Annotated in this window: 44 protein-coding genes (1 of these 44 cut by a window edge); 24 read left to right on the top strand and 20 right to left on the bottom strand. The window is 63.4% G+C overall.

The window, feature by feature from the left end; all coding sequences use genetic code 11:
• Window positions 1-740, top strand: partial view of a glutamate synthase subunit beta gene (locus B5F33_RS05650; RefSeq protein WP_087410824.1) — the 3' portion only. It extends 775 nt beyond the left edge of the window; only the last 740 of its 1515 coding nucleotides appear in the window; its start codon lies off the left edge, out of view; the stop codon is at window positions 738-740.
• 433 nt (window positions 741-1173) lie between these two features.
• On the opposite strand, the gene B5F33_RS10820 is transcribed toward B5F33_RS05650, so the two are convergent.
• The 6 genes from B5F33_RS10820 to B5F33_RS05615 form a co-directional block, all read right to left on the bottom strand.
• Window positions 1174-2184 (bottom strand): hypothetical protein, encoded by a 1011-nt coding sequence (locus tag B5F33_RS10820; protein ID WP_143757951.1) that lies wholly within the window; start codon window positions 2182-2184, stop codon window positions 1174-1176.
• 652 nt (window positions 2185-2836) lie between these two features.
• Window positions 2837-3694, bottom strand: a complete 858-nt coding sequence (locus B5F33_RS05635) for a hypothetical protein (RefSeq protein WP_143757950.1) — start codon at window positions 3692-3694, stop codon at window positions 2837-2839.
• Window positions 3695-4305: 611 nt separating this feature from the next.
• A complete protein-coding gene (locus B5F33_RS05630; protein WP_087410820.1) occupies window positions 4306-4776 on the bottom strand; it encodes a hypothetical protein in 471 nt (156 codons plus the stop codon).
• Window positions 4777-5085: 309 nt separating this feature from the next.
• Window positions 5086-5358 (bottom strand): metal-sensing transcriptional repressor, encoded by a 273-nt coding sequence (locus B5F33_RS05625; RefSeq protein WP_087410819.1) that lies wholly within the window; start codon window positions 5356-5358, stop codon window positions 5086-5088.
• 2 nt (window positions 5359-5360) lie between these two features.
• Window positions 5361-5579 (bottom strand): heavy metal-associated domain-containing protein, encoded by a 219-nt coding sequence (locus B5F33_RS05620; RefSeq protein ID WP_087410818.1) that lies wholly within the window; start codon window positions 5577-5579, stop codon window positions 5361-5363.
• Window positions 5580-5610: 31 nt separating this feature from the next.
• The gene (locus tag B5F33_RS05615) at window positions 5611-7968 is read right to left on the bottom strand and encodes a heavy metal translocating P-type ATPase (RefSeq protein ID WP_087410817.1); all 2358 of its coding nucleotides are present in this window, start codon (window positions 7966-7968) and stop codon (window positions 5611-5613) included.
• 393 nt (window positions 7969-8361) lie between these two features.
• Between B5F33_RS05615 and B5F33_RS05610 the strand changes: the two genes are divergently transcribed.
• A complete protein-coding gene (locus tag B5F33_RS05610; protein ID WP_087410816.1) occupies window positions 8362-10299 on the top strand; it encodes a DEAD/DEAH box helicase in 1938 nt (645 codons plus the stop codon).
• Window positions 10300-10539: 240 nt separating this feature from the next.
• On the opposite strand, the gene B5F33_RS05605 is transcribed toward B5F33_RS05610, so the two are convergent.
• The 3 genes from B5F33_RS05605 to B5F33_RS05595 all read right to left on the bottom strand — a co-directional run bounded on the left by B5F33_RS05605 (window position 10540) and on the right by B5F33_RS05595 (window position 13601).
• On the bottom strand, window positions 10540-11313 hold the full coding sequence (locus B5F33_RS05605) for an amino acid ABC transporter ATP-binding protein (RefSeq protein WP_087410815.1): 774 nt from the start codon (window positions 11311-11313) through the stop codon (window positions 10540-10542).
• Window positions 11313-12638: an amino acid ABC transporter permease gene (locus B5F33_RS05600; protein WP_239284853.1), complete on the bottom strand. Its 1326-nt coding sequence runs from the start codon at window positions 12636-12638 to the stop codon at window positions 11313-11315. The genes B5F33_RS05605 and B5F33_RS05600 overlap by 1 nt, the downstream gene beginning before the upstream one ends.
• Before the next feature lie 117 nt (window positions 12639-12755).
• The gene (locus tag B5F33_RS05595) at window positions 12756-13601 is read right to left on the bottom strand and encodes an ABC transporter substrate-binding protein (protein ID WP_087410813.1); all 846 of its coding nucleotides are present in this window, start codon (window positions 13599-13601) and stop codon (window positions 12756-12758) included.
• Between the two features lie 450 nt (window positions 13602-14051).
• Between B5F33_RS05595 and B5F33_RS05590 the strand changes: the two genes are divergently transcribed.
• From B5F33_RS05590 to fucO, 4 genes are all read left to right on the top strand, one after another.
• Window positions 14052-14300: a type II toxin-antitoxin system RelB/DinJ family antitoxin gene (locus B5F33_RS05590; RefSeq protein WP_239284851.1), complete on the top strand. Its 249-nt coding sequence runs from the start codon at window positions 14052-14054 to the stop codon at window positions 14298-14300.
• Window positions 14297-15418, top strand: coding sequence for a CPBP family glutamic-type intramembrane protease (locus B5F33_RS05585; protein WP_087410812.1), 1122 nt, complete (start codon window positions 14297-14299; stop codon window positions 15416-15418). The genes B5F33_RS05590 and B5F33_RS05585 overlap by 4 nt, the downstream gene beginning before the upstream one ends.
• 299 nt (window positions 15419-15717) lie before the next feature.
• Window positions 15718-16404: a YoaK family protein gene (locus B5F33_RS05580; RefSeq protein WP_087410811.1), complete on the top strand. Its 687-nt coding sequence runs from the start codon at window positions 15718-15720 to the stop codon at window positions 16402-16404.
• 177 nt (window positions 16405-16581) lie between these two features.
• Window positions 16582-17742, top strand: a complete 1161-nt coding sequence (gene fucO / locus B5F33_RS05575; RefSeq protein WP_087410810.1) for a lactaldehyde reductase — start codon at window positions 16582-16584, stop codon at window positions 17740-17742.
• Window positions 17743-18003: 261 nt separating this feature from the next.
• Here the strand turns inward: fucO and mnmA are convergent, their stop codons facing one another.
• Together mnmA and cysK are read right to left on the bottom strand one after the other, a co-directional pair.
• Window positions 18004-19257, bottom strand: a complete 1254-nt coding sequence (mnmA, locus tag B5F33_RS05570) for a tRNA 2-thiouridine(34) synthase MnmA (protein WP_087410809.1) — start codon at window positions 19255-19257, stop codon at window positions 18004-18006.
• Window positions 19257-20201 carry a cysteine synthase A gene (gene cysK / locus B5F33_RS05565; protein ID WP_087410808.1) on the bottom strand — a complete coding sequence of 315 codons (945 nt, stop codon included), beginning with the start codon at window positions 20199-20201 and terminating at the stop codon, window positions 19257-19259. Before cysK ends, mnmA begins: the two co-directional genes overlap by 1 nt.
• Window positions 20202-20407: 206 nt before the next feature.
• Between cysK and B5F33_RS05560 the strand changes: the two genes are divergently transcribed.
• Window positions 20408-20827, top strand: a complete 420-nt coding sequence (locus tag B5F33_RS05560) for an Rrf2 family transcriptional regulator (RefSeq protein ID WP_087410807.1) — start codon at window positions 20408-20410, stop codon at window positions 20825-20827.
• A 1388-nt stretch (window positions 20828-22215) separates the two neighbouring features.
• On the opposite strand, the gene B5F33_RS05555 is transcribed toward B5F33_RS05560, so the two are convergent.
• Window positions 22216-22581 (bottom strand): phage holin family protein, encoded by a 366-nt coding sequence (locus B5F33_RS05555; protein ID WP_087410806.1) that lies wholly within the window; start codon window positions 22579-22581, stop codon window positions 22216-22218.
• A 166-nt stretch (window positions 22582-22747) separates the two neighbouring features.
• Here B5F33_RS05555 and B5F33_RS05550 point away from each other — a divergent pair, with 166 nt between their 5' ends.
• The 15 genes from B5F33_RS05550 to B5F33_RS05480 all read left to right on the top strand — a co-directional run bounded on the left by B5F33_RS05550 (window position 22748) and on the right by B5F33_RS05480 (window position 46440).
• The gene (locus B5F33_RS05550) at window positions 22748-23812 is read left to right on the top strand and encodes an FAD:protein FMN transferase (protein ID WP_087410805.1); all 1065 of its coding nucleotides are present in this window, start codon (window positions 22748-22750) and stop codon (window positions 23810-23812) included.
• A 270-nt stretch (window positions 23813-24082) separates the two neighbouring features.
• Window positions 24083-24382, top strand: a complete 300-nt coding sequence (locus B5F33_RS05545) for a YerC/YecD family TrpR-related protein (protein ID WP_087410804.1) — start codon at window positions 24083-24085, stop codon at window positions 24380-24382.
• A gap of 141 nt (window positions 24383-24523) precedes the next feature.
• Window positions 24524-25039 carry a GNAT family N-acetyltransferase gene (locus B5F33_RS05540; protein WP_087410803.1) on the top strand — a complete coding sequence of 172 codons (516 nt, stop codon included), beginning with the start codon at window positions 24524-24526 and terminating at the stop codon, window positions 25037-25039.
• Between the two features lie 140 nt (window positions 25040-25179).
• Window positions 25180-28206 (top strand): PD-(D/E)XK nuclease family protein, encoded by a 3027-nt coding sequence (locus tag B5F33_RS05535; RefSeq protein WP_087410802.1) that lies wholly within the window; start codon window positions 25180-25182, stop codon window positions 28204-28206.
• A 2-nt stretch (window positions 28207-28208) separates the two neighbouring features.
• Window positions 28209-31946 (top strand): UvrD-helicase domain-containing protein, encoded by a 3738-nt coding sequence (locus B5F33_RS05530; protein ID WP_239284848.1) that lies wholly within the window; start codon window positions 28209-28211, stop codon window positions 31944-31946.
• 239 nt (window positions 31947-32185) lie between these two features.
• On the top strand, window positions 32186-33037 hold the full coding sequence (locus B5F33_RS05525; RefSeq protein WP_087410801.1) for a tyrosine-type recombinase/integrase: 852 nt from the start codon (window positions 32186-32188) through the stop codon (window positions 33035-33037).
• Between the two features lie 364 nt (window positions 33038-33401).
• Window positions 33402-36266, top strand: a complete 2865-nt coding sequence (locus B5F33_RS05520; RefSeq protein ID WP_087410800.1) for an FctA domain-containing protein — start codon at window positions 33402-33404, stop codon at window positions 36264-36266.
• A gap of 4 nt (window positions 36267-36270) precedes the next feature.
• Window positions 36271-36621: a hypothetical protein gene (locus B5F33_RS05515; RefSeq protein ID WP_087410799.1), complete on the top strand. Its 351-nt coding sequence runs from the start codon at window positions 36271-36273 to the stop codon at window positions 36619-36621.
• 549 nt (window positions 36622-37170) lie between these two features.
• Window positions 37171-37887, top strand: a complete 717-nt coding sequence (locus tag B5F33_RS05510; protein WP_087410798.1) for a response regulator transcription factor — start codon at window positions 37171-37173, stop codon at window positions 37885-37887.
• Window positions 37880-39796 (top strand): HAMP domain-containing sensor histidine kinase, encoded by a 1917-nt coding sequence (locus tag B5F33_RS05505; RefSeq protein ID WP_087410797.1) that lies wholly within the window; start codon window positions 37880-37882, stop codon window positions 39794-39796. The genes B5F33_RS05510 and B5F33_RS05505 overlap by 8 nt, the downstream gene beginning before the upstream one ends.
• 78 nt (window positions 39797-39874) lie before the next feature.
• Window positions 39875-40381, top strand: coding sequence for a DUF3284 domain-containing protein (locus B5F33_RS05500; RefSeq protein WP_158095315.1), 507 nt, complete (start codon window positions 39875-39877; stop codon window positions 40379-40381).
• A 260-nt stretch (window positions 40382-40641) separates the two neighbouring features.
• On the top strand, window positions 40642-41082 hold the full coding sequence (locus tag B5F33_RS05495) for a DUF3284 domain-containing protein (RefSeq protein ID WP_158095314.1): 441 nt from the start codon (window positions 40642-40644) through the stop codon (window positions 41080-41082).
• 42 nt (window positions 41083-41124) lie between these two features.
• Window positions 41125-41565 carry a DUF3284 domain-containing protein gene (locus B5F33_RS05490; protein WP_087410794.1) on the top strand — a complete coding sequence of 147 codons (441 nt, stop codon included), beginning with the start codon at window positions 41125-41127 and terminating at the stop codon, window positions 41563-41565.
• Window positions 41566-41693: 128 nt separating this feature from the next.
• Window positions 41694-45482: a DNA polymerase III subunit alpha gene (gene dnaE / locus B5F33_RS05485; protein WP_087410793.1), complete on the top strand. Its 3789-nt coding sequence runs from the start codon at window positions 41694-41696 to the stop codon at window positions 45480-45482.
• 130 nt (window positions 45483-45612) lie between these two features.
• Window positions 45613-46440 carry a biotin--[acetyl-CoA-carboxylase] ligase gene (locus B5F33_RS05480; RefSeq protein WP_087410792.1) on the top strand — a complete coding sequence of 276 codons (828 nt, stop codon included), beginning with the start codon at window positions 45613-45615 and terminating at the stop codon, window positions 46438-46440.
• Window positions 46441-46512: 72 nt separating this feature from the next.
• Here the strand turns inward: B5F33_RS05480 and B5F33_RS05475 are convergent, their stop codons facing one another.
• The 5 genes from B5F33_RS05475 to B5F33_RS05450 form a co-directional block, all read right to left on the bottom strand.
• Window positions 46513-47142, bottom strand: a complete 630-nt coding sequence (locus tag B5F33_RS05475) for a helix-turn-helix transcriptional regulator (RefSeq protein ID WP_087410791.1) — start codon at window positions 47140-47142, stop codon at window positions 46513-46515.
• Between the two features lie 272 nt (window positions 47143-47414).
• Window positions 47415-48176, bottom strand: coding sequence for an ABC transporter permease (locus B5F33_RS05470; protein WP_087410790.1), 762 nt, complete (start codon window positions 48174-48176; stop codon window positions 47415-47417).
• Window position 48177: 1 nt separating this feature from the next.
• The gene (locus B5F33_RS05465) at window positions 48178-49023 is read right to left on the bottom strand and encodes an ABC transporter ATP-binding protein (protein ID WP_087410789.1); all 846 of its coding nucleotides are present in this window, start codon (window positions 49021-49023) and stop codon (window positions 48178-48180) included.
• A gap of 213 nt (window positions 49024-49236) precedes the next feature.
• On the bottom strand, window positions 49237-49449 hold the full coding sequence (locus B5F33_RS05455; RefSeq protein ID WP_087410787.1) for a hypothetical protein: 213 nt from the start codon (window positions 49447-49449) through the stop codon (window positions 49237-49239).
• An 806-nt stretch (window positions 49450-50255) separates the two neighbouring features.
• Entirely contained in the window at window positions 50256-51176 is a 921-nt protein-coding gene (locus B5F33_RS05450) for a LytTR family transcriptional regulator DNA-binding domain-containing protein (RefSeq protein ID WP_087410786.1), read from the bottom strand.
• A 62-nt stretch (window positions 51177-51238) separates the two neighbouring features.
• Here B5F33_RS05450 and B5F33_RS05445 point away from each other — a divergent pair, with 62 nt between their 5' ends.
• Together B5F33_RS05445 and B5F33_RS05440 are read left to right on the top strand one after the other, a co-directional pair.
• Window positions 51239-52000: a hypothetical protein gene (locus B5F33_RS05445; protein ID WP_087410785.1), complete on the top strand. Its 762-nt coding sequence runs from the start codon at window positions 51239-51241 to the stop codon at window positions 51998-52000.
• Window positions 52001-52053: 53 nt separating this feature from the next.
• Entirely contained in the window at window positions 52054-53433 is a 1380-nt protein-coding gene (locus tag B5F33_RS05440; protein WP_204214415.1) for a M18 family aminopeptidase, read from the top strand.
• 124 nt (window positions 53434-53557) lie between these two features.
• On the opposite strand, the gene B5F33_RS05435 is transcribed toward B5F33_RS05440, so the two are convergent.
• The 3 genes from B5F33_RS05435 to B5F33_RS05425 form a co-directional block, all read right to left on the bottom strand.
• Window positions 53558-54841: an ABC transporter ATP-binding protein gene (locus B5F33_RS05435; RefSeq protein ID WP_204214413.1), complete on the bottom strand. Its 1284-nt coding sequence runs from the start codon at window positions 54839-54841 to the stop codon at window positions 53558-53560.
• Complete coding sequence (locus tag B5F33_RS05430) at window positions 54838-55848, bottom strand: iron ABC transporter permease (protein WP_239284846.1); 1011 nt, start codon at window positions 55846-55848, stop codon at window positions 54838-54840. The genes B5F33_RS05435 and B5F33_RS05430 overlap by 4 nt, the downstream gene beginning before the upstream one ends.
• A 109-nt stretch (window positions 55849-55957) precedes the next feature.
• Window positions 55958-57256, bottom strand: a complete 1299-nt coding sequence (locus B5F33_RS05425) for an ABC transporter substrate-binding protein (RefSeq protein ID WP_087410783.1) — start codon at window positions 57254-57256, stop codon at window positions 55958-55960.
• Window positions 57257-57671: the final 415 nt, after the last annotated feature.

Genomic DNA, 57671 nt, shown 5'->3' with positions numbered 1-57671 from the left:
ACGCTGACGCGCCTGGCGTGGTGCTCGCGGTGGATTACCTCACGGCGGCAACGAAGGCGGTCCTGGATGGCGGGGAGCCCGCCGTTGACGCGGCCGGCCTTGACGTGGTGGTTATCGGCGGCGGTGACACCGGTAACGACTGCGTGGGTACGGCGGTGCGTCAAGGTGCTCGCTCGGTCCGCCAGCTTGAGTTTATGCCCGCTCCGCCGGCTCGACGTCTGCCCAGCAATCCCTGGCCCGAGTGGCCCAACGTGGGCAAGACCGATTACGGCCAGGAGGAGGCCATCTCCCTTATGGGTGGTGAGATGCGTTCCTGGGCTGTCGATACGACCGAAGTCGAGCTGGACGACGAGGGTCATGTGCGTGCGCTGCACGTGGTCGACCTCGACTGGAGTGCCGGTCGTCCGGACCATATCGAGGGCTCCGATCACGAGCTGCCGGCCCAGCTGGTGCTGATTGCCTGCGGGTTTACCGGTCCCGAGCATGGCGTGTTCGACGCACTGGATGTGGCGATCGCCTCTGAGGGACGTCCGCTGCCGGTGATGGCGAAGGAGGGGTCGCATCGCTGCGCGCTTCGCGAAGATGCGGCTGCTGAGGGCTCGCATGGTGCCGACGCTGCCGAGAAGCGCGCGCTCGTGTTTGCCGCAGGCGATGCCCGGAACGGCTCCTCGCTTGTGGTGAACGCCATGGCCGACGCCCTCGCCTGTGTTGCCGAGGTGACGGAGGCTCTCGGCCTGTAGCCTTGCCGCTGCAGGAGCGCCCGCGTGCGGTGTCGGAAGTGTGCCCATCCGTGCCAGCGGGTACGTAAGGTGGGCCGCGTCTCCGTATGCGTCCGTTCGGCTGTCTCGACGAGTTCGGTCATGTCGGTTGCATCTTGTCCCTCCGGCGGTGTTCTGCGACGTGGGTCGCGTCTCGCCCTCCGGCGGTGTTCGGTAATGTGGGCTGCGCCCCGCCCTCCGGCTGCATTCTGCGGCAATCCACACGCCCGGATTCTATGTTGTGGCAATCCACACGCTCAGACCCCTTCTAGAGGGCCTCGAGCGTGTGGATTGCCGCAGTTTAGCCCCTCACCCTCCCCGCAGCGTGTGTTTTGCCGCAGAACAGATTGCTGGACACTTGGAATGCGGCAGAAGGGACGACGAGTTCCGAAAGGGCAGAGGTAGGGTCGGCGTACTATCGAAGGACATTCCACTTCTGTCGTATGTGCGCCGCGGCGTTTTCGTCCCTGGGAATTCCCGCGGTATCAAGAAGCCGCCGCAAGCGTGCAGGATGCGTCAGATCGTCGAAGGTGAATCGCAGCACCGGATAACCGAGCAGGGTGAGACGGCTTTCTCGCTGACGCTCCTGGATGATTGCGTCGAGTGCGCTGCCGCCCTGCAGGTAATTCTCGTCCTGGTATTTTGCCTTGCCGTCAAATTCTCCAATAACGATGCTTCCATCTGCAAGCATCCATAGATAGTCGACGCGAAACGTGCCGCCCGATTCAATGGGATTCGGCAGCTCGACTTGAAGTTCGGGAATTTGATACCCATTCATGATTAAGAACGCCCGGACGCGCGACTCACCACCGTTTTCCGATTTGGGGTCTGCATGTTGCAGGATGAAGCGCACGCGGGGCAGCTTATGTCGACGCGCAGCTTCTTCGTACATAGCGTCCCATGCAGTGCGGGAGTTCATGCCAGACAGCCGAAGCGCCGAGTCTGCTACAGCAAGACCAAGATCAAAGGGCGCCTCCGTGAGGGATTCATACACCGTTGTCCAGAATGATGTCGCCCTGATTCCGCCAACTGGCACGATCCGGTCCCTTGGCGAGAGCCTTCGCGTGCGCGTTGACCCATCCCGTGTCGGTCGGCTCTGTGCGATGACGCGTATTGGCATGAGAAGTGGATAGGGGACATCGAGATCCCACAACAGCGCGGCAGAATGCGAACGGAATGTCCAAGAGTCGTGCAATGCGGCGAGGGAGCGGATGAGCTTGAGTGCGCGCGAACGGGGATCGAGCGCGCGCCATTGGTCGGCGGGGGCATACAGTCCGTTTGCGGGCGAGATAAGTTGACCGCTGCGCAGACGGCGCCGCAGCAGTTCACGGTCGGATGCCGTTTGAGGGGCGATAAGCCTATCAGAAGCTGCTGCATCTTTGGCGAGCTGCTCATATCGCGCTGCAGCGCGCATTCGCTGACTCATGTTGCCCGTGGGCGGTTCTTCGGACGCGCGGCGCTCATGGGGTTGTTCAGAAGGGCGCTTGAGTAGCCGATCCGATGAGGGGCGATGCGTCAATTCGCTCGCGGGGTACTTTGGTGAAGCGCTCCACCGTCCGGCGTGCTCTGTCGTTCGCAGCGTTGGATCTTGTGACGCATGCTTCCGTGGAGCCGGTTTCCATGCTTGTTCATTTGAAGTGGGGCGCATCGACACTCCTTTCAATGAGCGTGAGGTTGGTTAACGCGAGGCTGTTTGACGCGAGGGTGGATGGCTTCATTGTGCGTCGGCCGGTTCTGCGCGATGGGGTGCCTGTACGCATCGGTGGTTTTGGCGACGCGGGCCGCTCCTCGCTCCCTGACTGTTTTCGACGATGTGGGCTTCGGCACGCCCCCTGCGGTGTTCTGCGACGTGAGCCGTGCGTCGCTTCCCGGCGGCGTTCGGTAACGCTGGCTGCATCTCGCCCGCCGGCGGTGTTCTACGGCAATCCACACGCCCGGATTCTATGTTGTAACAATCCACACGCTCAGACCCCTTCTAGAGGGCCTCGAGCGTGTGGATTGCCGCAGTTTAGCTCCTCGCCCTACCCGCAGCGTGTGTTTTGCCGCAGTATCGTGGCCGCACACCGCCTTGCCCCGTGTTATCGGTCGGACCATTCTGTCGATACCAGTTTGGTCGTTGCGCGATAGCGCCCATCGAGGCCGATGAGGTCGCGAATGAGCCGCAGGTAAAAGCCGGCCTGCTCGGCCCAAGGTTTATTGATGCGGTCTTCGGGATGAAAAGCTCCCGGCCCGTCGACCGCAGTGAAGTGAGCCTCGGCGCGGTCATACAGATGGACTTTTCCCACGTGCAGCCAGAGATCTCCCACACGGGCGATTCGCATAGCGATGGTTCCGCTCTTCCAACGGTCAACGTTGCACAGCACCTCGTCAAACACGTCGTAACGTTTGCTGGTGCAGACGTCGACCAGCGTGGTCATGCCACTCGCGGGTTCTTTGTGGCGTATCTCGAACCGTGAGAAGAATTGAGCGTCCATGACTTCTCGCATCCAGCGCACGTCCTGCGGGGAGGCATCAACAGGCGGGTGAGCCGCGTACTCTTGCAACGGCGTAAGCCCCTTATAGAAAGGAAATTCGAAGAGCGTCCATTCGGTAAAGAGGAGATTGAACATGTCCTGTTCGAAAAACGGCTCCTCACCGTAGAACATGGCGGGATCGACAAAACCAAGGTACAGCTCGCCGGCAAGCCAAAGGAACTCCTCTTTGCGCGTCGCCCAATAGTCCGCTGCAGCATCGATGCTGTGCGTGACGTCGTCAAGCAGTTTGCGGCGTTCTTCGAGTGAGTCGCCGGGTTCTCCCGTCGCCGGGCGCATAGTGGGCGATGTTGTATGCGGAGGGACAGGGCGCGAGTCGGGTGGAATTCGTTGGCATGCGGTCGAGGAGGTGTGCGTCGACGCGATCCCGGTCATTTCTGTTCCGTTGTTCGTTGAGATATCCATGGGGCTTCCTCTCATACAACGTCGCTGCCTCCATCGATGAAGCAACGGCTTGTGGAGAGGGTAGACCCGGGTATCTTGGCGATTTCTTACCGGGACGTGGCACGAATCTTGCCGGAATCTGTCTCAAATCTCACCGAGACGCCTGCCCTGCAGGTAGCCGAGGCGTCCGGTGTAAACGCAGCTGCGCTGGCTAAGCTGCCTCGCGCAGAAAAGAATTCAAAACATCAGAAATGGGCCAGGGACATGCTTGCAGCAGGGTCGCACTCACGACGGAGAGCCGACTGATTGCCGCGGGGCTGGGTCACATTCGCGGCAGAGTCAAGCTCGTGGTGATGAACCGGTCGATCGCGTTCTCGGTCCCACGGACACGCTCGCGGTAGCAGAGCCGCGCTTACGGCAGAGAGCCGACCGATTGTATCCATGGCCACACGGGGCTGGGTCGCATTCACGGCAGAGCTACACTCGTGGCGATGAGCCGGCCGATCGCGTTCAGGGCTCAGGGATGCGCGGGGCACGGCCATGCATACGGCGGGGCCGTGCCTATAGCAGGAAGTAGGCCGGTCACATTCTTGGCCCCGGCTCAGTAGCTTTGCGGCTTCGTTTCAGCCGCCTTACGACTTCGTCTCCATCCTGGTGTGGCACTTGGGGCAGGTGACGATGATGCGCCCCTTGCCCTTGGGGACAGAGAGCGTCTGGCCGCAGGTGGGGCACTTGAGGAACGCCTTCGTCTTGCGATCCTTCCACATCTTCTTGGCGGTACGCGCCTGACGCTTGAAGTCGGATGCAGCGGCGCCGGCATTCGAGGGACGCGAACCGCTGCGGCTGCTCGAGGAGCCGCCAAAACGGGACCCCAGACCAGGAATCCGGGCCATGATGCGACGGAATGCGTCGTTTTCCTGCTGTCGTGCCGCGCTGTTCTTAGATAGCGCGCGTACAAGGGCGAGCACCAGCAGCACGAGCGCTACGTAGGAGAGGGGATGGAGCGAAAAGATGGTCCCCACCAGGGTGAGCACGACGCCTACGCCGCCCAGGGCAAGCGAAAGGTCGTCGACGCCGTATCGGTCCTTCATGAAGTCTTGCATAGAGGGTCATCGTCTTTCTGTGCGGGCTTGGTCAATCCCGTAAGTGATACCCAGAACGCACGCGGTCATTCTTGGGGTGATTCTAGCGTCAGAAAAAGCTGACGAGCTGCGTTTCGCATGGCCCCACGCCGCGTGACACGTAGGCGCCTGGAACCCGGTTGTTGCTTCCGGGTTCCGGGCGCCTTGGAGGCTCGCCATGTCTGCGATTGCACGGCGGTCTGCGCAGTAGTCCGCACGGTGGCCAGTCCAGCAGCCAGCGCGGTAGTTCGCACGAGCCCCACGCGACCATGCGAGCACGTCTTTGCCAACCTACTTCGTCAGCTTGTCGATGATGCGCTCGACCTCGGCCAGCTTTTCGTCTTTTTCCTGGTCGGAGCCGGACTCCACGGCCGTCCGCACGCAGTGCTCGATATGTGCCTTCAGCACGTCGGCGTTGATGCGCCCAAGAATGGACTGCGTAGCCATGAGCTGCGTCGAGATATCGATGCAGTAGCGATCGGACTCGACCATCTTGATGATGCCGTCGATCTGGCCGCGTGCGGTCTTAAGCAGACGGAGCGTCTTGTCGGTGTCGGCCTGCATGACTAGGCAGCGGCAACGGAGAGGGCCTTGAAGTCGCCCGCGGCGGCCACGGCAGCCTTGAGCGCCTCCGGCGCGACCTCGCCGTCGCAGTCGACCTCAACGGTGTTGGTCTCGTGGTTGGCGTCGGCGTCAGTGACGCCAGCGACCTTCATGAGCTCGGACTCGACGGAAGCGTCGCAGTGTCCGCAGTGCAGGCCTTCGGTCTTGATGGTGTAGTGCATGATGATCTCCTTTTCTATCGGTCGGTCTTATCTATTCCTCCGCAGCAATGCGGTCGGAAACCTTGGGACGGAATCCGCGCAGGCGCAAAGCGTTCGTGACCACGCAGACGCTCGACAGGCTCATGGCTGCCGCGCCGAACATCGGCGATAGCTGCCAGCCAAGCAGGGGATAGAATACCCCCGCCGCAAGTGGGATACCGCAGGCGTTGTAGAAGAGCGCCCAGAAGAGGTCTTCCTTGATGTTGCGAATGACCCCGCGCGACAGCTCGATGGCGCGCGCCACGTCCAGAAGGTCGCTGCGCATGAGCACGACATCGGCGCCTTCCTTGGCGATATCGGCGCCGGTGCCAATGGCGAGGCCCACGTCGGCACGGGCGAGCGCCGGCGAGTCGTTGATGCCGTCACCAACCATGGCCACGGTCGCACCGGCGTCCTGCAGCTCGCGCACATGGCGCTCCTTGTCCGCCGGCATGACGTCGGCGATCACCTGGGTCACGCCGACGCGTCGGGCGATGGCCTCGGCGGTCAGGCGGTTGTCGCCGGTGAGCATGACCGTCTTCACGCCCAGCTCGCCAAGCGCTCGAATCGCCGCGGCGCTCGTGGGCTTCACCTCGTCTGCCACGGCGATGGTTCCGGCGAGGCGTCCGTTGCGAGCAAAGAAGAGCGGCGTCTTGCCGTCGCGGGCGAAGGTTTCAAGCTCGTCGGCGGGAACGTCGATGCCGAGCTCCGCCATGAGCTTGGCGTTGCCCGCGGCGATCGTGTTCGCACCCTCGCGGGCGGTCACGCCACGTCCGGGCACGGCCTGGAAGTCATCCACAACGCGCCCCACAATACCCATCTCGTCGGCGCGTGCCATGATGGCCTCGGCAAGCGGATGCTCGCTTTTGCGCTCAAGCGCAGCGGCAAGCTTCATAAGGGCCTTCTCGCTCATCACGGGGCGTCCGTCCTCGCCGACTGCCGGCAGGATGTCGGTCACAGCGGGCTTGCCTTCGGTGACCGTGCCCGTCTTGTCCAGCACGACGGTGCCTACCTTGTGCAGGGTCTCAAGCGCTTCGGCGCTCTTGAAGAGCACGCCCATCTCGGCGCCCTTGCCGGTGCCCACCATGATGGCGACGGGCGTGGCGAGCCCCAGGGCACACGGGCAGCTGATGACCACGACGGCCACGGCGGCGGTAAGAGCATGGTTCACGTCTCCCGTGACGATCATCCACACCACGAAGGCGATGGCTGCGATTCCCAGCACCGCCGGCACGAAGACTCCGGCCACCTTGTCGGCAAGGCGGGCGATGGGCGCCTTGGTGGCGTTGGCGTCTTCGACGAGCTGAATGATCTTTGCAAGGTTCGTGTCGGCGCCCACGCGCGTTGCGCGGAAGGTGAAAGCGCCGGTGCGGTTGATCGTCGCCGCGTTCACGGTGTCGCCCGGGCCCTTTTCGACCGGGATGGACTCGCCGGTGAGTGCGCTCTCGTCCACGGCGGACGTTCCTTCAAGGACCACGCCGTCAACGGGGATCGATTCGCCGGGGCGCACGAGCACCGTCTGCCCAAGCTCGATGGCGTCGGCGTCCACTACGGTCTCGGTGCCGTTTTCATCCACGATGGTCGCCGTCTTGGGCGCCAGGTCGATCAGCTTCTCGATTGCGCCGCCCGTCTTGGACTTGCTGCGCGTCTCGAGGTATTTGCCCACCGTCACGAGCGAAAGAATCGTGCCGGCGCTCTCGAAATACAGGTTGTCCATGCCGATCATGTGAGCCTCGTGGACTGCCTCGGGTGTGCCTCCGGCAAGCGCGTTTGCCATGAGGAACATGGCGTACACCGACCAGGCGACGCTCGCCGTGGCTCCGATGGCAATCAGGGCATCCATGGTGGGCGCACCGTGGAAGAGCGACTTGAAGCCGTTGATGAAGTACGAGCGGTTCATATACATGATGGGGAGCAACAACATGAGCTCCGTGAGCGCCAACGTCATGGAGTGCACGCCGTCGGTGAAGATGCTCGGCAGCGGCCAGCCCAGCATGTGTCCCATGCCAATGTAGAAGAGGGGCACCCAGAACACGATCGAGGTGATGAGGCGCGTCCTCATGGAATGCGCAGCGGCTTCGAGCTTCTTGGTGGGCGACTCCATCTTGGAGACGCTCTGTGTGGCGCCGCCTTGCGCGGTACTTGCGCTTCCGGCTCCTGCGGTGGGTGCGGCTGAATAGCCGGCGCGGTCGACCGCCGAGCAGATGTCGTCGTCTGAGAGCTGGGACTCGTCGAAGTCGACGGCCATGGAGCCGGAAAGCAGGTTGACGGCGACGTTGTTCACGCCGGACAGCTTGCAGACTGCCTTTTCCACGTGGGCCTGGCATGCCGCGCAGGTCATGCCGCCCACGTCAAATGTTTCGTGAGCCATGTCGGTCCTTTCGTATCGGTGGCGCCCCTGAGCGAGGATTGTTGGTCTGTCGCCTGGACGTCTCTGTGGTTCGAGGCCATCCTACACCCCCACCCCCTGGGGGTGTCAAGTGGGGATGAAAGCCAGGCGGATAATCTCAACACAGCGGCAGCTTTGGGACGGAATTCCCGGGGGGGGGATTGGCAGGACGTGGGATTTGCGTGCGGGCGGGGGAGTTGGTGATAGGGTCAGGGCTATGGCGGCTATACTGTCCTGCGGCGGTTTCTGCTCCCGCGCGCCATGTGGCCGACAAGCTCGGCATTTCGCGCGATGCCGTCCAGCAATCGTTCACCAGGCGGCGCCACGCGCCGCGCTTCCCGCACGCCTGGCGCGTGCAGAATGGAATACGACTCTATGTCTACAACCGAAGAGTTCTTCGACGCCGCCTCGGCGGCAGGTAACCTGTCGAGCGACGTGGAGGGCACGGCGTCTGCCGCCGCGCCTGTGGCCACGCCGGCCTCTCAGGCCGATGCCGACCAGGACGGGGCTGCCGAGCCGTCCGTCCCCAGCTTCGCCGATCTCGGCCTGTCCGACGCGGTCCTTCAGGCCGTGCGCGACCTGCGCTACAGCGAGCCTACCCCTGTCCAGGCGGCCTCCATCCCGGCGGTGCTCGAGGGTCGCGACTTGCTTGCGGCCGCGCAGACCGGCACAGGCAAGACGGCGGCCTTCCTGCTGCCGTCGCTCAACAACCTCGGCCATGTCATGCGCCCCGGTCGTGACCGCAAGCGCGCTCGCGGCCGTGGACCCCTCATGCTCATCATCACCCCCACGCGCGAGCTTGCGCAGCAGATCGATGAGGTGTGTACCAAGATCGCTGCCCGCACCCGTCACATTGCGGTGACCGTGGTGGGCGGTCTGAGCTACAACCCGCAGCGCGGCGCCCTCAAGCGCGGCTGCGACGTGCTGGTGGCTACGCCGGGACGTCTTGTCGACCTGCTCGAGCAGGGCGCCTGCCACCTGGACGAGGTGTCGGTGCTCGTGCTCGACGAGGCCGATCGCATGCTGGACATGGGCTTTCTACCTCAGGTCCGCAAGATCGTGAGCCAGACCCGCGAGGACCGTCAGACGCTGCTGTTCTCCGCCACGCTGGACGAGAAGGCCGTGGGCTCCATTACCGATCTTGTGCGCGATCCGGTTCGCGTCGAGATCGCCCCGGCGACGGCCACGGCCGACACCGTCGATCAGTTTGTGCTGCCGGTGTCGCTCGAGGCCAAAAACGCCCTGCTTGCCCAGGTCCTCAAGAAGGAGGGGCCGCAGCGCGTGATCGTGTTCACGCGCACCAAGCACCGTGCCGACGCTTGCTGCCGTCGCCTTAACCGCGCCGGCATCTCGGCGGCGCCTATTCATGGCGACCGCAGCCAGGCTCAGCGCGAGCGTGCCCTCAAGGCGTTCCGCAAGGGCGAGACCGACGTGCTTGTGGCGACCGATGTGCTCTCGCGCGGCATCGACATCAGCGACGTTCGCTACGTGGTGAATTTCGACGTACCGGTGGAGCCCACTGACTACATCCACCGCATCGGCCGCACGGGCCGCGCCGGCGAGCTGGGCTGGGCGCTCACGTTCGTGACGACTCAGGACGTATCTGAGTTCTATGCCATCGAAGGCCTTATGAAGAAGATTGCCGACCTGTACGATGCCGAGGGCCTGGATGCGGGCGAGGAGCCGCCGGCGGTCGATCCGGATCGCGTGCCGGGGCGTTTGGTTGCAAAGCGCAAGACCAAGCGAGGGAAGTCGACGTCTAAGCGTAAGCGCGGCGACCGTTCGCGCGGTGAGCGCGAGCCGCGTGCCGCGCGCCCGAAGCGTTCGGGGCGCGTCCGCGTGCGTGAGGACGTGCCCGCATCTGGCGGCTCTGAGGGGAAGGACGTCTCCGCGCGCTCCTCTGCAGACGAGCGTGGCGGCATGTCTCAGCAGAAGAGGACTGGTCGCACTGACCGCAGCGCCGAGGGTGCTCCGACCGAGCGTCGCCGTTCTGGCAAGCGTCGCAACGAGGGTGCCTCAGGTGAGGCTCGCGGCGCCGAGCGCGCGGGTCGCGGCGGCCGTTCGGGGAGTTCGAGCAGCGGGCGTTCCGATGGACGCGGTCGCTCCGGTCGTGGCGGTGCGCACGGTCGCGAACAGGCTGCGGCGCACGACTGGCGCAATAGCGACTACCCCGAGGAGCGCGGGCGCCGTGGTTCGCGTGGCGGACGCGCCGGCGGTCGCGACAATCGCGGGTCGTATGCAGGCGGCCGCGCCCGCAGCGGCAGTTCTCCGCGCCGCTCCAGCCGTCGCCCGGGAGACCACGGCGGACGCTAGCATTCGATGGCGGGTGCGTGTCTCGCCGCCCAGGGGAGCCGGCGCATCCGCATCCATCCCGTCGGCGATGGCGGCGGCGGGAGCGACCGCTCGGGCGCTGCGTGAGGTGATGTTCCTCTGCAGGGCTGCCCCATTCGAAACTCAATAAACAAGCTGCGGGGCCCGCTCCACTGTGGAACGGGCCCCGCGGCGTATTGCTGTCGTATCGTTAACGGCTCGGTATCGGTTGTGCCGTCCTGCCTATCCCGTCACCTGGCCGATGAAGGCGCGGGTGCGTTCGCTCTTGGGATGCTCGAAGACCTGCTCGGGCGTGCCGTCCTCCACGATCACGCCGCCTTCCATGAAGATCACGCGGTCGGCGACATCGCGCGCGAAGCTCATCTCGTGCGTCACGACCACCATGGTCATGCCGCCCGTCGCAAGCTCGCGCATAACGTCGAGCACGCCGCGTACAAGTTCGGGGTCGAGTGCGCTCGTCGCCTCGTCAAACAGCATCACGTGCGGCTCCATGGAAAGGGCGCGCGCAATGGCGACGCGCTGCTGCTGGCCGCCGGAGAGCTCGTCGGGGTAGTAGTCGGAGCGCTCGGCCAGGCCAACGCGGGCAAGCTCCTTGAGCGCGACCTCTTTCGCCTCGGAGCGGGAGCGGTGGAGCACCTTTTCCTGGGCGAGCATGACGTTATGAACGGCATCGAGGTGGGGGAACAGGTTGAACTGCTGGAACACCATGCCCATGCGCTTGCGGATGTCGTTCACGTCGGCCTTCGGGGCGCAGATGTCCTGCCCCTCGAAGAAGATGTGGCCCGAGGTGGGCTGCTCGAGGCGGTTCAGGCAGCGCAGGAACGTCGACTTGCCGGAGCCCGAAGGTCCCAGCACCACGACGACCTCGCCCTTGTGGATATCGAGCGAGATGCCGTTGAGCACCTTCGTCTCGCCGAAGCTCTTATGAAGATCGCAGATCCGAATGATCGGCTCGTCAGCCTGCGGGGAAGCGGCTGTATTCGTGCTCGCGGCCATCAGGCGGCCACCTCCTTTGCGGTGCCTGCGTTCTCGGCGTCAGGCGTGTGGGTATGGCGTTTGCGGCTGCGATGACCCCGGACGCTCTCCTCCAGGACGCGCGTGATGCGCGACAGCGGCAGCGTGATGACCAGGTAGAACAGGGCCGCCACGATGTAGGGCGTAATCGAGCCGGTCGAGGCGACGATGGTGCGCGCGTACATGACGAGCTCCATGACGCCTACGGCGGCGAGCAGCGAGGAATCCTTATACAGGGTGATGAACTCGTTCGTGAGGTTGGGGATCACGATGCGGAACATCTGCGGGAAGATGACGTGCAGCATGGTCTGGAAACCGGTCATGCCCAGCGAGCGCGCGGCCTCGGTCTGCCCCTTGTTGATGGACTGGATGCCGGCGCGGAAGATCTCGCACATGTAGGCGGCGGAGTTGAGCATGAGCACGATGACGCCCAGCGGGAAGTTGGGGATGTTGATGCCCGCGAGTGGCAGTCCGAAGAATGCGACGTAGATCTGCAGGAAGAGGGGCGTGCCGCGCATGAGGTTCACGTAGGTGGCCGCAATGCCGCGCCACAGGAAGAACTTCGAGAGGCGCATGAGCGCAAGCACGAGCGCGAACGGAATGGCGAGTGGGAACGCGACCGCGACGACGCCCACCGACATGAAGAAGCCGTTGAGGACCACCGGGAAACTCGTCACCAAGATGGTGGGGTCAAAGAACAGGTGCAGGAAGGTGTTGGAGTTCCAGGCCTGGACCCATTCCTGCTGCTCAAGCCACTGCGAAAGCGCCTCGGGGCCAGAGATGCCCACGACCGGAATGGTGGGGATGTTGGCGATGTCGTGCTTGGACCCGTCGGTGAGGGTATAGCTTGCCCCCACCTGAATGTCGCCGCCCTCCTGCGGGAAGTACACGCCGTAGACGATGATGTTGAGGTGTCCTGCCTGCACGAGGGGCTCGTCGAAGTCGAGGACGATGTCCTGTCCGTCGACCGACAAGTCGTAGGAGACGTCGTTGCGGGTCATAAGGTCGTCGCCCGTGAGGAGGGTAAGGGTGAGGTCGTCCGTCTCAAACGTAGTGCCGTCCGGAATGTGCAGCACAAACTGGTCGACCCCCTCGCCTTCGTCGACCGTCGCCTCAAGGGTGATGCGTGACTGCGTGGCGCCTTGAATGGTGGTCGCGTCGTCGTCGGAGTTGGGACGACCGGTGCAGCGCACGATCTGCATGGCGTCGGCCGTGCGGGCCGGCAGGGCCAGCCACATGCAGCAGCTTGCCAGGCATGCTAGCAGGACCAGGGCTGCGGCCGGCAGACGTTTGGATAGGGTACTCACGGTTGGACCTCGCTTACAAGAAACCTTGCGGGTGATGTGACACGACGTGCGGCCCCTTCTCGCCATGGGGAGGAGGGGCCGCGTCGGGAACATGCTGTGGGTAGCTCTCAGCGGAGACTAGCCCATATTGGCGGCGACGAGCTCGTCGATCGTGCCGTCCTCCTTCAGCTTATCAATGGCGTCGTTAATGGCTGCGAGCAGCTCGGGGTTGTCTTTGGAGACGGCGATGGCGTACTCCTCGCCCGTCGCGGAGGTGTAGATCACATGCTCGTTGGCATAGGCACCGCCGACCATCTGGTTGACCACGGCGATGTTGCCGCACACGGCGTCGGCCTGGCCGGCCTGGACCGCGGCGAAGCAGTCGGTGAAGTTGGCGAAGGAGACGAGCTCGGCGTTGGGGAAGTTCTCGCCGGCGAAGGCCTCACCGGTGGAGCCGGACTGAACGGCGATCTTGACGCCGGCCTGGTTGAGGGCGTCGGTGGCGTTGTCCTCGGTGAGGGCGGTGTTGTCGCTCATAACGGCGACGGCCTGGTTGTCGACGTAGTACGGCTCGGAGAAGTCGACCTGCTCCTCACGCTCGGGCGTGATGGAGATGCCGGAGAGGCCGGCGTCGGCCTGGCCGCCGGCGACGATGGCCGGGATGATGCCGTCGAAGTCGATGTTGGTGTACTCGCAGTCAAGGCCGAGCTCCTCGGCGATGGCGCGGCCAAGGTCCATGTCGAGGCCGACGTACTTGCCGTCCTCGAGGTTCTCGAACGGAGGATAGTCCGGCGAGGTGGCGAAGGTGATGGTGCCGTCCGTCACGAGCTCATAGGAGCTGTCGCTCTCGGCGGGAGCGGAGCCGTTGCTGGAGCCGGTGGAGGCGGGGGTGCCGCCGCACGCGACGAGTCCGAGCGCCGCAGCAAGCGCCACCGTGGCGACGCCTGCCTGGGGCAGGAACTTCTTAAGGTTGAGCTTTTTCATGATTCTCTCCTTCACATGCATGTCCGGCGTGGCTGCCGCGCGACGTCTTGGGCGTCTCCCCCTGGTGACGTCTGCGCCCCGCGTGTCGGCGCCGAGCCCTTACACATGTCCGTTAGTATCTCACGTTTCTCATTATTTGCAATAAATCGGCGACCTTTATTCATTTCCACAACGAAATTGGCCATTTCAACGCATCAATATTCAGTTTCAAGAATAAAGACAGCTTCTGTTCCCCATTTGTTCACAGCGCCGAAACGCGCTTGAAACCGCAGCGCCCATACGGTACAGTAGTGCGCGGGGTATAACGAAGGAATACTAAGTAATACCGTCGTCATACACACAAAGCCGCGGGGGTTGTCCGCGGGTGGGCACGATCGATCTGGTAGTGCAACACGCCCGCCCGTCGGACCGCCGTCGCAAACGCAGCACCAACGTTCCAGTGAGGACACCATGACGGAGCACATGACCCCAGTCGTCGCGAAGGTCCTGCCCGAGGAAAAGGCGGCCTTCGCGGCGGCGACTCGCCGTGTGGGGACCACCCCTTCAAACGCCATTCGCATGTTCATCGCCGCATTCAACAGGTGCGGCACCTTTCCGTTCGACATTTCTCCTACGGGCGCTTTTGGCCCGGCCTCGTCCGGCATCGACGCCGCTGGCGACGCATCCCTGTCCTCATCGGAGGGGGAGGCTGCGGCATGACTCGGGCCGACGCGTGGGGACGCGTGGTGCGCGGCGCGGGCTGGCTTGCGGCCTGTGCGGGCGTCGTTGCGGTCTATCTCGCCTCGTCGGTCGTCGCCTATCTCCTTGTTGGTTCGCTGTGCTCGCTGCTGGGCGAGGCGACCGCGTCTGCGCTTGGCATGGAGGCCGGCGGCGCGGCGAATATGTATCTCACGCTTGCGATGCAGCTGGTGTCGCTTGTGGTCTTCGGGCTTTGGTGGCGCTGGCTTCGCCCTCGTTCGTTTTTAGCGTCGCGAATGGTTCCGCTTGACCACACGCATGCGGCAACGGCCCGGCGCGTGGGTGGCATCGTACTGCTAGGCGTGGGACTGCAGGTGCTTATTTCGTTCATGCTCTCGCTGGTCGCCATCTTCTTTCCGGCATCTATAGAGGAGTACGCCGGTGTTATGGAAGAGTCGGGGACCAATGTATTCAATGTGCTTTCGGTCGTCGTGGTGGCGCTTGGGGCCCCGTTGACGGAGGAGCTCACGTGCAGGGGCGTCATGCTGGAGTTTGCGCTGAGGGCCGTGTGCCCCGAGTGGCGGGCGCGCTGGCGTCGTTCGGAGTGCCGCCCGAAGCCTCCTGTGGCTGTGGGAGTTACGCAGGAAGATTGCCCGGCGTCGCTCTCGACGGACGGCACTTCGTCCTGTGGCGGCCTGCCGACGCCCGTTGGACCCGCTGGGGCTGCAGGGTCCGCCGAGGCCGTGGTGCTAGAGACCGCGAAGCCGGCGGACGCGGGCCAGGTGGCGGAGGTTATCACGCCGAAGCCGTGCGCGGAGGCGCCGGTGCCGTGGAAACGCTTTGCAGTTGCGGCGGCGGTCCAGGCGCTCGCCTTCGCGTGGCTTCATGGCAACATCGTTCAGGGCGCCTATGCGTTTGTGATCGGGCTCATATTCGCAACGGTCGCCTGGCGCACCGGCAGGCTTCGTTACAACATGTTGCTTCACCTTTCGATTAATCTCTCATCGTATGCGCTTTCCGCGCTGCTTGATGTGTTGTCTTGGGGAGGCACCTTTGGCGTGGTCATCGTTCCGGCCGCGGCATGCGCGGTGGGGGCGTGGCTGTTCTGGCGGGGAAGCGAGCTCTCTGCCTGCGTGTGATGCGCATAACTGTGCATAAGTGCGAGCGGGCGCGTGTGGTCCTGGTGAGCGGCGGCGCAGCAGATGTCCAGAGAGCTCTGTCAGCGGAGCTCGTCGCAGCGCGCTAGCTGCTTCTTCTCTCGCGTGTCGGCGCCGGGCCGCGGTCGTTCCTCAACCCGCGGTCCTTCTCGGGTCACGGCGGACCACGATTGTTCCCATATGGTTTCGCGATGCATGCGCCCCGCTTGACGCTCGATGTGCGGTACCATAGCCGCCGACGGCGGGGGAGCGCCGCCCGAAACGAAGGGTTGCTAATTATCATGGAGCGAGCCAAGCAGGCCTCCGAATCCATAGAGCTGGGCATTGTGCTCGCGCTTGCCGGCGGGTTCATGGATGTGTACTCGTACGTAGCGCGCGACGGCGTGTTCGCCAACGCCCAGACGGGCAATATCCTGCTCACGGGCGTGCATCTTTCCGAGGGCGACTTTGCGCTCGCGCTTCGCTATGCCATCCCGGTGTTCAGCTTTGCGATTGGCATCATGCTTGCCGATCTCGTTCACGAGCGGTTTTACAGCCGCTTTCACTGGCGTCAGGTCACTGTGTTCGCCGAGGCGCTCATCCTGTTTGGCGTGAGCTTCATCGGGCCCGAGTTCAACCTTGCGGCCAACTGCCTTACGTCGTTTGCCTGCGGCATGCAGGTCGAGTCGTTCCGCAAAATCCATGGTCACGGCGTCGCCACCACCATGTGCATCGGCAACCTGCGCTCCGCCCTGCAGAGCGTCGACGACTACATCGTCACCCACAAGCGCGGCTTTCTGGAAAACGGCGTGCTCTACTTTGGCATCATCGGCTGCTTTGTGACCGGTGCCGTCATGGGCAACTGGTGCGTGAGCATGTTGGGGCTTCATGCCATCGCGGTGTGCAGCGGCCTGCTCGTGCTCGCCTTCATCATCATGTTCGCCGACCGTGAGCGCGCTCGCCGTCGGCGGATGGAGGACGCGGCGTAAAACTGCCTCTATGGGTTAATAATATATGTGGATACCTGGTCTTCCGTGGGGCGAGCGGCCGTTCGAGGCTCTCGCGCGGCGTGCCGCTGACCGAACACCTCCTTGCATCCGTAGACAAAGTCGGGTATATCGTGCAACGGCGGGCTGAGACCCGTACGTTCGTATCGAGGAGGTTCCATGTCCAATCGTATCGTTCTCAACACCATCTCCTATCACGGCTCCGGCGCCATCAAGGAGATTCCGGGCGAGCTCGAGCGTCGTGGCTACAAGAAGGTTTTCGTTTGCTCCGATCCCGACCTGGTGAAGTTTGGTGTCACGGCGAAGGTCACCGACCTGCTGGACGAGGCGGGCATCGCTTGGAGCCTGTACTCCGAGATCAAGCCCAACCCCACGATCAAGAACGTCCAGGACGGCGTCGAGGCCTTCAAGGCTGCCGAGGCCGATTCCATCGTGACCATCGGCGGCGGCTCCTCCATGGATACCGCCAAGGCCATCGGCATCATCATCAACAACCCCGAGTTCGCCGACGTGCGCTCGCTCGAGGGCGTTGCTCCCACCAAGAACCACGCCGTGTTCACCATCGCCGTGCCCACCACAGCCGGCACCGCGGCCGAGGTCACCATCAACTACGTGATCACCGACCCCGAGAAGGTCCGCAAGTTCGTGTGCGTCGACACCAACGACGCGCCCGAGGTCGCCGTGGTCGACCCCGACATGATGGCCACCATGCCCGCCGGCCTCACCGCCGCCACCGGCATGGACGCGCTCACGCACGCCATCGAGGGCTACACCACGAAGGGTGCCTGGGAGCTCACCGACATGTTCCACCTGAAGGCCATCGAGCTCATCGCGAAGAACCTGCGCGACGCCGTTGCCGAGGCCAAGAGCGGCAAGCCGGGGTCCGGCCGCGAGGGCATGGCGCTTGCCCAGTACATCGCTGGCATGGGCTTCTCCAACGTGGGCCTGGGCATCGACCACGCCATGGCTCACACGCTCTCTGCGCACTACGACACTCCGCACGGCGTGGCCTGCGCCATGCTGCTGCCGATCGCCATGGAGTTCAACAAGCCCGTCGTGGCTGAGCGCCTGGCCGAGGTCGCCGTTGCCATGGGCGTGAACACCGAGGGTATGACGACCGACGAGGCCGCCGACGCCGCCATCGACGCCGTGCGCCAGCTCTCCGCCGACGTCGAGATTCCGCAGGTGTGCGAGGCAATCAAGGAAGACGAGCTCGACCAGATCGCCGACGACGCCCTTGCCGACGCCTGCTATCCGGGCAATCCCCGCGACGCCGACCACGATACCGTTGTGGAGCTGTTCCGCAAGATCATGGCTTAAGAAGGCTGCGCGGCTTTGAGGGCCGTATAGCCGCTTGATGCTATGGACGCCCCAGGTGTCCCGTTATGCTGCCTGCCAGCTGCTCGCGTGCGATTACGCGATGCCGCTGAGGTTTGGCAGCCTCGGGTGCCTGGGGCGTTTTTGTGTCGTGATTGCTTGCCTGGTTTTCGCTGGGCCGCCGCTTGGATGAGGCTTGGCTGAGGCTCGGCTGCGGACCAGCACCCGCTGTGTCCGACGGTTTCTTCGTGGCCGGCGCCTTCGCTAGGCGCGCGGAACACAGACGACGGTGCCGCCGCCCAGGACCACGTCCCCCTCATAGACCACGACAGCCTGACCGGGCGCGATGGCGCGCTGGGGCCGTGCGAAGTCAATCCGTATGCGGCGGGTGCCGTCGGCGTGGCCGGCTGTGTGCTGCCCGCCGGCGTGGCCGGCTGCGTGCCGCCCGTCGACATCGCCGTGTGTGCGCTGTTCATCAACATCGCCCCGCTGGTCGCTATCCGCCCAGCTGAGAGACACGTCTTGGTCGGGCTGGTGATAGCGGATCTGAGCCGCTGCCTGGAAGGGCGTGCCGCTTTGGGCCTCGTCCAGACGCGAGGCCATGACGTGCGCCGGCGCGCTCCAGACCCAGTCGTCGGCTATGAGGGAAGAGGCGAACAGGTCAGCTTCCTCACCGAGGGTTACCGTGTTAGCGACGGCGTCGGTGGCGGTCACGTAAAGTGGGTGCGCAGCGGCGATGCCCAGCCCCTTGCGTTGGCCCACGGTGTATCGGATGGCACCGCGATGGCTTCCCAGCACGTTGCCTGCGGTGTCAAGCACCTTGCCCTCGGGAAGGGCGTGGCCTCGCCTGCGCTCGATAAAGCTTGCGAAGTCGTTGCGAGGAACAAAGCAAATGCCCTGGCTGTCGCGTTTCTGGGCGTTCGAGAAACCCAGCTCGGCAGCGATGCGGCGCACGTCTCCCTCTTTGGTGAGCTCGCCGAGCGGAAAGATCACATGGGCGAGCACGTCCTGCGTCAGGCTGTAGAGGAAGTAGCTCTGGTCCTTGCTCGCGTCTGCCGCCTTGACCAGCTCGTAGGTGGTGCCGTTTGAGCTCTCCCGCGTGCGGATGCGGGCGTAGTGGCCCGTCGCTATGGCGTCGCAGCCCAGTTCGCGCGCATGTTCCAGCAACAGGCCGAATTTGATGCGGCGATTGCAGACGGCGCAGGGGTTGGGGGTGACGCCGCGCTCGTAGGAGCGCACGAAGTCCTCGACGACGTCGCGTTCAAACTCGGCGCGGCAGTCAAGTGTGTGATGGGGAATGCCCAGGCGTGCGGCGACGGCGCGGGCGTCTTCGATGTCCTTCGCGTTGCCGCATGCTCGCACGGGGCTTTCACTCGCATCGTTGCCAGGCTGCTCGGTGTCGTACAGGCGCATCGTGGCGCCGATGCATTCGTATCCGCTTTGCTGCAGCAGCCAGGCGGCGACGCTCGAATCGACGCCGCCGCTCATGGCAACAAGTACGCGCTGGGGCTTGGGCATTACGCCTCCTGCGCGAACAGCGGCGTGGAGAGGTAGCGCTCGCCGGTGTCCACCAAAAACGCGACGATGGCCTTCCCCTCGTTTTCGGGTCGGCGCGCGAGCTCGATCGCCGCGTGCAGGGCTGCGCCGGAGGAGATGCCCACCAGCACGCCTTCGGTGGCGCCCATGCGGCGCGCCGCGGCGTAGGCCTCATCGTTCGTTACGGTCATGACCTCGTCGTAGATGGAGGTGTCCAGCACCTTGGGGACGAATCCCGCGCCGATGCCCTGGATGCCGTGAGGACCGGGCTTGCCACCCGACAGGACGGGGGAGTCTGCCGGCTCCACGGCGACGACCTGCACGCCGGGCTTGCGCTCCTTCAGGTAGGAGCCCACGCCGGTCACAGCGCCGCCTGTTCCCACGCCGGCAACGAAGATGTCCACGTCGCCGTCGGTGTCGTTCCAGATCTCGGGGCCGGTGGTGGCGCGATGCGCCGCGGGGTTAGCAGGGTTGTCGAACTGGCCGGCGATGATGCTCTTCGGCGTCTCGCGGGCAAGCTCTTCGGCGCGCGCGATGGCGCCGGACATGCCCTCGGAGCCGGGGGTGAGTACGAGCTCTGCCCCGTAGGCAAGCATGAGCTTGCGGCGCTCGATGCTCATGGTCTCGGGCATGACGATCACGGCTCGGTATCCGCGCGCGGCTGCAATCGATGCCAGGCCGATGCCCGTGTTGCCCGACGTGGGCTCGATGATGGTGTAGCCCTCGTGCGGACGCAGCTTGCCGGCGGCCTCGGCGGCGTTGATCATGGACAGGGCAATGCGGTCCTTGGCGGAGCCGCCGGGGTTGAAGAGCTCGAGTTTGGCGAGCACGCGTGCCGAGAGGCCGTCTTCGCGCTCGATGTTCGTGAGCTCCAAGAGGGGTGTCTTGCCGATGAGTTGGTCGATGGACGTGTAGATCTTGCTCATGGGTTCCTCCCAAGGTCAGGGTGGTTATCTGTATTGTCATGCCCCGCCCGCGTCGGGTCAACGAAGGCGATGCTCCGCAGTATACCCTAGCGAATAGCTAGGAATTAATGAGCACAAAAAAGATACCACTTTGCCAGAAACGCACATCGTGTGTCGTGCGGCGGGCATATCTGATATATTCTGAGATGGTAAAGGGGGTGTTAGTTTTGCTAGTTTCCACCAAGGGACGATATGCGCTGAGGGTTCTGGTCGATCTTGCCAGGCATCAGGGTTCAGGGCGCGTTCCGCTCAAGGAAGTTGCCGAGCGGCAGGGTATCTCCGAGAAGTACCTGGAGAATATTTTGTCCGTACTCGTTCGCAGCGGCATGCTGTCGGGCATGCGCGGCAAGGGAGGCGGGTATCGCCTTACCCGCGAGCCGGAGCTCTACACGGTGGGCGAGGTGCTTCGTCTCACGGAGGGAACCATCGCACCGGTCTCCTGCTTGGAGAAAGATTGCCTGACCTGCGGTCGCTTACAAAACTGCCCCACTCATCCCATGTGGGTCGAGCTCGATCGGCGTATCAGCGGCTATCTGGACAACGTGACGGTGGCGGACCTCTGCAAAGCGCCTGAAGCGCAGCTGTAAGGGCGTTTTTCTCAGCTTTTGCAAACCCACATGTCGGGAATCGAACAAACGATATAGATAAACGCCGGGACGTCTTATGGAGGCGGCGGTTCACTGTGCGTGTGCTGCGGGCGCCTTGCGGACGTCGACGAGCGGGGCTGCGGACGCCCGTGGGCGTCAAACGCTCATATGGCCGGTTGCCGCGCACGAGCTCGCGGCACTCGCGCATAGGGCAGGCAGCTATCGAAGCGCGGGACTATGGCTGTCCACGCATGGGGCTGCAACTGCTTGCGCGCGGGCCTACGCGCGACTGCGGATGCCAAGCGTTCATATGGCCGGCTACCGACCAGTTTTGCGGCTCCGGACCCGTTTTGTTCCGGGAGACGTCCATCCTCTCGTCCATTTCCCCTCCAGGTTACGTGCCCCATACCCGAGTTGCGTACCCTGTTCTCGAGTTGCGTGCGCGCTTTTAAAGTTGGTAGAGGGTATCGGCCATTTTCACCTTCAAAAGTGAGGAGTTTTGGACGAATCGCACTCGCAATTTTGAAAGCGTGCACGCAACTTTCGTCAGGCGTACGCAACTTGAAAACGGGGTACGCAACTCGAGAGCGGAGCACGTGATTCGCGCACGGGGAGCGCGATTTCGTATGAGGAAGGTGCCGCGGGCGTACCCAGGGAGCTGCCGGTGCCGCCGTCAACGAATCGCCGCCGCGCCGCGCGGCGCGGGCCTGTCGCCAGGTTGCGCGACTCGGGTCCGCCATCAGGTCGCGTGGTTCTGGGTTGCCGGTTCGGGGTGCCCCTTCGGTCCATCCTTTCTCGGGTGCTGCACTCAAGAGGTCCCAAAAGAGCTTTATTGTGTGTAAAACTTGGCGTTTTGTACGACATGATTTCGATATACAGTTTCAAAGCTTCTTTATGCATGTGCTTACCAGGTGTTTTGATGCCGAAAAACCTGTCCGGGGCTGGATGTGAGATTTCAGTCGTACAAAACGGCCGATCTTGCACACATAGGGTTCCATTTTCTGCCTCGTGGCTCTTGGAGGGCGCCGAGAGCGCGCATAATTCCTGCGTCGGAAGGTCCGCGTGATGCTTTCGCGAGCCTCCCAGGAACGGAGGAAGGCCCGGACGGTGCTGCCGAGGTCCCTCGATACGGCGGAGGAGCCGGGTAGTACTGTCAAGTCCCCCGGCGCGGCGGAGGAACCGGACAGCACTGTCGAGGTCCCCCGGCACGGCGGAGGAGCCGGACGGTGCGGCCGGGCCTCCCCGGCACGGCGGAATGCGCGGGCGGTGTTACTAAGGTCCCCGACGCGCTAACGAGATCTTTGGCATGCTCACGGCAGTTACGACTCAATGCGTCCAAGTTCCGTGACGCAGTTCAACCCTATCAGCACCCGCGCCAAGTCCTTGGGTTAGTTCTTAGTGGCGATACCCAGAATCGAGCACATAATGCTCACGATGATGCCGCCAAAGAACGCCGACCAAAAGCCCTCGATGGCAATGCCCGCGCCCAGCAGATTGACCGAGAGCCATCCCGCGAGCTCCAGCATGAAGCTATTCACAACCAGCTGGAAGATGCCGAGCGTCATGATGGTCACCGGTAGGGAGATAAACGAGACAAGCGGCTTGACCAGCGAGTTCACAATGCCTAGGAACAGGCCGGTGAATGCGAAGCAAACCCAGGCGTCAACTGGCCCAAACGGCATGATGCCCGGAACAATAAACGCGGCGACCGAAACGGCAAGCGACGTGACGATCCAGTTCAGCAGAAATCTCATGGGGGACGTCCTCCCTCGATGGGCGGTGCCCGTGTTGGGCGCGCTATGATGGCAAGGTTACGCACCGGCTCGGTGCGTCGCCCCCGATTATGCCCTACCCAGGCATGATTCACGGCGGGCACACAAAGTGGCATCGGCCGTAGCACGGCACAAGGGTGGAGGGGCTATGCAGCAGACATACCTGTATGGAGATGCGACAACGGCAGAGCCCGTCGAGGGCGCAGATGCCTCGCGGGTCATCTCGTTTTTTATCTTCAACACGTGCGTGCATGTGCATGGCTATGCCTCTGACGGTGAGGACCTCCGCGACTCTGCGGTCGTGCGCCGTATCGACGAGGCGCTGCTTGCTTTTCGCGACCGCTGCCTGTTCTTCGAGCATGCGTTTTCACGCACCCGCCCCGATTCGGACATTGCTCGGGCGCACGCCGCATCTCCCGAGCCCGTTGTAGTCTCGTCCGAAACGGCCGAGCTTGTACGCCTTGCCCTGGGGTACTGCGAAGGCAGCCGAGGTCTTTTCGACATTACCATGGGCACGGTAACGTCGCTGTGGGATTTCCATACCGGCGTGGTGCCCTCGCATCTGTCGCTTGCCCGCGCGCTGCCCCACGTGGGCTTTCAGCACATCGTTCTAGGGAAGCGCGGCGACATGCCCACACTTGCCATCGACGACCCGGAGACCATCCTCGACTTGGGCGGTGTAGCGAAAGGGTACATTGCCGACGACCTGGCTCGCCTGCTGGAAGAGCACGGCGTCAAGCGCTTCGCCATGAATCTGGGAGGTAATGTGCTTGTGCGCGGGGGAAGGCCGCGCGACGACGCCCATCGTCCTCCGGTGCATGCCGGGTCGCCTTGGAAGGTGGGCATCGTGAACCCGTGGGATGCGTCTCACAACCGCGCGGTGGTCAAACTCGTGTCGGGGTCGGTCGTGACGAGCGGCATCCAGGAACGCAGCTTTACGCGCGGCGGCATCACCTATCATCACATCCTGGATCCGCGTACCGGCATGCCTGCGCAGACCGATGTGGTGAGCGCCACCATCGTGGCCGAGCGGTCGATGGACTGCGACGGATGGTCCACGACGGCCTTCATGCTGGGTGCGCGCGACGCGGTGGCGTTTATCGAGGGGCTTCCCGGCGTAGAGGCCGTGCTTATAGACGACCGCGACCAGGTGAGCTGGACCAGCGGCATCGCCGACGCCCTGTCCATCGTTCCCACGCTGCCGCGGTTCTAGGTTTCGCGCGGCGGATCGCGCGGTGGATCCCTCGCGACCACAGAAGCCCTGTGCAAGATTGCGCTTGCCTTCGGAGAACATGTTGGGGAGATTCTTTGTGCGCGAGCCAGACAAATGTGACCGCTCGCAGAGACGTGCTTGGCTTGACGCCTGGCTATGATACACTGCTCCCCGGCCCGGTTTAGTTCGATAAAGCGTGCATAGATTTCGCTATATCGGCTATTCGAAGGTATCTTATATGTACATTTCTAGTGGATTTGGCGGTCTCTGATGAATATTGATGCGATGTTTGATCGGCCTGACGTCAGCCAGCTCGTGCATGCGTTCTCGCTGCTTGAGACCGAGCAGGACATCGAAGCGTTTCTCACCGACCTCTGCACCCCGCGCGAGGTGTGCGATTTTGCCCAGCGACTCCAGGTGGCGCGTTATCTGGACGAAGGGGAGCCCTATGTACAGGTCCAGGCGCGCACCGGCGCGTCGTCCACCACGGTGAGCCGCGTCTCGAAGGCGCTCAACGGCGAATACGGAGGATACCGCCGCATACTCATCAAGCTTGAGGACGGCGAGTAACACAGAGGACGGCGAGCGACAGGACGGCGAGTAATAAGACGGCGAGTAGCGCCAGAAAAGGGCCGCGCGGCGTTTCCCGGTCGGTGTGGCGGTACCATAGACCTCTGGAACAATGGACCGAGCCATACAGGGGGAACGCGCATGACCGTCAAGACGTCGTTTGAAGCTGTGAAAACGCCGGAAGACCAGGAGCGGCTCGCGGAGCTTGCGGGTGGCATCTGGCGTGAGTATTGGCCGGCGCTCATCGGAGCAGACCAGACCGAGTACATGGTTGCGCAGTTTCAGTCGCTTGACGCCATTCGCCGAGACATGGCCGAGCACGACTACGAGTATTGGTTTATCTGTGCCGAAGACGGCCATGTCGTGGGCTATACGGGAGGACACGTAGAACCCGAGACGAACCGCTTCTTCATCTCCAAGATCTACCTTTTGGCTGCCGAGCGCGGGCGGGGGTATGCTCGCGCGGTCGTGGAGTTCTACGAGCGCCTGTGCCGCGAGCGCGGCCTTCGAGCCATGCACCTCACGGTAAACAAGCACAACGAGCTCGGTGTCCGGGCATACCGCGGCACGGGGTTTGCCACGATCGACTCTGTTGAGACTCCGATTGGTGAGGGCTTCATCATGGACGACTACATCATGGAGAAGGCCGTCTCGTAGGGCGTTTGCCTGCGCTGGGGCAGAAGCGCCCGAGCCGCCGGCGCCAATCTAGAGTCCAGCGTCTGCGGGCATATGCGCTCCGTCTTCGTGTCCGCACGGGCAGGTAGGATAAGATTCGGATACGACGTGAATGGAGGACCATGGCGATCCGAATCCTAGAGACCGGCTCTGGCGCAGGGCTCACCGCGCGGGAGATGGACATCCTTGCGAGCGGCGTGGAAACGTCCACGCTGCTTGTGCCTGCCTATGCGGCGCGCGAGCGCGCGCGGCGCGAACTTGCCGACGCGGGACATGGCGTAGGTATAGACGTGCTTACACCGGCTTCATGGCTGGAATCGCTCTGGGAGTTGTTGAGCGATGGGCGCCATATGGTGCGCGACATCGAGCGGCAGCTGATAATCGCAGAGATCGTCGACGGCGTCGCAGATGACGCGCTTGCCCCTCTCAGGAAAAATCCCGGAACCGTCCGGATGATTGCCCGTATGGCCCGCGATCATGCTCCCCACCTGGGGAACGCGACCTCGGGCGCGTCGGCTGATGGCGTCGCGGGGGTGTCCGACAGCGCTGCGAACGAGGCCGTGGCACGTGTGGTTGCAGCCTATCGCGAGCGCCTAGAACACCTGGGTCTCATCGAAGCATCGGAGGCGGCCGAGCAGCTTGCCCTTGAGCTTGCCGCGGCCGATCCGGCCCATGTCCCTTCTCGGCTGCGCTCGGTTACGCTGCGCGGCGTCCTCTCTCTTTCCGGCTATCTGGTGCGCCTGCTTGCCGCTATCTCTGCGGTGGGGGACGTGACCGTCATGCTCTGCGACGGGGAAGAGCCGTTTGCAGAGGAGCTTGAGCGCGAGTTCTCCAAGCGTGGGTGCACTGTCGAGCGCGTGTCCATGCAGTCGGACGGCGATGCGGCGGGCGCGTGCGGGGATGTCGGCGCGGTCTCGTTTCTCGAGGTCGCCGGGCCCCACGCGCGCTCGGAGGCATATGCCGTAGACATTGCCGAACTTGCGCGTGATGCCGCAGGCAAGGCGGATGGCGTTCCCTCGGTCGCCGTGGTGGCGCCCCGGCCTGCCGAGCTGCTCGAAGATATTGCCCCGCGCCTTGCCGTGCGGGGGATTGCGGGGCATGCGACGGGCTTCGTGCGCTTTTCGCAGACTTCTGCCGGCACGAACTTCATGGCGCTTATGGACCTCGCACGCCGCATGGCAGATGCGGAGGCAGGCCGGGGCGGCGCGTCCGAGTGGTGGCCTGCGCCGGAGCTCACCGACTGGCTTTACTCGCCCCTTTCGGGGGTGGAGGCCTCGCTTGCGCGCGCATTTGACAAGAAGATCCGCGGCGACCGGTCGCTTACGCCCGAAGGCGTGATGCGGCAGCTCCAGTCGGTGCAGGGGCGGCAGCGTGCGCAGCGCAAGCACCTGGACGCCACGTCTCCGTGGGCCGACGTTCCCGCTATCTGCGCCGACGTGTTTCAGGCCGTGCGCCAGGGGCGGCCGGTGACTGCGCTCAAGACCCTGCTCGCGCAGGTCGACCTTCTGCCCGCCTCGGCATGGGGCGCCGACGCCGGGCGCCTACGCGCCTCCGTCGAGCGTGCGGCGATTTCGCGAGCGCTCGAGGTCGTGGGCGACCTCGCACATCGTCTTGGCGTCTCGCAGGCGGTGGCATGTACCGTGCTCGACGGTATAGCCGTCTCGGTTTCAATGGACTGCGTGCCTGAGGGCGAGCCGTGCGGCCACGCCGAGTTCCTTACGCTCGCCGACGCTGCCTGGCGTCCTGCGGGGGCAGCGTCTGCGGCGTTTTTTGCCGACGTCGATGTGCAGAGCTACCCGCTTGCACACGCCGACGGTCCGCTTGCGACCTTGGCTGCCGAGCTGGGCGCCGAGACCATCTCCATTGAGCCTGCGGCGCTCTTGCGGGCCCGTACCGCGTGTGTGCTGCAGGCGGTAGGGCAAGCGACGTTCGCCCGCGTCACACACGATCGCCAGGCCAAGGACCGCTACCCGGCGGCCATTTGGACGGAGCTTGCCGCCCGTGCGGGCGATGCGGCGCCAAAGCGTTCGGTGGGCGAAGGGGACATCGTTCAAAACCTCGACGATGCGGGTGCGATGGGCCTGGTCCGTCGCCGGGTTACGTGCGAGCCTCCTCAGCGTCTGAGCGAAGACGCCATTCCGTATCTTGTGCTCAAGCGGCGGGTATGCGACGCGGACGGCACCGAGCGGCTCGAGCCGCGGCAGTTCTCGGCATCGCAGATCGAGAGTTACGCGACGTGTCCCCTCTGCTGGTTCATGTCATCGCGCGTTCGCCCTCAGACGATCGACGCGGGCTTTGGAAACATGGAAAAGGGCAATTTCGTCCACGACGTGTTGTATCGCTTCCACACGGAGCTTGCCGACGACGGCGTGCCGCGCGTAACTCCCGAGAACCTCGACGCATGCCTTGCGCGTCTGGCAAACGTCTTCGAGGCGGTGCGCGAGGAGCATCGGCGCAACAAGACCTCGAGCTCCGCAGCGCTCATTCCCCAGTCCGCAACCGAGGAAGCTGCGGTCGACGAGATTCTTTCGCTGCTGGAACGAGTCGTCCGTCTTGAGGCGCGCACCTTGACGCCGTTTGCGCCGGCGTATTTGGAGTACGCGTTCAACGATCTGGATGTCTCGTATGCCGGCATGCCGCTTGGCGGGCGCATCGACCGCGTGGATGTGGATGCGGAGGGCCGCGCCGTGGTGATCGACTACAAGCATCGCACCGGCGCACGCCAGTTTGCACTTAAAGATCCCACGCTTCCCCTCAAGGACGGTTCCGTTCCCGCCGATGACCCGCGGTGGCTGCCGGAGCACACGCAGACGCTCATCTATGCGCAGGCGCTGCGCCGTGCCCTGGGGCTCGATGTCCGTGCGGCGCTCTATATGGTTACCAAGGAGCGTCCGCCCAAGATCGTCGGCGCGGCGTCGGAGGAGCTTGTAGAAGAGGAGAAGGGCGATGGCCGCATCCCGGGGCTCAGCCACGGTTTTCCCGATGCCGACGGCGGCAGCATGACATTCGACGAGCTGCTTGACCGCGTGGAGAGCAGCATCGCCGACCGTTTCGACGACCTTGCGCATGGCGTCGTCTCCGCCGTGGAGGAACCCGCCTCGCGCTGTGCATTCAACCATCCGTTTGGATTTACCAGAAGGGACGCCTAGCCATGGCGATCGACCTCAGCACCCTCATGCCTCAGCAGCTCGAGATCGTGAAAACGCTCGATGGGCCGCTCTTTGTTTCCGCGGGAGCAGGCTCGGGCAAGACGTTCACGCTCACCCAGCGCATCCTTTGGGCGCTGAGCCCGGAGTCCGGACCTTATGTGGACCATCTGGACCAGGTGCTTGCCATCACGTTTACCAAAGACGCCGCGGCAGAGATACGCGAGCGGGTGCGCGCCGCGCTCGTCAAGGCGGGCGTGGAAGAGGAAGCGCTCCGCGTCGACGACGCCTGGATCTCGACCATCCATGGCATGTGTTCGCGCATCTTGCGCGCCCATGCGCTCGAGCTGGGCCTGGACCCCGAGTTCTCGGTGTTGGGCGACCCTGACGAGCTCATGGACCAGGCTGTGGAGCATGTTCTTGCCCGCATGCAAGCGGAGGGCAGGCTGCCCTTCCATGGCGGCATCCGCGACTGGTTTGCGCTGCGCGGGGAGGTTCGTCCCGGGGGCGGCGAAGGCGGGACAAGCGTCGTGGGCATCGTGCGTCGTCTGCTTGAGCTTTCGTGCGCGCTGCCCCACGGCATGGACGACGTGCACCTTGCGCGCGGCTATGTCGACTTCTCGGGCCTGGCGGATGCATGCCGCGCCTATCTGGCGGACGCAAATCCCAAGAGCAAGGGTGCACAGAAGGCCCAGGAACTTCTGGGGCGCGCGGAGGCCATCGACGCTTCCACAGCGACATTGGATCAGGTCGTCGAGCTGCTCATGAACCTCGACGTGCCGGCTGCGAGCGGCAACGCCAAGGCTGCCGCGACGCTCATCAAAGCCGAAGCTGCCGAGGCGGTCGTCAATGCCTATGTAGCGCTGTCTTCGGATGCTCTGGACGAGCTCTTACTCTTTGCGCGCAACGTCGAGGCGGAGTATAGACGGCTCAAGGCGGAGCAGTCGCTGCTCGACAACGACGACCTGCTGCGTCTTGCCTTTGCGGCGCTGCGCGACCACGAGTCGGTCCGCGCCGCCTATGAGGGCAAGTTCAAGCTGGTCATGATCGACGAGTTTCAAGATACCGCTCAGCAGCAGGTTGACCTCATCGACCTGCTTGCGGGGGAGGGCGGCATACACCTGTGTACCGTGGGTGATGCTCAGCAGTCGATTTATCGGTTCCGCGGTGCCGATGTCGAAGTCTTCCGGCGTAAGGAGCGCGAGATCTCTCGCATGTCCGATGCGGGCGCGGACGGCATCGCCGGCCAGGACGGCGCTGTCAGCAAGGACGCCGCTGCCGGGCAGGACGCCGCCGGGCACGGGCATATCGTGCGCCTCATCAAGAACTTCCGCAGCCATGCCGACATCCTCGACTATGTGGCGCAGGTCTTTGATGATGGTCGCGGCGGCATCATGAGGGATTTTCTGGACCTCGTGCCCAACGAGGGGCGCGCCGACGGTCTTAAGGCGCAGGGCGCGTCGCGTCGGCAGGCGATCTTCGTGGCGGCCCAGCACACCGAGGACATTCGTCCGGCGCTCGCCGCTTCCATTGCCCGTCGCTTTCGCGAGCTGTCCGATGCGGGCCAGCCGGCGGGCGGCATGGTGCTCCTGTTGGGCGGCATGACCTATGCCGATCTCTACGCCGATGCCATTCGGGCGGAAGGGCTCGACTGCGTCATAGCGGGAGGATCGGTCTTCTCTCAGGCGCCCGAGGTCTCCGCGGTGCGCGCCCTTGCCTGCGCGCTTGCAAACCCGGCGGATACCGCCCAGGGTCTGGCGCTGCTGCTGCAATCGCCCATGTTCTCGCTCGGCGTGCAGGAGTTCTTGGCGCTCACGACCGCCTGGGATTCCGAGACCGGTGAGACGCGCCGTCGCAACCTCGACGCGGGCATTGCATCCAGCGACGACGCGCCGGGGCTTGCGGGTCTCGAGCTGGTCGGGCGCGCCCGCACGGTGCTGCGTCGGGCGTTCTCGCGTGTGGGTCGCGACCCCTTCGCCCGCATCGCTCGCGACGTGGTGAACGAGTCCGGCTGGTTCGTGCGCCTTGCCGATCGCGGGCCGGAAGGCAAAGCGGTCGCGGCAAACGTGCTCAAGGCCCTCGACGCCCTGGGCGAGGCCGAGGCAGAGCTGGGGAACGCTCCGCGAAAGATCGTCCTGGCCTTCGACCGCTTTTTGGCGGGCAAGGAGGCGCCGGGAGCCCTCAACGAGGAGGGTGGCGACGCGGTGCGCATCATGACGGTGCACGCGTCCAAGGGCCTTGAGTTCCCCGTGGTGGCGGTTGCGGAGTGTTTTTCGGTTCGAAGCGACGCCTCGAGGTTCCGCGTGCGGCGGGAGAGCGACCGCGTGGATGCGGCCCTGCTGCCTTCGCGATTCCCCTCGATTACCGCCTCTGACGGTTCGAGTATTTCGGCGACTGCAGTCGAGAAACAGTTCAAAAAAGTGACGAAGTGGCTTAACGATGACCTGGCAGACGAGGTGTGTGCTACGGGGTCGGCGCTTGGTGCGTTCAATAGCTTTGGCGAGGAGAATCTTCAGCTCGAACTCGCGGAGCGGGCGCGCCTGCTCTACGTTGCCATGACCCGCGCGCGAGAGCTTCTGATTCTTGCCATGGGGGAACGAATCGGGTCTGAGGGCAAGATTCCCACGCTCAAGTTTGACGAGAGGACCGACCTCACCGGGCGCGTGTTGGAGCGTATCCTGCCTGCGTGGCCATCGCTTGCAACGAATCGTCTGTATTACGAGGGCTCGCAGCCCGGCGACTTCGAGTTCATTCCTCTGAGCGGATTCGTGTTTGAGGACGCCTCATATGAAGCGGTTGAGGCGGCGACGCCCGAGGGGGAGGAGCCCGTTGGCGCGCCCGGGGCGGAAGACGCGCTTCCAGATGACGACGGTCCCATGGATACGTTTACGCTCGTCGAGCCGGTACGTGTTTCCGTGCGCACCGCTCCGTCGCCCAGGCCCCCGCGTATCTCGTACAGCTATACGTCCATGGCGGCAGCGCTGCACGCCGAGGATGAGGACCGAGCTGTTGCGGCAGATGCTGGTGAGTTTGCCGATGCCCTCGACGCCGCTGGTTTGGGGGAGGGCGAGTCTGTTGCCTCGCTTGTCGCATCCTCCGATGCGGATGAGGTCGCACCTGCGCCTCCGGTGGTCGACGTTGTAGATGCGACGTTTGGTGACGACGCTGATGAGGGCGCCGGCGCGGAGCCCGTATCAACGGCGCAGGCTGCTGTTCCCGAAGACCCTACGGCGCTCGGCTCGGCGTTCCATGCTGCGGCACAATGGCTTATCGAGACCCGTCAAGGCACGGTCCCCGCGTCGCGCATCGCCTCCCTGTGTGCCTATTGGGGGGTTTCGGAGTCCCAGCGCGCGCGGCTCTTGGAGGCGCTTGGCCGATGGGAGAGGTCTGCGGTGCGCCGAGAGGTGCTGTCGTGGCCGTGCGTGCGTGCCGAGGTGCCGTTTTTCTCTGAGGGCATGGACGGGGCGCGCGAGCGGTTCGGCTCTTATGCCGAGGGCTCGATCGACGTCTTGTGCACCGATCCCGCCCGGCCGGACGAGGCGTTTGTAGTTGATTACAAGACCGGTGGCTCTGCATCTGAGATGCCCGAGAAGCTTCGGGATAAGCATGAGCTGCAAGCTCGCGTCTATGCCGATGCGCTGCACCGGGCGGGGTTTGCTCGTGTGACGCTTACGTTCGTTCGCGTACAGATCGAGGACCCCTCCTGTCCGGGAGAGCCTCAGACAGTGACCTATCAGTTCTAATACGCGGGGCCTGACGGGGCCCCGTTTGTTTTTCACGGCTCGACGCGGTCGTATGCCGTGTCGAGCTTGGTTATATCCGCGCGTGCTCAGCAGGCGGATGGTATCTCTCCATAGAACGTACATATATCGCGACCAAAAATCGAACATATGTCCGGTCGAGCAACTATCGTTACCTATAAGGGGTTAATCGGTCTATACAGTGTTGCCTCGCGAAACGTTATGAAGGGCAGGGAGGATGTATGACGCAGCGAGAGCATTGGCCGGAGGTTGCGCGGTGGGAACAGTATCTGGTGCACAGGGAGGCCGCTCCGGCGACCGTTGAGCGCTATCTGCGCGAGGCGCGTTACTTTGCAGCGTTCGCCAGCGAACGCTGCGTGGGCTCGGCGGCGGAGATTGGCCGCGAGGATGTTCTTGCGTATAAGGCAAAGCTGTTGGAAGAACGCGCTCCTTCGGGAGCAAACACCGCCATTGCGGCAGTCAACGGCTTCCTCGCGTTTGTAGGGCACTCCGAGCTCAAGCTGCGTCGTCTTCGCGTGCAGCCCATGCCGCGCTGTGCGGTCGACGGCATTACAAAGGCCGATTATAAAAAGCTTGTCAAAGCTGCCCACAATAAGGGCGACAACGTGGAGGCGCTTCTGGTACAGACGCTCTGTTCGACAGGCATTCGCGTCAGCGAGCTTGAAGCGGTGACGGTGGATGCCGTACGCGTGGGCTACGCCGTGGTGAGAAACAAGGGGAGGACGCGTCGCGTTTGGTTTCCCGAGCGGCTCTGCAAGTTGCTCACGATCCATGTGTTTCGGCAGAAGATACGGTCGGGCCCGGTGTTTGTGACGCGAAGCGGCAACCCGATCGATCGTACGCGGGTGTGGCGCATTCTCAAGGAGCTCGCGCGCCTTGCCGGCATCGAAGTACGTCGCGTGTTTCCGCATGCACTCCGGCATCTGTTTGCCACGACGTTTCAACGGGTGCATCGCGATCTGGAATCTTTGAGCGTCCTGTTAGGCCATGCCCGATTGGAGACGACGCGATTGTATTTGGCGGAAGATGAAGCCGAACGGCGCCGCCAGGTTTCATGCTTGGGATTCGTCTAGCTGCGTCTGCTGAGGACTGAGTCCGAGGCTCGTTGAGACGCCGCCCGTTGCGTCTCTGTGAGCCGAAATAAAAGCAACGGAATGGGCGTTCCGTTGCTGGCTAACACCCCATTTACCTGCGGATATGAAGAAATATATACCTTGCAGACAAATGTAGCCAAATTTTAGCACAAAGCCCGTAAATCCCTTCCGGCTGCCGGGCCCTCGCGCGGCCGATACCTCGACCTGTCGCTATTTGCGCGGGTCGTTTTTCATTTTTAGTCACCCCAATCTCCACCTAGCAACGGAACGCCCATTCCGTTGTTGACCGTCAAACACGGCCTGCGAACAGGCATTTTCTGTTTGCGACGACGGAAGGAGAACCATGGGAGAAACATTACGGAGAACGGTTGGGAGGTTGTTCGCCACCCTTGCCGTGCTCTTACTGGCGGTGACGGCCTTCTCTCCGGGGAAGGCTTTTGCTGCCGAGGTGACAGATGAGGCTGGCTTTATTGCGGCCATCGAAGCTGGCGGTGACGTTACGGTTACCGGCGATATTGAGCTTAAGCAGCCGGTTACCGTGAAGAAAGACGTCACGCTTAATGGCACGGGCACCATCAAGCTAGCGGATAGCTTTGAAAAGGGCGAGAGCCTGGCACCTCTGGCTATTTCTGAAGGTGCTACGCTCACGATTGACGGCGTAACGCTTGATGGCAATCAACAGGACTGCAATTACGGTGCTGATACCGGCAGCATGATCTATGTTGGCGGTTCGCTTGATCTGAAGAGCGGCTCTATTGCGAACGTTATCAACTCGGGCAGCGCGACCGGGCGTGGTGTTGTGTACGTTGCTGACGGCGGCCACTTCATCATGGAGGGCGGCTCCATTGCGGACTGCCAGCTCACGGGTGGTAACTATCAGGGAATCGTGTACGTTGCTCCGGGATCGGTGTTTGATTTTTCCGATGGTACGATTTCCGGCTGCTACGTGAAGGACCCTCAGGGTGCTTCAGGTGTTGTCTCTGTTAAGAATGGCACAGAATCTAATGGCGTGCTTAATATGAGCGGCGGCAGCATTTCCAACAACGATTCATGCGGTCTGTACATCGGTAGCAACTCCGATCTTGCGCATCCCGGCAAGGTCAACCTGTCCGGCGGCGAGATCTGCAACAACACGTACGGCGATTCCTACTACGCCGGCGGCGTCTACATCGTCAATGGCGACCTCGAGATGACGGGTGGTACGATTTCCGGCAACGAGGGGCAGTTCTACGGCGGCGGCATTGCTCTGGTGGCAAACCCAACCGCGAAATTCAACATGACGGGTGGCACCATTTCGGGCAACAAGTCTATGTACGGTGCCGGCGTGTACCTTACCGGTATCCAGAACACCGATTGGGCATGTGATGTTGAGCTCTCCGGTGGCCGAATCGAAAACAACGTGGCGTCTCGTCAGGGCGGCGGCATCTATGTGGTCCGCGGCCAGGAGGTCAATCTTAAGAACGTTGTGGTAACGGGCAACAATGCGGAGAAGATCGGCGGCGGCATCTGGACCTGCTCGACCGGCGACATGCGCGTCTACGTTACCAACGGCGGCGCGGTCTTCGGCAATACCGCTTCGGGCGACGAGACAGGTTCGGCCGGTGCCGACCTTGCATTTGTCAAGCATGACGACGATGAGGGTATCCAGGACTTCTCCATTGCCATGCGCGCTCTTGGTGGCGGTAGGGTCACCTATTACAACGATGGTGGCGTCTACGCAACCAACGACAAGGGCGAGGGTCTTGATGGTACCGGCATGTATTATCTGGGTGTTTCTGATGGCACGCCGCGTTATGACGCGTCCAACCCGGGTGATGCTGTGACTGATGTCAACGTTGCGGGCCAGAGCTACGCGCTGGTCTCTAGTATGAGCGAGGATGCGCAGGCAGTGGCAAATAACAATGCCAAGCTGATTATCACGGGAAACCAGGCAAACCGTGGCGCTGGCGTTGGTGCTAACGGCAGCGTCATCATCGGAACTGCTCCCAGCCCAGAGACCGGTGTCACCGAGCATACGCTTACTGTAAAAAAGGTTTGGGAAGGCGTTTCTGAGGACGCCACGCTTCCTGAGGTGGAGGTAGCGCTTGTCTCTGATGGTTATCAGCTCGATACCGTCAATCTCAACCAGGAGAATGGCTGGACTGCGCAATTCACAAATCTTCCCGAAGGCGAGTACGCGGTTAAGGAGCTTACGACTGTTGAGGGATACACCTCAACAGTCGGTGATACGGTCACGGGCGAAGATGGTAATTACACCGTTACCATCACTAACACGAAGAACTCCGAACCCAGCCCTGAACCTGGCGGCGGCACCACACCCACTCCTACGCCCACCACGCCGGCTGATGTGACCATCTCTGCCGACAAGGTGCTCAAGGGCGCCGACCTTAAGGCTGGACAGTTCACGTTCCAGCTGGTGGACGAGACCGGCAAGGTCATCGCCACGGCTACCAACGACGCCAACGGCAACGTGACCTTCCCGGAGCAGACCTTCAAGGCCACAGGCGAGCACACCTACGTGGTGAGCGAGGTTCTGCCTACGGACGACGATCCGAACACGCCGGGCGTTCAGAAGGACGGCATCACCTACGACGAGGCGACCTACAAGGTCGTAGTCACCGTGACCAAGAGCGGCACCAAGTATGTTGCGAAGGTCACGGGCAACAATGCAACCTTCACGAACGTGTACGACACCACGGGCACTACGGTGACGGTGGGCGCTAAGAAGGAGCTCCAGGGCGGTAGCCTCGAGGCCGGACAGTTCACCTTCGAACTCAAGGACGAGGCCGGCTCGGTTTTGGCAACCGTTACCAACGCCGCCGACGGCAGCTTCGCGTTCCCGGTGCTTGAGTACAAGAAGGCCGGAGCTTATCACTACACCCTCGCCGAGGTCAACGACGGTCAGGAAGGCGTCACCTACGACGGCGCCGTGTTTGACATCACCGTTACGGTGACCGACAACGGCAAGGGCGAGCTTTCTGCCCAATACACGGTGCAGAAGCACGGTGAGAGCACCTATCTCACCGACCTGCCGACGTTCGTCAACGTTTACACGCCTACGGCCGAGCCTCCTGTCGAGACCACCACGCCGAGCGGGCCGACGCTGCCTCACACGGGCGATATGGTTCCCTTCGTGGTTGGCATCGTCGTTGTTGCCGGAGCGGCGCTGATCGGTGTCTCGCTGTACGTGAAAAAGCACGGAGCGTAGCACCATGGACGAAACGAATGGAGTGGTTGCTGAGCCCGAAGCTACGAACGGACATGCATGCGGTCGTCATGCGTTTGTGCACGAGCGGGTGCTTGAGCTCATTGTTCAGGAAACGGTGGTATCCGGTTCCCTTGCAATGAGAAAGCGAGAGCTCGCGCAGAAGCTGGGCTGCTGCGATAGGATGGTCGACCGAGCCCTCACCAAGTTGAGGCGCGCAGGGCAGATTGTCTCCACTCCTTCGTTCGATGCGTCGGGTGCACAGCTGGGCAATACGTATCGGGCGACGCAGGCCGGCATCACGCGTGCAGAAGAACTGCTGAGAGAGCGGGCGGCCGGGCGCATCGTTACGAGATAGCCCACCGGAAAACAAGCAGCACCTTTAGGGGCGGCTCTGGAAGTTCATTCCGGGGCCGCCCCTTTTTGTTAGAGGTTGGAAGTGTTGGTGTGCCGAGCGTGTCTCCCTGTTTTGTAGTTTTGTTGGGAGCCGGAAGGACTGGCGAGGGGAATGTGCCTCTCTGTTTTGTGGCAATCCACACGCACGGTTTGAGAACTGTGGCAATTCACACGCTCAAGGGCCGTTTTGGGTGGCCTGAGCGTGCGTTTTGCTACATAACAGGACCGTGTCCAAGGACGAGCGTGTGTTTTGCCACAGGATAGACGCGTGCCAGAGGATGAGCGTGTGTTTTGCCGCAGGATAGGACCGTACCAGAGGACGAGCGTGCGGATTGCGACAAGATGGGACCATCCGCAAGGATGAGCGTGCACATTGCAGCAAGATAGAACTTCCCAACACCTCCAATCCAGACCTTAAAAATGCTGAAATGCATGCAGCCCGGCGAATACCGTGCCGGGCGGCCCCGTACAATGGCAGCAGGCTTACAGCCGCTTTGCCGGGAGGAGGGGCATGCGCGTTCTCATTTGCGATGACGAGCTCGATGTTGCGCAGATCGTAGCCGAGTTGCTGCGTCGTGAGGATATCGAAGCCGTCGTGTGCGGATCAGGACCAGAGGCGCTTGCCATGCTCGACCGCGCTCGGTTCGACCTGGTGGTCCTCGACATCATGATGCCCGGCATGGACGGCTATGAGGTATGTCGTCGCATTCGGCGTTCATCGGACATCCCCGTGCTGTTTCTCTCTGCCAAAACGGAAGAGCTCGACCAGGTGATGGGCTTTGCCATTGGAGCGGACGACTACGTGACCAAGCCGTTCAAAGCCCGCGAGCTCGTTGCACGCATCAGGGCGCGCATCCGGCGGGACCGCCGCGCGTCGTCCCATGTGGTCCGTCACGAGCTGCTGTGTTCGGCGGGACTTGAGCTAGATGCTACGGCGCATGAAGTCACGCTGAACGGAGAGCCGGTGTCGCTGACGCCTACCGAGTTTGACCTGTTGGCCGAGCTCATGCGTGCTGGAGAGTCGCCGGTACCGGCCAGCGACCTCTACGAGCGGGTGTGGCACGAGGCCTATAACGCCTCATCGCGCAACTCCGTCATGGTCTACATTCGCCACCTGCGCAAGAAGCTTGCAGACATCGATTCGTCCCGACCGTTTATCGACACGGTATGGGGCGTAGGCTATCGCATGCGGCAGGCGGCGACGCGCGAGGAGGTCTCCGATGAGTAGGTCTGCCGCCGACGACCCTCGCCAGCAGGTATCCGAGCAAGACCTGTCTACCCCGACGACGCGTCCCGACGAGCAGCCGTCTGCGACTCCGACGGCAGGTGCCGACAGGGGGACGAGACGGTCCCGGCGTGCCCGCGATGTGCTGCATGGACGCCGAACGCCGCGCCGGCCGCTGTCCGTGCGCGGGCGTCGCATGCTTGCACGAATGGTGGCGCGCACCGCTGCGGCGCTGGTAGTCTTTGCCATCGCGTGCGTTGCCGTCGTCTATGCCGTAACCGCTACGTCGTTTGGAAGCTGGTTTACCGGCGGCTTGTACCGCGCTTTTAGCCCCTGGATCACGGTCGAGGCACCCAGGTGGGTCGATCAGGCTTTGGCGTCCGAACCCAACCTGGCGGGGCTTTCGGACTATGAGCAGGGGCTGGTGTCGGACCTGCGCCAGTCGGTTCGTGCGATTCAGGCTGACGGCATCCGAAGCTATCTTGTCGGGTGCGTGAACGGTACGCTCACGCCCGCCTCCGACGAGGCGGCGACGTTGGTCGACCAGGCGCGCCAGCTCATGGTCGGCGACGAGGCAGATGCCGCTGCCGAGGCCGATGCCGACGCCGAGGCAACCAAGACGATCACGATCGTTAACACGGGTGAGGCTTCGGACAGCGCGAATGCGAGCGTCGTTGACGGCGGTGCTATGGCCGCATCCGATGCGGTGTGGTCGGTCACCAAGGATCTTTCGCACGACCCGGAAGCGGTCGAGCGGCTCTTTCCCGAGGCTCAGAAGGCGACGGGATTCGACTATTCAGAGATGGATCTGCTCTATTGGGAGGACCCGGATGCCTCTGGCCGTCTAGGCTCGGTCTCGTATCGTGTCTTTGGCGACGGACATGTGGAGCGCTGCGACTCGGGGCCCTATGTGGCCGTGACAGCGGCGCTGGCTGTGTGTGGATGGATTGTAGCGGTGGGCGGCGTGCTCGCAATCATCGTGTTGGGGATTCGCCGGCCGCTTGCTCGCTATGATGCACTGTTCCAGGCGATCGTTGCGCTCTACGACGACCCGCGCGCCATGCCCGATTTGCCGCCCGAGCTCGACGAGGACCGCCGTCTGCTGTCCGACATCCGCGAGCGCAACGAGGCCGACGAGATTGCGGCCCGCGCCGCAGAACAGCGCAAAGACGAGCTTGTTGCCTATCTCGCGCACGATATCAAAACGCCGCTCACCGCGGTTACGGGGTATCTCACCCTGCTCGAGGAAGCGCCCGACATGCCCGAAGGGCAGCGTGCGCGTTACGCCTCCCTCGCGCTCGACAAGGCGTATCGTCTGGACGGCATGCTGGACGAGTTCTTCGATATCGCCCGCTACAACCTGGGCCAGCTGGTCGTAGAGCGCGAGCACGTCGACCTGGCGCTCTTCTGTCATCAGGTGGCAGACGAGTTCTTCCCCGAGGCGTCTGACCATCATTTGACGATATCGGTTTCTGCTCCCGAGGGGGTTGAGGTCTACGCCGATGCCGCCAAGCTCTTCCGTGCGGTGTCAAACGTCATGAAAAACGCCGTCGCCTTTGCCGACGAGGGGAGCGTGGTGGAACTCGAGGCGGTGGTCGACGAGCCCGATGCCCAGGATGGCGCCACTGTTGGCGAGGGCGTACCTTCTTGCGGTGCCGCAACGTCTCGGGTCAATCCAGGATTTTCCATCGTGGTGCGCGACCATGGCCGCGAGATCGCGTCCGAGCACCTGGACCGGATCTTCGACCGGTTTTTCCGCGAAGACGCCGCCCGTCCCTCGCGCCGCGGGGGAGCGGGTCTGGGCCTTGCGATAGCCCGTGAGATCGCCCGGGCCCATGGCGGGGATATCGTGGCGACAAGCGACGCCGGCGTCACCACGTTCACGCTCACCATCCCCGGTTCCAAGGCGTGACGTTCGCGGATGTCCTCGCGGACGGTTACGTTTTGCGGTATACCTACAGGCATATGGTTTTCGGACGCAGGGAGCATCATGGAGATCACACTGCATTTGGACGTTACGCCCGAGGAGTTCTTTGACCTGTTGGCGCGTAACGTCGCAAAGGACATCGAGGACGCCACCGGCAAGACCGTTCCCACCAGCAAGTTCAACGGCTATCGCTATGAGAAGGTGGTCCGCCAGGGACGCCTGCGCTCCGAGATGAAGGTGCGCATCAAGAGCTACCAGCCGCCGAAGCGCTATGCGGTACGGTTCACCACGTCACAGGGCGAGACCTCGATTGTCTACGAGGCCGAGCCCGTCGCCTCCGGTGGCATCGACGTGACCTATACCGAAGAGTACAAGCCGACGAATCCGGGCTTTGGCCTCAATCGCCGCTTGGGCGAACTGCGCTATAACTTCAAGGTGCGCGAGCGTGCCAAGAAGACGCTGCCGGCCATGGAGAAGTACATCAAGCAGGAGCGTCGCCTCAAGGCCGAGGGCATCGATCTTGATGCGACCGGCGAGGACGACGCCGAAGGCTCGGACGCCAAGCAGTAGCCCGGGAGCGGGTCGGCGCCTCTTGGTGCCGTCGGCGCCGTCTGCGCGCCCTCACTCGTCCTCTGCACGGTTCCGCCCTGCTGTCTGAGTTGTCGTACCCCGCTGTCTGTACGGCCCTGTTGCGTCGCCTGTGCCCCCACCCCATGCCCTTACAAGGGCGGGGGCACCAAGGGATGGCGCGCGGCACGAACGGGGTACAATGGCTTGCATCGAACGGATGCGGGCCGTCCCGCAGGGCCTTGAAGAGGAGCGCGCACGCCATGGAGCTCACCCGAAAGCTTGCCATCTCGCCGGAGGAGTTTTTCGAGCAGGTGGAGCAGTCGGCAATCGAAGACATCGAGCGCGCCACCGGCAAGCGAATCTCCCCGGACAAGCTGCACGGCTTTCACTATGCGAAGGTGGTCAAGCAGGATAAGCACACCTCGAAGATGAAGGTGAAGGTGCGCTGCTGTCGTCCGCCCGAGCGGTATCAGGTGCGCTTTGTGTACGACCAGGGCTCCAACACCGTCACCTACGAGGTCGAGCCCGCCGAGGGCGGCTGCACGGTGCGCTATGTGGAGGAATTCGAGACCGCAAGACCTACGAAGGGCATCGGCGGGATGCTACACCGCAAGTTCTACGAGGGACAGGTTATCAGCAAGGCCAAGCAGACGCTTTCCACTATCGAGAAGCGTGCCATGAAGGCCCGCCACACCTCGTAGCGACAGCGAGGCGTGACGGCGGTACGGGCTGGAGGAATCACCATGGATTACACGAGACACCTCGACGTTTCGGTCGAGGAGTTCTTCGAGGAGATGGCGCGCACCATCAAGCGGAGCGTGCAGCACGAGACCGGCAAGGAGGTCTCTACGGGCAAGCTCGACGGCTACCGCTATGCACGAAGCGAGCAGGAGGGCAAGAAGGTCATCCACGGCAAGACGCGTGTGACCTATAAGCCGCCGCACACGATCGAGCTCAAGCACACGTGGCCCGACGGCGTGAAGACCGTTCGCTATCTGGTCGAGGATGCCGGGGGAGACGGCATCGAGGTGACGTTTAGCGAGAACTTCCGCGCGAAGGACAAGACGCGCGGCCCGCTTTCGGGCGTGGCCGACCGAGTCTACGACTGGGACATGCGTCGCAACGCGAAAAAGGCCCTACGCTCGATCGAGCGGAACATCAAGGTGGCTCGCGGGCGCATCTAGGGCGTGCCCGGGTACGGGGACGTGCTCTCTGGAGGTGTTGCGGGACCCGACGGGCGGCGCCGTGGCGTGTCCGGTCGCTGCGGTAGAATGCTCCCAGCACACAACGACTGGCAAGGAGCATCTCGCCTATGGCCTTCGTCCATCTGCATAATCACTCCGAGTACTCCATGCTCGACGGCGCCACCCGCGTTTCGGACATGGTGAGCCGCGCTGTCGAGCTTGGCATGCCGGCGGTTGCCTTGACCGACCACGGCTACATGTACGGCATCCCCGAGCTGGGCCTTGCCTGCGACGCCGCCAACGCCGCCGCGCCGGATTTCAAACAGTGGAAGCACGACAAGGTCGCCTTCGCCGAAGGTGATTTCGGCGAGGCACCCGAGGGCGAGAAGGCCCGCGCCCAGTGGGAGCGCGACCGTGCCGTCTGGGACGCGGAGGGGTCGCTCGACAACGCCAAGCCCGCTCCGGTGATCAAGCCCATCTTCGGCTGCGAGGTTTATTTTACGCCGGACGAGACCCTCTCCCGCGACCACAAGCCCGAGCTCTATCACATGATTCTCATCGCCCGCAACCATACGGGCTACGTCAACCTCATGCAGACGGTCTCCGAGGCCGCCGTGCAGGGCTTCTACTACAAGCCGCGTGTCACCCTCGACAACCTGCGTCGCCACCGCGAGGGACTCATCGCCTCCTCGGCGTGCCTGTCGGGCATCGTGATGAAGAACCTCGACAACGGCAACCCCGCCGAGGCGCTCAAGTGGGCCGAGACCTTCCGTGACCTTTTCGAGCCTGGCAACTTCTACATCGAGATTCAGGAGCACGGCATCACGACCGAGCACGGCAATACCGAGGAGCAGATCAACCGTCAGCTCATCGATATCGCCAAGCAGGTGGGCGTGAAGGTGATCGCCACCAACGACTTCCACTACCTCACGCGCGACGACGCCCCGGTGCAGGACATCATGATGTGTATCGGCATGAACGCCAAGGTCGACGACCCCAACCGCATGCGCATGACGGGCACCGAGTTCTACATGAAGACCGAGCAGGAGATGCGCTCGCTTTTCCCATACTGCCCGGAGGCCTGCGACAACACGCTCGAGATCGCCGAGAAGTGCGACGTGCAGCTTGAGTGGGGAAAGATCATCCTCCCGCGCTACCCGTTGCTCGATCCCGGCGAGACGCACGAGAGCCAGTTCCGCCGCGAATGCGAGGAAGGCCTGGCAAAGCGCTATGGCGCCGATTGGGAGACCAAGGTCGTAAACGGCATCTCCGTCAAAGACCGTTTCGAGTTTGAGTACAAGGTCATCTGCGACAAGGGCTTTGCCGCGTACTTCCTCATCGTGGCCGAGTACGTGCGCTGGGCCAAGCAGAACGGCATCGGCGTGGGCCCGGGCCGTGGCTCGGCGGCCGGTGCCATCGTCGCGTACGCCATGGACATCACCACTTTCGACCCGCTCGAGAACGGCCTCATGTTCGAGCGATTCCTCTCGCCCGAGCGTACCGAGATGCCCGATATCGATATGGACTTCGACGATGAGCGGCGCCTGGAGGTGGTGGAGCACGTCCGCCAGCTCTACGGCCCCGAGAAGGTCACGCACGTCATCACCTACTCGACCATCAAGGCCAAACAGGCCATCAACGACGCCGCGCGCGTGCTCGACTATCCCGTCTACATGGGACAGCGCCTCTCCAAGATGATCTCGAGTGACCCCAAGGTCAAGCTCAAGCAGGTGCTCAACAAGATCGACGGGCACGAGGAGAACTTCAACCCCGACTTCGCCGAGGCCTACGCCAAAGATCCCGACGCCCGCCGCATCATCGACGCGGCGCTCTCGATCGAGGGCCTCACGCGCGGCGAGGGCGTTCACGCGTGCGCCGTGCTCATCTGCCGCGACCCGGTGAACGAGCACGTGCCCACCAAGCTCGACACCAAGGGCGGCGTGGAGATCACCCAGTACGAAGGCCATACGGTCGCCGACATGGGCCTGCTTAAAATGGACTTCCTGGGCCTGCGTACGCTCACGGTCATCTCCAAGGCCAAGGCCAACATCAAGGCCAACTACGGCATCGACATCGATGTGGACAAGATTCCCTTCGACGACCCGGAAATCTTCAAGCTCATGCAGGGCGGCCACACCGCCGGCGTCTTCCAGGTCGAGTCCGCGGGCATGACGGCCACCATCAAGAACATGAAGCCCACCGAGTACAAGCACGTGGTCGCTCTGATTGCTCTATACCGCCCGGGCCCGCTCGGCGCCGGCATGGTTACGAGCTATATCAACCGTATGAACGGCAAAGAGCCCGCCGTCTCGTACGACCCGCGCCTCGACGACATCCTGGGCGAGACCTACGGCACCATGGTCTACCAGGAGCAGGTTATGAACATCTCGGTCGAGATGTGCGGCTTTAGCAAGGGCGAGTCGGACAGCCGAATCCGCAAGCCGGTGGCAAAGAAGAAGATCAAGATGCTCACCGAGCAGGTCTTCAGCTGGGAGGATGGCCACGAGGAGACCATCTACGACCACTGGATGAACGGCGCCGAGCGCAACGGCTACAAGCGCGAGACCGCCCAGCGCATCTGGGACGACGTTCTTGAGTTCGCCTCCTATGCGTTCAACAAGTCGCATTCGGCCGGTTACGCCATTCTCGTTATGCAGACCGCCTGGCTCAAGGCACACTATCCGCATGAGTACATGGCGGCCGTGCTTACCTCCTACACGGGTAAGACCGAGAAGATCACCCACTACGTAAGCGCATGTCGCCACGACGGCATCCCCGTGCTGCCGCCAGACGTCAACGAGTCCGGCAAGGAGTTCACGGCAACCTCCGAGGGCGTGCGCTTCGGCCTTGCCGGCATCCGCGGCGTGGGCGAAGGCGTGGCGCAGGCGATCATCGACGAGCGTGAGCGCGGCGGCGCGTTCAAGAACCTGCATGATTTCGTGGACCGCGTGGACTCGTCCCAGGCGAACCGTCGCGTCATCGAGGCCCTTATCAAGGCAGGCGCCTTCGACTCCACGGGGTATCCGCGGCGCCAGCTCATGGGATTTGTGGACAAGAACAACCCCGAGAACATCATCGATGCCGCGGCGCGTCGCCAGAAGGACCGTGCGAGCGGACAGACCTCGTTCTTCGACATCTTTGGCGACGTCGAGGGGTCGGGCTTCGAGGTCGTGGTGCCCGAGCCCGACGGCCAGGAGTGGGACCGTCACATGAAGCTCTCGTTCGAGCGCGACGTGCTGGGCATCTACGTCTCCGACCACCCGCTGCGCCCCTACGAGTACGCGCTCGGCAAGGCGCGCGAGTTCTCGCTTTCGCAGATCGATACCGGCTACGAGGTCATGGTGCCCGGCGGCGGCACCCAGAACCAGGCCATCCCCGAGAACAAGCCGTTCTGGTTTGCCGGCATGGTGGCCGAGGTCTCCAAGCGTGTCACCAAAAACGGCGATCCCATGGCCATCGTCCGTCTGGAGGATATGGAAGGCGAGGCGACGGTCGTCATTTTTCCGAAGGTCTACAAGAGCTGCGAGAACTTCCTGTACGGCGAGACCGACCCCGAGACGGGCGCCGTGCTCTCGGACGCGTTCATCCGTGTGCGCGGCAAGGTCGAGCGAAGCGACCGCGGCGATCAGATCATTGCGCAGGAGGTCGTGGCGCTCGAGCTGTCCGAAGAGAACAACCGTCCCAAGGTGTTCGAGATCATGATTCCCAGCTCGCGCTTTAGCCAGGGCAACATGGCGCGTCTGGCCACCGTGCTCTCCACGAACCCCGGCGGCGACCGCGTAGAGCTCTTCATCGAGCAGAGCGACGGGCAGACCATGCGCGCCGAGATTCCTGCGCGCGTGAACGCCCGGTCCGTCCCGCTGATCGCCGAGACGAAAGCCATCGTGGGCAACAAGGGGCGCGTGACGGTCATCTAACGCATGAGCACATCGCCCGACCAGGAGCGCCACTCGCCGGAAGCGAGGGGAGAGCCTGGCCGGGCGGGAGTACAATGCGCGGTATATCGTCAACATATGCCACCGTCGGTGGAGAACGGAGTGGGTCGTCATGGCAGCGCTCGAGATGGATGCGTTGGGCAAGATCGAGGTTCTTGACGAGGTTGGCTCCACCAATGACGAACTCATGGCCCGTGCCCGCGCCGGAGCGCCGCACGGCGCTGCCCTGCGCGCCCGGTCACAGGTTGCGGGCAAGGGGCGGCGTACGCATCAGTGGTCGTCGCCGACGGGCGGACTCTACATGTCGGTCCTTGTGGTGCCTGAGGTTCCCGACCGCCTGCTGCCGGGGCTGCCGGTCGCCTGCGGCATAGGCGTCGCGCATACGCTGTACCACTTGGGATGCAAGAGCGTGCGCCTCAAGTGGCCGAACGATATCGTGGTCGATGAAGGCAAGCTCGGCGGCATCCTGGTCGAGGTCAGTCGCTCCTCTGGGCGCACCGTCGCCGTCTGCGGGCTGGGCATCAACTACCGCACCCCGCGGATCGAGCATCCTACGGACGGGTCGCTGCCGGTGGTAGGCCTTATGCGCTGTCTGCCCGACGGCGCCATGCTGCCCGAGATCGACGAGCTGGCCGAATGTCTCCGCGAAGGCATCCTCGTCTCGGTCGAGGAGTGGACCGAGCGGGCGCTCGCCGCTGGAAGCGATGCCCTGCCGCTCACGGGCCTCATCGACACCTATCATCAGTTCCTGGCCTATATCGAGCAGCCCGTCGTGGTCTTTTCGCCTGAGGGGTCAATGTATGAGATTCATGAGTCCGGGATTCTGCGCGGCGTCGACGGTTGGGGCCGCGCTCGCGTAGAGACCGAGCCGGGCAAGATCGAGTACTTCGATGCCTCCCAGGTCTCGATTCGCCTGAAGCAGGATGCCGGCGAGCAGTAGCCCCAGAGGCTGCCGGGCCGGCATCTCTGTGGCATCGGGCGGATGCTGCCTCCAGGCGAACGCGTGGCAAGCTTAGCCGAACAGCGTATCTACAATCGACGCTATGTTGTAGCCAACGAACCCGCCGATAGCGGCGGCGATGAGTGCGGTGCCGGTGGCGCGGATGAACCTCATCCATCGGGGAATCATGCGCTCGCGACGGCTGCGCTCGGTGGTGCGGTCGATGGGCTCGCCTTTCGAAAAGGCGAGGATTTCCTGGTAGGTCACCACGTCGTTGCGCTTTTTGATGCGCTCGACCCAGACCGCGGCAAACATTGCGATGCCCCACAGTACCAAGGCAAGTACAACGGTGGGCACCGTCTGCTCGAGGCTCCAGTCCCACACGCAGAGCTGTACTGCCATCCAGACCACAGCAAGCACCTCAAGTACAAGAAATGCAAGCATCGTCCCGGTGAGGCACAGCATAAGGTTGGCATCGTTGTGAACGGTTTCGGCCATGGTTTCCACATCTCCCTTGATGAGGTCGTCTGTGGACACACCGAACACGTTTGAGAGGAGCAGCAGGCTTTGGACGTCGGGGTAGGTCTTGTCGTTTTCCCACGACGATATGGTCTGACGCGAGACATAGATCCGCGCGGCGAGGTCGTCTTGCGACATGCCTGTCTCTGCGCGGTGCTCTTTGATACGCTTCCCGATTTCCATGTGCTGCTGTGTTCCTTTCGACGGTCCGGTGTGCCCCTGTCAAGGTGCACCATGGCACGGCGCGCTTCAGCCTACCATCAAGAGGACCTGACAGCCGCCCCCACCTTGCCAGAGCGCCGCGTCAAATGTTCTTGACGCGGCGGATACCTGCGGAAATGATTCAGCCATACGTGTTTGGATGCTCTTCTGGCGTGGGGCGTCTGATGGCCTATCGCGTGCCGGCGCGCGATCTTCGACGGGCTTTCGCGTGCCGGGATGCCTGCTTTTGCATCCTAGTTATCGCGGGAGACGCGCTTGAAGAGCGCGGCGAACAGCACGCATCCCACGACGATCCAGGCGCCTGTCACCGCGAGCGGTGCGATCGCCTCTGCGCTCATGAGCGCACCGTCGACTGCAAGGCCCATGAGGTCGTAGATGCCGCCGAGGGGCGAGAGGCTGGTTATGCGTGCCAGGCCTTCGTCGGCCATGCCAAACATGGGGACGAGCGCGGCAAGCACGACGGGCACGCTGAAGAAGCCGGCGGTCATCTGGTCGCGGCAGGCCAGCCCCAGCACCAGTGAAACCAGCACGACGGGCAGCGACCCCACAATGCCCAACACCATATAGGGCGCCAGCCAGGCGACGTTTCCGCCCGCCACGAAGAAGCAGGCAAGGTTGACGACGGCGATTGCGGCAACCGATACGACGCACTTCGATGCGGCCACCTCGCCAGCGCTCACGTTGGCAAGCATGAGGGTGCGCAGCGTGTGCTTTTCTTTCTCCTCGGCGATGCCGTAGATCATGATCATGGAGCCGATCATTCCGATGGTCATACACAGGGCGGCCCCCAGCGTGAACTTGATGATCTCGCGTCCGGCAAGCACCGCCTGTGCGGCATCGAGGCCCGCGTCGGCCGTGGCGTCGCCGATGACCACGCGATAGAGCGCCATAAAACCGATGGGCATGAGGCACACGACGGCCATGGCGGGATTCTTGAAGAGGTCGGTGGCATCTTTGGCAACAAGCGCCCCGATCTTTCGCAGCGATGCGTTCATGTTAGAACTCCCGTCCGGTCAGCTCGAGGAAGACCTCCTCGAGATCGGGTTCGTCAGAGTGGATGGAGAGGACTTCGCCCTGTGCCAGCAGCTTGTGCACCGTGTCGGCTCCGGCGGCGTCCTTGGTGGTTTCAACTGTTCCCTGCGTTCGCGTCTCGATGACGATTCGATTGCGCGCGAACCTCAGTGTAAGGGAAGCCGGCCGGTCGCAGGCTGCGATACGCCCTTCGTTGAGGATCGCGATACGGTCGCAGACGTTTTCGGCCTCGGCCATGTCGTGAGTGGTAATGAAGATCGTGGTTCCCGCGCTCTTGAGTTCGGCGAGCATACGGTGCACTTCGGCGCGGGCCGCCGGATCCAGGCCGCTGGTGGGCTCGTCGAGAAACAGGAGCTCGGGGCTGTGGATGAGGGCCGCAAGGAGTGCGGCGCGCTGCCGCATGCCCTTGGAGCAGTCTTTCACCAGCGTCGAGCGGTCTTGGATGAGGTTCACGCGCGCAAGCAGACGCTCGACGTCTCCCGCTCCACGTCCGCGAAGCTTTGCGTAGAACCGCAGGTTCTCTTCGATAGACATACGCTCATAGAGGGAGCTTGTGTCCGAGAGGATGCCGATGCGGTCGTAGTCGGCATCGCAGGCGTGTTCCAAGGGTCGTCCGAAGAGGGTAATGCGTCCGGCGTCGCGCACAAGCTGGCGGGTGAGCAGCTTGATCGTAGTGGTCTTGCCCGCCCCTGACGGTCCCAAAAAGCCAAAGGTCTCGCTGCGGGGGATGGAAAAGGTGAGGCCGTCGAGCACGCGCTTGGACCCAAAGGAGAGCGTGACGCCTTCCATGGAAAGGATGGTGCTAGACATTGCGATCAGTCCCGTCTGTGCGCGTTGCGCTGCTGGCTTCGGAGCGCGTGCGGGCGCAGCTGGCGTTTGTGCGACTGCGGCGGGTGCGACCGATGCCGGCGCGGGCGCATCGGGCGCTCCCGTGGTCGTCACGTTTCTTCGGGGAATCCGAGAAGACCCCTGCGGCAAAGCAGCAGGCGATGATGATTGCTCCCATGAGTGCGGGTTCCATGGCTAGCACACCTCCTGTCCCTGCTCGGTGCGTGCGGCGGCCTCAAGGGCCTTCACGCGGCGGTCCAGCTTGGCGGCTTGGTAGCCCAACCCCATGGCAAGAAGTACGGTCGCGACGGCGAGCACGAACAAGAGCATGGAGAGCTGCTCCAAGCTGAGGGGTGCATTGGGGCCGAGGATGTCGGTCGCGATTTGGGCGATGCGCTGTTCGGTCATGATGTTCCTTTCGTTAGGCGGCGGGGCCGCTGCTGTTGGGCACAGCTGCATCATTGCCGAGCACGGTGCGTTTTACCAGGCAAGTTGCGTATCAGGAGCACTTGGTCCGACGAAAGGAGCAATACGGGGTACGACAGGAGCAGGCCGCATCGGGCTGGTACAAGCCCGGTCCCGCTACGGCGGTGCGAACGAATGGTCTTTGGGGCTGTCTTCGCGGCCGCAGCCGCGCTCGCCCGCCACATGCTGATGCATCGTCAACGCTCAGTAATGTTCCAGAATCGGCATCGATTCTGAAGAAAAACTGAGCTTCGGCGAAAAAGGCTGTCGCCGAGGCTCAGTTTTTCTTCGAGTGGCGTGCCGCAGCGGCGCGGGCGGTGGAATGGGGCAGCCGACCGGCCGCGCTCGGTATGGAACGACCGACCTGGCATGGAACAATCGACCCCTCGCGCTCGGCAGGGAACGACCGGCTACACATAGAACGGCCGCACACGGTCTGCGAGGCCCCGAGGGCGCGCCTATCACCGACCTCAAGAGAAACTCGTTTCGGTTTTATGCAGTTAATTTGCGACTCGCCGAGTAGACCGCCTTCTTGGCCCTTTGAATCCAGGTGTTTTGTCAGCGAAATCGGCCGTCTACTCGAGGATTCCCGAACTAACTGCATAAAACCGAAACGAGTTTTTCAGGTTGCCTTCGAAACGACGATTTCAATCGATTTGTCGTGCCGCCGCGCCCATCCGGCAGCCGCAGGCGCGTGTCGCAGCGTCCGTCCACCCGCCACAGCTACCGCCGACTGGCGCCGTCGCTCGCTATTTCCAGCCGTAGCGAACGCGCATCTCTTCGGCGCGCCCTTTTGCAAGCGGAATCGAGGTCTGGGCGGCGTCCGACAGCGTGAGGTTGAAGCTGTTGCGGGTAAAGCGCTCGACCTTTGCCACCTTCTGCACGTTTACGATGTAGGAGCGATGACAACGGAAGAAGCCAAAGCGCTCAAGCTCCTCGGTCAGCTCGTCGAGCGTCATCGAGACCGGATAGAGCTCGCCACGCACCGAGGCGAAGTTCTGGCGGTTTACGCTTTCAATAAAGTCGACCTCGCGCGGATCGAACAGAAGCGTCGCGTCGCCGGAGCGCGCGGGGACCTTGAACACGCGCACCTCATCGCCTGCGTACTCAACGTCTTCTTCTACATCCCCCAGCGCGGTCTTGGCGGGGAGGTATCGGCCTTCTTCCTCGTAATAGGCACAGCCCGGCATGAGGAGCGCTTCGCGCAGGGGCTCTCCACAGGTAATCACTGTGCCGCCCGCCTCTGCGATTTGCCCAAGCCATGTGAGCACCACCGTGCGCGTGGCAGGCGTGACGTCGGCGAGGGGGTGCTCGCAGAAAACCACCTCGGGCTCGAAGAGGCTCATGCGGGCAAAGTTTACGAGCGCGCGCTGCTCGGGGGTGAGCTTCTTGAGCTGGGTCTTAGCGACGTGCCGGAGGTCAAAGTGGGCAATCGCTTCCTCGGGTGTCACGTTGCCCCCGGCAATACGGGAAAAGAGTCGCAGGTACGAGCGGACGGTATCCCGGTCGAAGCCGCGGTCTGTTTCCAGGAAGAACGCACAGCGCCTGCCGGCATAGCGCTCGTGAACCAGGCGTGCCGCGCGGTCTACGGCCTCTCGTCCGCACTCGATATGAACGCTTGCGCCTTCTTCGTGGCCGAGCAGCTCCTCGATGGAGTCGTATCCTGCCATGGGTTTGCCCTTTCTTGTCCTGTGCGCCGTGGCTCTACAGTATATCGAGTACTATGGGGTCCATGAACAGACACACTGCCTCACATATCGGCGCGCTTGTTGCGCACGACCTGTACGATGCCCTGCGCAATCCGACCATGCTCATGATGCTCGCCGCCTGCATGGCGATCGCGGCGTTCTTTGGCTTTATCGCCCAGGCCGGCACGCGCTTCGATGCGGGCGAGGCACCGGCCTTCCTCATGGCGTCGATGCTTGCCTGCGCTCCATCGTTTGCGGGCTGCACGCTCTCGCTTTACGTGATGAGCGAGGAACGCGAGCGCGGCGCGTACGTCACGCTCGTCGAGGCAGGGGTATCCATGGGGTGCATTGCCGCATCGAAACTGGTCTCGGCGCTGGTGGCGACATGTGCGGTCGAGCTGGCGATGGTTGTTGCGATGGGGCCGGGGCAGGTGGATCCGACTGTCCTGGCCGCGTTTCTTGCCCTGAGCGTCGTGGCGTCACTGCCCGTACTTCTTTTGGGCGTGAGTGCCGGCCTCGTCGCCAGCGAGCAGATGGCGTCGAGCGCGCTGTCGGTGGTTGTCATGGCCGTGGCGGTGTCGCCGCTGCTGTCCTTCATGTCCGAGCATATCTATGCGTTTACGTGGTTTTTGCCTATGGGTCCGGCGGTGGGTCTCATTCGCCACGCCTGCGACATCGCGGCCATAGGGTCTCCCGCGCTGCTCGGCGGGCTGGCATTTGCATGGACGGTCGGCTTTGCTGTGCTTACGGTTGCCTGCTGCCGACGCGCCGCCCGCGTGGTCGAGGCCGAGGTCATGCGACGATAGGTACCGTCTATGTTGGGTATCATGGGGCAGACCAACGTTGGAAGGCGGTTCCCATGACCCAAATAACGAGTGACGATGCCACGCGCGAGCACGTGTCGATAACCGACGCCGATGTCGAGGCGGCCCACGGGCTGCTCGAGTTCATTCAGGCGTGTCCAAGCATGTTCCACACCGCGCAAACGATCGCGCGCCGGCTTGACGATGCGGGGTTCACGCGCCTGCGCGAGGGCGACGCTTGGTCCGTCGAGCCCGGCTCTTGCTGCTACGTGGTGCGCAACAACTCGAGTGTCATCGCTTTCAAGGTGGGGGAGGGCGCAACCGACTCCGGTCGTTTTCATTTCCAGCTGTCTGCCACCCACGGCGATTCCCCGACCTTCAAGGTCAAAGACGTCGCCACGCTCGACGGGCCCGAGGGCGGCCTGCGACTCAACGTCGAGGCCTATGGCGGCATGATCGACTACACCTGGTTCGATCGCCCGCTCTCGCTGGCGGGGCGCGTGTTCGTGCAGGTGGACGAGCGGGTAGAGAGCCGGCTGGTCTCGCTCGACCGTCCTGTTGCCATGATTCCCAGCCTGGCGATTCACCTCGACCGAAGCATGAACGACGCCTTTTCGCCCAACCGTGCGACCGACGTATGCCCGCTCGTCTCTGCCGGCCTCATGGACGAGGCGACCTTCGACCGGCTGGTTGCCGACGCGGCCGGCGTCGAGCCCGAGCAGGTGCTCGCGCGCGATCTCTTCCTGGTGAACCTACAGCAGCCGTGCGTGTGGGGCGCGGAGCACGAGTTCATCTCGTCGCCCAAGCTCGACGACCTCATGTGCGCCTACGTGTCTCTCGAGGCGTTCCTTGAGGCGCGCAACACGGCGGCGGTGAGTGTGTATTGCTGCTTTGACAACGAGGAGGTCGGGTCCAACACCAAGCAGGGCGCCATGTCCACCTTCCTGCCGGACGTGCTGGTGCGCCTGAGCGCCGCGCTGGGCGCGGGCGAAGAGGGGTATCGCCGTGCGCTGGCAAAGTCCATGCTGGTGAGCTGCGACAACGCCCATGCGGTGCATCCCAACCACCCGGAACGCTACGATGCGTCGAACCGCTGCAGGCTGAACGGCGGCCTCGTGGTGAAAGAGGCGGCAAACCAGCATTACTGCACCGACGCCTTCAGCCGCGCCGTCCTTGCCGCGGTGTGTCGCCGCGCCGAGGTTCCGCTGCAGACCTTCGCCAACCGCAGCGACATGGCGGGCGGCTCGACCTTGGGCAACCTCTCCAACATCCAGGCGAGCATGCATGCGGTTGACGTGGGATGCCCTCAGCTTGCCATGCACTCTTCCTATGAGACGGCCGGTACGCGTGACGTGACGCTCGCGACAAAGGCCCTGAAAGCGTTCTTCGAAGCCGACCTGCGCATCGTCGAGGCCGATGCTGTCGATATCGCATAACGACCGGGACCGATACAGATTCTTGGGCATCGTTTGGCATCTGTTGCCGAGCGATGCGCTCATGACACGTGCGGCCCGCAGCGCGACGACACGAGGGTGGTCGCGGTGCGGGCCGCACGTCCTGTTAGTCGTTTGAGGCGGTGCGGCCCAGCTTGAGCACACGGCCCAGCTGCTCGATGTCTCGCACAACGGGGATGCCGGCGTCGCGTGCGGCGTCGAGCAGCTCGGCATTGCGGGCGTTGAGGGCGCCAAACGACTCGAGGGGGCAGATGACGGCGCGACAGCTCCGAAGCGCGTCCGCGGCGCGGCGCAAGGCATCCTCTCCAACAGGCTCGAAGTCATCCTCGAACACGCTTTTGACGGCAAGGTGGGATGCCAGCAGGCCGTCGATGTCATGTCGATGCAGGACGCCGGCGGCAAAGGGGATGCCTTGCCGCTGCAGCGCGCGGAAGATGGTGGCGCCGGCACCTCCTCCGGCGATAACGAAGACCTGCGGCTCGCCCTCGGGCCGGGCAAGCTCGACGCCGCCAAAGAACGGGTCGTAGCTTGTGGAATCCAGGTCGTATAGGACGGGGATCACGTCGCTGGTAAAGACCTCGTCCGGCGTGCCTTGGAACATGATGTGCCCGTCGCGCACGCATGCGATGCGGTCCGCGGCCTTCTGTGCCAGGTCGATCTCGTGGAGGGACGCCAGCACCGCCATGCCGCGCTCGCGCGCCCAGGCACGCAGCAGCTGCAGCATGTCGACCTGCGAGCGAATGTCCAGATACGATGTGGGCTCATCCAGCAGCAGCACGCGGGGCTCCTGGCAGAGGGCCCGTGCGATAAGGGCGCGCTGGCGCTGGCCGTCGCTCATGTGCGCAAAGTCGCGGTCTCGCAGCGCCCAGGTGTCGGTGGCCTCCATAGCCTCCCGGACGCGCCGGTGGTCCTCATCGCTCAAAATGCCGAGGCTTCCGGTGTAGGGGTGACGGCCTGCCTCGACAATATCTTGGCAAGTGAGGAGATCGGTGCGCGGGCGGTCGGTGAACAGCGCCGCCATGGTGCGGGCGCGTTCTGTGCCGGTCAGCGATGCGAGCTCATGGCCGAAGAGCTCAACCGACCCCGCAAGCGGTCGCAGCTGTCCGGCGACGGTGTGCAGGATGGTGGTCTTGCCGCTGCCGTTTGGCCCGATCAGGGCGACGACCTCGCCGGGGTCGACTACAAGGTCGATGTCGCTCACCAGGGCGCGGGCGCCGTGGCCCACCGCCAGTCCTCGAAGCTCAAGGGCGTGGGCTGCGCCGATATCGCCTTGGTCATGTGTGGCTTGGCCGTCGGGGCACGCCGCCGCGGTCGCGCGCATGCCAAGGCCCGCCTGCGCACCCGCCGCGGTTCGCACGTCGCTCTGGGTATCGTAGGGTCGCTCGCTCATCGGTACCCCTTTCGCCGCAGCATGAGGGCAATGACCACCGGCGCGCCAAAGACGGCGGTGACGGCGCTCACCGAGAGCTCCACCGGAGAGAACAGCATGCGGGCCAGCAGGTCGCAGCCGCAGCAGAAGACGGAGCCCGCGAGAAAGCAGGCGGGGGTCACGACGAGCGGTCGCGAGGAGCCCACTGCCAGCCGCGCCAGGTGCGGCGCCGCAATGCCCACGAACGAAATGGGTCCCGCAAACGCCGTCACGCACGCCGAGAGCAGGCTCGACACGAGTACGATGAGAATCCGCAGCCTGCGCACGTCGACACCGACGCTCTGTGCATAGGTTTCGCCCAGCTGATAGGCCCCCAGCGGTTTGGAGAGGGCGAAGACCACGACCGACATGACCGCCACGGCGATGACTATCACCGCGAGGTCCGACCACGATGCACCCGAGAAGCTTCCCTGGGTCCAGCTTTGCAGGTTGACGATATCCTGGTCGTCGGCGAAGGCGATAAGGAAGTTGGTCGCCGCCGAGCAGACGTATCCCACCATGATGCCGGCGATGATGAGCATGCTCTGCGTTCGCACGCGCCGCGCAAGCAGCAGCACGATGCCCATGGTCGCAAGCGATCCCACGAGGGCTGCCGCAACCGATCCCCATGGTGTCAGGATATTGCTGCTGCCCAGCAGGGCGATCATGACGAGCGCGACCGCCATACGCGCGCCCGACGATATGCCCAAGACATAGGGGTCGGCGATGGGATTGTTGAAGAAGGTCTGCAGCAAGAACCCGGAAAGCGACAGCGCCCCGCCCAGAATCGCCGAGGTCAGGACGCGCGGCAGCCGGATCTGCCAGATCACCTGGGAGAGCGTGGCGTCGGTGGGGCCGCTCAAAATCGCGCCGAGCACCTCGGCCGGCGTCGCGCCCACGCTGCCCAGGCAGACGCTGAGCGCCATGAGTGCGACCAAAACGATGGCAAGGGCGACGTCAACCACCAGGACGCGAGTGTGGCGCGACAAGCCGCCTCGCCGCGCTTTTGTCGCCGCGCTTCCTTGCGGGTCAGCTGCCGGCCGCAGTTGTCCAGCGTCCGGCTTGCTTCTGTGCCTTGCTCGTGCCGAACCGGGCATCTCAGCCGAGCCTCCAGATGAAGCCCGCGCTCTCGCCGGTGCCCTCGAGTGCCGCCCGGATATCGCCCAAAATCTCGTCCATGTCGGTCATGCGCTGGTACATGTGCTCGTCGCAGGCGTAGACCGCGCCTTGCTGGACGGCCTTGAAGTCGGCGAGCAGGGCGTTTTTCGCCACCAGGTCGTCCAGCGAGGTCACGCTGGCATCGACGGTGGTGTTGTAGATGATCACGTCGGCATCTTTGGCGCCGGCATAAAACGCCTCCATGTCGATGACCGCCTGCACTGAGGACGACCCGTCGTTTTCCTCTGTGGGGTCAAAGCTTATGAGCGTGCCGCCGCCCAGCTCAATCATCTGCGAGAAGTAATCGGTCGAGCGGCGCGTGACCGCTGCGCCGTCGTCGTTGATGTAGAAAAATGCGACCGTCTTGCCCGTGGGCTCCTGCGAGGCGACCGCCTCGACACGCTCGGCGATGCGCTCGAAGCTTGTCTCGGCCTCGGTCTCGCGTCCGAAGAGCACGCCCATGAGCTTGAGCCACTCCAGGCGCCCAAGCGCTTCGGGCTCGCTGCTGGATTGCTCGGTGAGCACGGTGACGCCCAGGTCCTGCAGCTTCTGTTTGATGTCGGGCGCATGGTTGATCTTGGTGTTCTCGATGGCAAGGGTGCAGCCGCGCTCCGCCACGAGCTCGAAGTCGGGGCTGCTGTATTTGCCGCCGTATGCCACGCTTCCCGCCTGGATTGCCTGGGTGAGGTCCTCGACGGGGCTGTCGTCGGCGGTCACCGAGGACACGGTCACTGCGTCGAGCGCGCCGATTTCGTCCAGAAGGCAGATCATGCCGGTGGAAACCAGGTAGACGCTCGTTAAAGGCTGACGGACCAGGGCGATGTCCTCGGCAAGGCCGTCGGGGTCGTCTTTGCCCTCGGGGACAACCAGGAAGCGCTCGCCGTTCGAGATGCAGGCGAGCTGATAGCCGCCGTCGTAGCGGTCGACGGTGAAGTTTTGAGCGTAGTCAAGGGCGAACGACTCGGTGGGCTCCCAGCCGCATCCCAGATCTGTGTTGCGAAAGCTCGGTTGCTTCGTATTGCTCTGGGAACTGGATGTGGCGCTGCCCGCCGCCGTTGACGTGGAGCCTGCCTTCGACCCTGCGGGGGAGGTAGCAGGGGAGCAGGCAGCAAGAGGCAGGCTAAAGGCGGCAGCAAGGATGCCGGCGCACAGTCCGCGCCGTCCCATCAGCAGGGGGTGCGGGCTCGCGGTCATATCGCGGTCACCGGTGGTGCCGCGGAACATGGTAAACGGCAACATAGAGGTCCTTTCAAAAAACGGGGGGCCTGCATGGGGCGAAGCCGGGGCAATCGCGCCTCAGCGCAGACTCGCTCTCTATGATACGTGCAGTCGATTGCTGCAGGGTGGACGCTCCACCGCAATCCCCGACTTTCCGACATTCGTGTCGACGCGGCTTGGGCGCGCTCGGCTCTCGCCTGCTGAGTTGAGGCTCACTATAAGTTACCTCTCTGAAACTTTTGCAAAACGTCTTGTACTACGTCTGAAGTTCTACTAGGTTAACTTTTGGTGGACAGTAGCCGGGTGCGTCATATGTGCGGCACAAGGAATGGGGGATTACGGGTCAACCGCTTTCGCGAAGCCGGTTTGCCGAGGCGGCGGCGCGCGGTCATACCGCGACCTCCTTGTTCGCCATCTGACCGACGAGCGCATCGTG

It is taken from the genome of Collinsella sp. An2 (genome assembly GCF_002160065.1).
Lineage (GTDB): Bacteria > Actinomycetota > Coriobacteriia > Coriobacteriales > Coriobacteriaceae > Limicola.
This window is presented reverse-complemented; position numbering and strand designations above follow the sequence as displayed.

What these genes read in the sequence shown, in the direction of transcription:
- B5F33_RS10820 (WP_143757951.1), bottom strand. Translation starts at nt 2,184, where the DNA reads ATGAGTCAGCGAATGCGCGCTGCAGCGCGATATGAGCAGCTCGCCAAA.
- B5F33_RS05635 (WP_143757950.1), bottom strand. Translation starts at nt 3,694, where the DNA reads ATGGATATCTCAACGAACAACGGAACAGAAATGACCGGGATCGCGTCG.
- B5F33_RS05630 (WP_087410820.1), bottom strand. Translation starts at nt 4,776, where the DNA reads ATGCAAGACTTCATGAAGGACCGATACGGCGTCGACGACCTTTCGCTT.
- B5F33_RS05625 (WP_087410819.1), bottom strand. Translation starts at nt 5,358, where the DNA reads ATGCAGGCCGACACCGACAAGACGCTCCGTCTGCTTAAGACCGCACGC.
- B5F33_RS05620 (WP_087410818.1), bottom strand. Translation starts at nt 5,579, where the DNA reads ATGCACTACACCATCAAGACCGAAGGCCTGCACTGCGGACACTGCGAC.
- B5F33_RS05615 (WP_087410817.1), bottom strand. Translation starts at nt 7,968, where the DNA reads ATGGCTCACGAAACATTTGACGTGGGCGGCATGACCTGCGCGGCATGC.
- B5F33_RS05610 (WP_087410816.1), top strand. Translation starts at nt 8,362, where the DNA reads ATGTCTACAACCGAAGAGTTCTTCGACGCCGCCTCGGCGGCAGGTAAC.
- B5F33_RS05605 (WP_087410815.1), bottom strand. Translation starts at nt 11,313, where the DNA reads ATGGCCGCGAGCACGAATACAGCCGCTTCCCCGCAGGCTGACGAGCCG.
- B5F33_RS05595 (WP_087410813.1), bottom strand. Translation starts at nt 13,601, where the DNA reads ATGAAAAAGCTCAACCTTAAGAAGTTCCTGCCCCAGGCAGGCGTCGCC.
- B5F33_RS05590 (WP_239284851.1), top strand. Translation starts at nt 14,052, where the DNA reads ATGACGGAGCACATGACCCCAGTCGTCGCGAAGGTCCTGCCCGAGGAA.
- B5F33_RS05585 (WP_087410812.1), top strand. Translation starts at nt 14,297, where the DNA reads ATGACTCGGGCCGACGCGTGGGGACGCGTGGTGCGCGGCGCGGGCTGG.
- B5F33_RS05580 (WP_087410811.1), top strand. Translation starts at nt 15,718, where the DNA reads ATGGAGCGAGCCAAGCAGGCCTCCGAATCCATAGAGCTGGGCATTGTG.
- fucO (WP_087410810.1), top strand. Translation starts at nt 16,582, where the DNA reads ATGTCCAATCGTATCGTTCTCAACACCATCTCCTATCACGGCTCCGGC.
- mnmA (WP_087410809.1), bottom strand. Translation starts at nt 19,257, where the DNA reads ATGCCCAAGCCCCAGCGCGTACTTGTTGCCATGAGCGGCGGCGTCGAT.
- cysK (WP_087410808.1), bottom strand. Translation starts at nt 20,201, where the DNA reads ATGAGCAAGATCTACACGTCCATCGACCAACTCATCGGCAAGACACCC.
- B5F33_RS05555 (WP_087410806.1), bottom strand. Translation starts at nt 22,581, where the DNA reads ATGAGATTTCTGCTGAACTGGATCGTCACGTCGCTTGCCGTTTCGGTC.
- B5F33_RS05550 (WP_087410805.1), top strand. Translation starts at nt 22,748, where the DNA reads ATGCAGCAGACATACCTGTATGGAGATGCGACAACGGCAGAGCCCGTC.
- B5F33_RS05545 (WP_087410804.1), top strand. Translation starts at nt 24,083, where the DNA reads ATGAATATTGATGCGATGTTTGATCGGCCTGACGTCAGCCAGCTCGTG.
- B5F33_RS05540 (WP_087410803.1), top strand. Translation starts at nt 24,524, where the DNA reads ATGACCGTCAAGACGTCGTTTGAAGCTGTGAAAACGCCGGAAGACCAG.
- B5F33_RS05535 (WP_087410802.1), top strand. Translation starts at nt 25,180, where the DNA reads ATGGCGATCCGAATCCTAGAGACCGGCTCTGGCGCAGGGCTCACCGCG.
- B5F33_RS05530 (WP_239284848.1), top strand. Translation starts at nt 28,209, where the DNA reads ATGGCGATCGACCTCAGCACCCTCATGCCTCAGCAGCTCGAGATCGTG.
- B5F33_RS05525 (WP_087410801.1), top strand. Translation starts at nt 32,186, where the DNA reads ATGACGCAGCGAGAGCATTGGCCGGAGGTTGCGCGGTGGGAACAGTAT.
- B5F33_RS05520 (WP_087410800.1), top strand. Translation starts at nt 33,402, where the DNA reads ATGGGAGAAACATTACGGAGAACGGTTGGGAGGTTGTTCGCCACCCTT.
- B5F33_RS05515 (WP_087410799.1), top strand. Translation starts at nt 36,271, where the DNA reads ATGGACGAAACGAATGGAGTGGTTGCTGAGCCCGAAGCTACGAACGGA.
- B5F33_RS05510 (WP_087410798.1), top strand. Translation starts at nt 37,171, where the DNA reads ATGCGCGTTCTCATTTGCGATGACGAGCTCGATGTTGCGCAGATCGTA.
- B5F33_RS05505 (WP_087410797.1), top strand. Translation starts at nt 37,880, where the DNA reads ATGAGTAGGTCTGCCGCCGACGACCCTCGCCAGCAGGTATCCGAGCAA.
- B5F33_RS05500 (WP_158095315.1), top strand. Translation starts at nt 39,875, where the DNA reads ATGGAGATCACACTGCATTTGGACGTTACGCCCGAGGAGTTCTTTGAC.
- B5F33_RS05495 (WP_158095314.1), top strand. Translation starts at nt 40,642, where the DNA reads ATGGAGCTCACCCGAAAGCTTGCCATCTCGCCGGAGGAGTTTTTCGAG.
- B5F33_RS05490 (WP_087410794.1), top strand. Translation starts at nt 41,125, where the DNA reads ATGGATTACACGAGACACCTCGACGTTTCGGTCGAGGAGTTCTTCGAG.
- dnaE (WP_087410793.1), top strand. Translation starts at nt 41,694, where the DNA reads ATGGCCTTCGTCCATCTGCATAATCACTCCGAGTACTCCATGCTCGAC.
- B5F33_RS05480 (WP_087410792.1), top strand. Translation starts at nt 45,613, where the DNA reads ATGGCAGCGCTCGAGATGGATGCGTTGGGCAAGATCGAGGTTCTTGAC.
- B5F33_RS05475 (WP_087410791.1), bottom strand. Translation starts at nt 47,142, where the DNA reads ATGGAAATCGGGAAGCGTATCAAAGAGCACCGCGCAGAGACAGGCATG.
- B5F33_RS05470 (WP_087410790.1), bottom strand. Translation starts at nt 48,176, where the DNA reads ATGAACGCATCGCTGCGAAAGATCGGGGCGCTTGTTGCCAAAGATGCC.
- B5F33_RS05465 (WP_087410789.1), bottom strand. Translation starts at nt 49,023, where the DNA reads ATGTCTAGCACCATCCTTTCCATGGAAGGCGTCACGCTCTCCTTTGGG.
- B5F33_RS05455 (WP_087410787.1), bottom strand. Translation starts at nt 49,449, where the DNA reads ATGACCGAACAGCGCATCGCCCAAATCGCGACCGACATCCTCGGCCCC.
- B5F33_RS05450 (WP_087410786.1), bottom strand. Translation starts at nt 51,176, where the DNA reads ATGGCAGGATACGACTCCATCGAGGAGCTGCTCGGCCACGAAGAAGGC.
- B5F33_RS05445 (WP_087410785.1), top strand. Translation starts at nt 51,239, where the DNA reads ATGAACAGACACACTGCCTCACATATCGGCGCGCTTGTTGCGCACGAC.
- B5F33_RS05440 (WP_204214415.1), top strand. Translation starts at nt 52,054, where the DNA reads ATGACCCAAATAACGAGTGACGATGCCACGCGCGAGCACGTGTCGATA.
- B5F33_RS05435 (WP_204214413.1), bottom strand. Translation starts at nt 54,841, where the DNA reads ATGAGCGAGCGACCCTACGATACCCAGAGCGACGTGCGAACCGCGGCG.
- B5F33_RS05425 (WP_087410783.1), bottom strand. Translation starts at nt 57,256, where the DNA reads ATGTTGCCGTTTACCATGTTCCGCGGCACCACCGGTGACCGCGATATG.